Raw genomic sequence first — 56,906 nt, 5'->3', positions numbered from 1 at the left:
CCGCGATGCATACCGGCAACAGTTAAAAACCCTCCGTCAGTCCGTGCGCCGATTTTCACCCTGACTGGCACTTATGGCCGGCGTGACAAAACCCCATGGCCTGCTGTTGTCAACCACTGTCTGGAATGATCATGCGCCGACATTCGCCCCGCACCCGACTCAAGCGCTTTATCAGCGATGAGCTCGATCTGTTAAAAGAGACCGTGGATGGGCTGGTTGCCCATGTCGAACAGCTCAAAGAGAGGCGATCGTCAGGTATCTAGCGCGCCAGGGTCACCGGGGCCACGGGGCCGAGCGTCGCGGGCCGGAGTTGACGCATTTTCGGCACCAGGGCAGCGAGCGTCGCCTGGCGATTGCCCGGCGCGGGGTGGGTGCTGAGAAACTGCGGCGGACCATCGCCGCCGGCTTTCGCCATCTTCTGCCAGAGCGTCACCGCGGCCTGGGGATCGTAGCCGGCCCGCGCCGCCAGTTCGATACCGATACGATCGGCTTCGGCCTCGGCAGTACGACTGTTGGGTAATTGCACGGCCAGTTGCGCGGCAATGGCGCCGACGGTCAAGGTTTTGTCGGATGCCTCTGTGGCGATCCCGACCGCGGTAACCCCCAGCTGCGTCGCCAAAGCCACCGACATCTGCTCGGCGGTATGGTTGGCCAGCGCATGGGCGATCTCGTGGCCCATGATCTGGGCCAGCTCGGCATCGGTCAATTTTAACTGCTCGAGCAGCCCGGTATAGACCGCCATGCGCCCGCCCGCCATTGCCCAGGCGTTGACCGTTTCGGCATCGTCGATGACCGCAACACTCCACTTCCAGTTCCGGGTGCGGGGATAACGCTGTATCGCCACATTGACCAGCCGACCGGTGATGACCTGCACCCGTTGATTGATAGCCGGATCGCTGACCAGCTTGTTTTCCTGGCCCAGCGTGCTGACCGTGTGGATATACGCTTTTTCCGACTCGCTGATCGCGGTTTCGGGCGAGATCAACATCAGTTGCGAGCGGCCGGTGGGACTGGTGGCACAACCGCTAACAAGGGCGATGATCAACACCGCCAACCAATAGTGAGATCTTTCCATCAGACGTGCTCCCTGGCAGTGCCCTATTTACCGATACAGAAACTGGAAAAAATTTTCCCGAGCAGATCGTCGCTGCTGACTTCGCCGGTGATCTCGCCCAGCACCTGTTGCGCCTGACGCAGATCTTCGGCCAGCAGCTCGCCGGCTCCATGTTCGCTTAACTGGGCCGCGCCATTGGCGATCAACTCATAGGCCCGTTGCAGAGCGTCAACATGCCGCCGTCGCGCCATGAACATGCCTTCACCCTGCGGAGTATAGCCCACGCAAGTCTTGAGATGATCGCGCAACAGATCGATACCGGTCTGCCGGGTTGCCGACAGGTAGAGCCAAACACTTTGTTCATCTTCATACAACCGGGCCGTCTGCCCGGTGAGATCGATCTTGTTATGAACCCGGGTGACCGGCAAGTGCGCCGGCAGTTGTTGCAGGATCTGTTGCTCGGGTTCCCCAAATCCCTGGCGGTCGTCGATGAGCAGCAAAACCCGATCGGCCTGTTCGATCGCCTGCCAGGTGCGTTCCATCCCCAGTCGCTCTACCTCATCACCACCCTCGCGCAGGCCGGCGGTATCGATAATGTGCAGCGGCAGACCGTCGATGCTGATCTCCTCGCGCAGCACATCGCGGGTGGTCCCGGCAATATGGGTGACGATGGCCGACTCGCGCCCGGCCAGGGCATTGAGCAGACTCGATTTGCCGGTATTGGGGCGACCGGCCAGCACAATGCGCATCCCTTCACGCAACAGCTGCCCCTGATGGGCCTGTTTGATCACCTCGGCCAGCTCGCGCTGTAACCAGTCGAGCTGCTCGGTGACCCGTTTATCCGAAAGAAAGTCGATCTCTTCCTCGGGAAAATCAATGGCCGCTTCCACATAGATGCGCAACTGGGTCAGCTGCTCGACCACGCTATGAATCCACTCAGAGAAAACCCCCTGCAGGGAGCGCTGCGCCGAGCGCGCCGCCTGCTCGGAACCGGCCTCGATCAGATCCGCCACCGCTTCCGCCTGCGCGAGATCCAGTTTGTCATTGAGAAACGCCCGCTCGGAAAACTCTCCGGGCCGGGCCAGCCGCGCCCCCAGCTCGACCACCCGGGCCAGCAGCATGTCCATGACCACCGGGCCGCCGTGGCCCTGCAACTCCAGCACATCCTCGCCGGTAAACGAATGGGGGCGGGGAAACCAGAGCGCCAGGCCGGTATCGATGGCCTGGTGCGCGCTATCATAAAAAGGGAGGTATTCGGCCTGGCGCGGTCGGGGCAGATGATCCAGCATCGCGTCAGCAATCGCCGCACAGGCCGGACCCGAAACCCGAATAATCCCGACCCCGCCGCGCCCCGGCGGGGTGGCCAGGGCCGCGACGGTGTCGGGGGCGTAAGCGCGTGAACTCGTTAAACCGTCAGTTGAACCGGAATTAGCGCGATCTCGCGAACTCACGCCCTCGCCACCTCACGCCTTCACCACATAACGGGTAATGTAGTACTGCTGGGCAATCGACAGGGTGTTGTTGACCACCCAGTACAGCACCAGCCCGGCCGGGAAGAAGGCAAAGAAGATGGTAAAGACAAAGGGCAAGGCCATCATGATCTTGGCCTGAATGGGATCCATCGGCGCCGGATTGAGTTTCTGCTGGATGAACATGGTGATGCCCATCAGCAATGGCAGAATAAAATAGGGATCCGGCGCGGACATGTTCTGCACCCAGAGGATCCAGGGCGCCTGGCGCATCTCGACACTTTCCAGCAACACCCAGTACAGCGCGATGAACACCGGAATCTGCACCAGGATCGGCAGACAGCCGCCCAGCGGATTAATCTTCTCTTTCTTGTACAGCTCCATCAACGCCTGGTTCATCTTCTGGCGATCGCCGGCGTGACGCTCCTTGAGCTGCTTCATGCGTGGCTGGACCCGGCGCATGTTGGCCATCGATTTGTAGCTGGCTTCGGAGAGTTTGTAGAACACCAGTTTGATCAAGATCGTCAGCAACACGATCGCCCAGCCCCAGTTGCCGACAAAGTCATGGATGAAATCGAGGATCCAGAACAGCGGTTTGGAAATGAAATGCAGCAGGCCGTAATCGACCGTCAACTCCAATCCCGGCGCGACTTCTTCAAGCCGATCCTGCAGCTTGGGCCCGACGAACAACCGGTTGCTCAGAGTCTGCTGTTCCCCGCCGGCCACGCGCAATTCATTGGCCGACTTCATCCCCAGCACATAACGGGTGTTGTTCTTGATATGCCGGCTATAGAAGGTCTGTGCTTCCTCCGCCGGCGGAATCCAGGCACCGAGGAAATAGTGCTGGATCATGGCCGCCCAGCCGCCGGTGATAGTGCGTTCCAGATCCTGGTCCTGCATGTCGGAAAAGTCGATCTTCTCGTATTTTTCTTCCGGCGAGTAGATCACCCCGCCCATGTAGGTGTAGACGAACCGGGGGGTGTCGATTTGCGAGATCTGGGTGCGCTGTAACTGGGTATAGAGATTGCCCCGCCACAGTTGATCGGTCTGGTTATTAACGGTATGGTCCACTTGCACGAGATAATCGCCGCGGGTGAACGTGTAGGTCTTGATAAATTCCACGCCTTCGGGACTTTCCCAGACCAGATCCACGCTCAGTTGATCCTGGCCCTCGCGCAGCCGATAGCGATCGGCCTTGGCCTGATAGCGGCTGTAATGGTTCGGCGCTTCGATCAGACTGTCATCGCCTTCGCGCTGGCGCTTGGCGGTAAACCCGGACTGGCTGACAAACAGGTTCGGCAGACTGTCGTTCATCAGCACCACCGGTTCATCCGGCCTGTCACTGGTAACCGGGTATTCGAGCAGCTCGACCCGCCGCAGATCCCCGCCGACCGTGTCGATTTCTGCACGAAAGACATCGGTCACCACCTCGATGCGCGATCCGCTTTCCAGCAGGCGACGCCCCTCACCGCCGCCCGACGGCACATCGGCCGAGCGGCTGTCGCTTTGGGCAGGGGTTTCGCTCTCATCGGCGCCCATCGGCACGTCGGCGCGATCGGCCCGGCTGTCACCGGCCTGATCGGTTTGTTGGGTCGTCCGGGGTTCAGGTTGCGGACCGAAGTCCCGTTGCCAGGCGTCCCATAGCAGGAAGAGGACGATGGCCAGGGCAATAAACAAGAGGGGGCGTTGTTGTTCCATTTACTTCTTCTTCTCTTTCTCTGGTACCGGGTCGATGCCCCCCTCATGCCAGGGATGACAACAACTGATGCGTTTGACGGCCATCCAGCCACCCCGCAAAGCACCGAACCGGCTCACGGCGGTCTGGGCATATTCGGAACAGCTGGGATAAAAACGGCAATGCTGGCCCAGCAGGGGGCTGATCAGATAGCGATAGCCACTGATTAACAGAATCAGGAGTCTGCGCATAGCGTTGCCAGCTTTTGCCAATGTAATTCCAGCACGTCGTGCAACTCCCGGTTACTTAACCGATCCGCGCCACTACGCGCCATCATGACAATATCCCATCCTACCAGTTTCGTCTGCCAGGCGCGAAAAGATTCACGGATCTGACGTTTGATACGATTACGATCCACCGCGCGTTTGATATGACGCTTGGGAATCGCCAGACCGAGACGGGCAAATGATTGATGATTGGATCTGACCAGCATCGTCAGAGAGGGATGATTAAAGCGCCGGGGGTAGGCGAAAACGTACCGGAAGTCGGAGGAGGTCAGCAGCCGCTGATGCCGAGCAAAGCGCCCGGTAGTCATCCACCGACTCCGGATCAGACTGCCAGACGATGGCGGCCTTTGGCGCGACGGGCGTTGAGGATCTTGCGACCACCGCGGGTTTTCATGCGGGCGCGGAAACCGTGCGTCCGTTTGCGTTTCAGATTGCTGGGCTGGAAAGTACGTTTCATGACCTAAACCATTGTTTATCGAACGATTTTATCGGCCATTTTGGCCGGCCGATTTGCCCTGAAAAAGGTCGGCAACAATACTGCGCCGGCCGCCATCTGTCAACTGTTCGAGACCAAAATCCCGCATGAAAAAAGGGCCCGCGGCTCTGTGGATAACTTTCGATGAAGGGTATAGACTTGGTGCCCCTTGGCCGGGGATCATAATTATTCCAACCTCACCATCTGTTTCAGGGGGAACCGTGTCCGACTCGCTATGGGATCAGTGTCTGCATCGCTTACAGGGGGAGCTGACACCACAGCAATTCAATACCTGGATACGGCCGCTGCACGCCGAATACGATTCCCATACCCTGCGTCTGCTGGCGCCCAACGCCTTCGTCAAAGAGCGGGTAGAAAACAACTTTATGACGCAAATTGCGGCGATCGCCTGCGATCTGGCCGGTTTATCCGTGCCCATCGTCACCGAAGTCGGCACCCAGGCGCCGCCTGACATGGCGCTGGCGACGGACGATCCGACGCCGGCCGCCAGCAACCCGCCGACCCCGGCGCGCAGTGCCACGGTGACCGCCCAGCCGGTCAGCTCGCGCAACACCAGCCTGAATCCCAACTTTACCTTCGACAATTTCGTGGAGGGCAAATCCAACCAGTTGGGCAAGGCCGCCTCCTTTCAGGTCGGGGAGAATCCGGGCAAAGCCTATAACCCGCTACTGATTTACGGCGGCGTCGGCCTGGGCAAGACCCACCTGATGCACGCGGTCGGCAACATGATCGTCCAGCAGAAGCCAAAAGCCAACGTGATTTATCTGCATTCCGAGCGGTTTGTCGCGGAAATGGTCAAGGCCCTGCAGCACAACACCATTAACAATTTCAAACGCTTCTACCGCTCGGTCGATGCGCTGCTGATCGACGATATCCAGTTTTTTGCCGGCAAAGAGCGCTCCCAGGAGGAGTTTTTCCACACCTTCAACTCCCTGCTCGAAGGGGGCCAGCAGGTGGTGATGACCTGCGATCGTTATCCCAAGGAAGTGGACGGCCTGGAAGAGCGACTTAAATCCCGCTTCGGCTGGGGGCTGCCGGTGGCCATCGAGGCGCCGGAGCTGGAGACCCGGGTGGCGATTTTAATGAGCAAGGCCCAGTTATCGGGGATCGAGATGCCCAGCGAAGTGGCCTTTTTCATCGCCAAGCGGATTCGTTCCAACGTTCGCGAACTGGAGGGCGCACTGCGCCGAGTCATCGCCAACGCCCACTTTACCGGCCGGCCGATCACCATGGATTTTGCCAAGGACGCGCTCCGGGATCTGCTGGCAATCCAGGACAAGCTGATCACCATCGATAACATTCAAAAGACCGTGGCTGAATATTTTAAAATCCGGGTCTCGGATCTGCACTCCAAGCGGCGCAACCGTTCCATCACCCGACCGCGCCAGATTGCCATGGCCCTGTGCAAGGAGCTGACCAGCCACAGTCTGCCGGAGATCGGCGATGCCTTCGGGGGGCGTGACCATACCACTGTACTTCATGCCTGCCGCAAGGTGGAAGAACTCAAAGAAGGGGATCAACGTATCAACGAGGATGTCTCCAACCTGTTAAGAACCCTGAGTACATGATGCGCATAAGCTGTGAACAAACTGTTTTCAACTTGACCCTTCTCGATCGGATGCGGCATCCTCACAGTTTATCCACAGCTCATACCGTCTTCATACCGGAGTTGTCTGCCACTTGTTAGGGTAGATAAGTCTATAATGCATAACCAAAAAATCGACTTATTAACAGTTTTTGGCTGGACTAATAGATCTAACAATAAGAAGATATATATTTAGGTATTTAATACTATGAATATCACTCTTGAACGTGAATCTCTGCTACGTCCACTCCAGGCGGTAGGCAGTGTGGTCGAGCGACGCCAGACGTTACCGATCCTTTCCAATATTCTGTTTTCCATCGATGCGGGCAAACTGACCCTGACGGGAACGGATCTGGAAGTAGAGATGGTGGCACAACTTCCGGTGGATGCCCCCGACAGCGGAGACATTACCCTGCCGGCAAAAAAATTCATCGATATCTGCCGGGCGTTGCCGGAAAATGCGCGACTCGATCTTCAGCTCGAGCAGGACAAGGCAATCATTCGCTCGGGGCGCAGCCGGTTTACCCTGGCCACCATGCCGGCGGCTGAATTTCCCAATATCGATCCCATCGACTCGCCACTGGAATTTTCTATCCCCCAGCAGCAGCTGAAGAAACTGATCGAGCAGACCCAGTTTTCCATGGCCCAGCAGGATGTGCGTTACTACCTTAATGGCCTCATGCTGGAGTTAAGCCAGAATCTATTACGGGCCGTGGCGACCGACGGGCATCGCCTTGCTGTTTGTGAACTGGAAGCCGAACTGCCGGTCAGCGAATCCCGCCAGGTTATCTTGCCGCGCAAAGGGGTGACCGAGTTGATGCGCTTACTGGAGGAGAGCGAAACCACGGCGCGCATTCAGCTGGGTGAGAATCATATTCGGGTCGAATTGCCGGATATCAGTTTCACTTCCAAATTAATCGATGGAAAATTCCCAGATTATCAACAAGTTATACCAAAAGATCCGGCCCGTATTGTTAGCTGCGATCGCCAGCCGCTCTATGAAGCGCTGCATCGTGCCGCGGTGCTGTCCAACGAAAAATACCGCGGGATGCGGTTGACGCTCTCCGCCAATCAACTCAAGGCGACGGTGCATAACCCCGAGCAGGAAGAGGCCGAAGAAGAAGTGGAAGTCAGTTATGATGGGGATGAGTTCGAAATCGGTTTTAACGTCAGTTATTTCCTTGATGCCCTCTCTGCGCTGAAATCGGACCAGGTGACCATCGGTATGATCGATGCCAACCACAGCTGCCTGATTCAGGGCAATGAGGACCTCAACAGCCGCTATGTGATCATGCCGATGCGGCTCTGATGACAACAGGATGAGTCTGGTCCACCTGGAGATTGCCCGGGTTCGCAATTTGAGCTCGGTACAGATGGCCCCCTGTGACCGGATTAATCTCATCCATGGGCAAAATGCCAGTGGCAAGACCAGCCTGCTCGAGGCGATCCATCTGCTCTCCCTCGCGCGTTCTTTTCGCACCAATCCGATACAGCACGTCATTCAACGGGATCACGACAGCCTGACTGTATTCGGCCGGATTCAGGGGCGGGGCGGTCAGACCACCGCAGTGGGCATCGAAAAGGGGCGGGATCTGACCCGGATCCGGATCAACAGCCAGACGGTCCGGAAAACCTCGGCCCTGGCGGCGGTCCTCCCGGTTCAGGTCATTAATCCCGATATTCACCGCATTCTGGAGCAGGGGCCCCGCTATCGCCGCCAGTTTCTCGATTGGGGTGTGTTCCACGTGGAACATACCTTCTTGCCGGTCTGGCAGGCCTATCACAAGGTGTTGCGGCAGCGAAATGCCGCGCTGCGGGCCCAATCGCCCCCTACAGAAATTCGCTACTGGGACGCCCAGCTGATCGAGCAGGGCCAGCGCCTGACCGAATTACGGCGGCAGTACGTCGCTGCATTAACACCCTGGCTGGCACGGTATTGTCAGGCCCTGTTAGGCAGCGTGCCCGAAATGCATTACCTGCCGGGCTGGGCCCAGGATCTCGATTTTCAGGCGGCACTGGAAAAGGGATTTGAAGGGGATCGCCAGCAGGGATTCACCCACAATGGCCCCCATCGGGCCGATCTGGTGCTGCGTCAGGAAAAAATGCCGGTGCAAAATCACTTCTCCCGGGGTCAGCAAAAGTTGTTGGCCAGTGCGATGCGTCTGGCGCAAATTGCCCAGTTCCGGGATGTCCGCGATCAGATTCCGGTACTGCTTGTCGATGATCTTCCCGCGGAGCTGGATCCCGATCGTCGGGCCCGTTTGCTCTCCCTGCTGGTGGAATCGGGTGCGCAATTGTTCGTCACCGCGACCGAAGTGGGACTGATCGACACTGCAGGTTGCGAGTCGGTCAAAATGTTCCACGTGGAACACGGTGCGGTGCAAGAAGTGGTATAATGGTGAACCGACTGGAGGTCTCCGCCCAATGAGCGAAAAAATCTACGATTCCTCGAACATCAAGGTCCTGAAAGGGCTGGATGCCGTTCGTAAACGGCCCGGCATGTACATCGGGGATACCGATGACGGCACGGGCCTGCACCACATGGTTTTTGAGGTGGTGGACAATTCCATTGATGAGGCACTGGGCGGCTACTGTAAAAATATTGAAGTGACCATCCACAGCGATGGCTCGGTCACGGTCCGTGATGACGGGCGCGGGATCCCGACCGATCTGCACGAAGAGGAAGGTAAATCGGCGGTGGAAGTCATCATGACCGTGCTGCACGCCGGTGGAAAATTCGATGACAACTCCTACAAGGTCTCCGGCGGACTGCACGGGGTGGGGGTTTCGGTGGTCAATGCGCTTTCCGAGCAACTTAAAATCACAATCCGCCGCGACAACAAGGTCTATCAGCAGGAGTATCAACTGGGTGAACCCCAGTATCCGCTCAAAGTGATCGGGGAGACCGAGCAGACCGGCACCGAAATCCGCTTTAAGCCCAGCACCGAGATTTTCACCGATACGGAATTTCATTACGATATTCTGGCCAAGCGTCTGCGCGAGCTCTCATTTCTCAATTCCGGCGTGCGCATTGTTCTGACCGACGAGCGGGAGCCGGACAAGCAGGATATCTTTGAATACGAAGGGGGGATCCGGGCGTTTGTCGAACACCTCAATCGCAAGAAGACCCCGCTGCATGAAAATGTCTTCTATTTGAATACGGAAAAGGATGGCATCTGGGTCGAGCTGGCCATGCAGTGGAATGACTCCTACCAGGAGAACATTTACTGCTTTACCAACAATATCCCGCAGCGCGACGGCGGCAGTCATCTTTCCGGCTTTCGCACCGCGCTCACCCGGACACTAAATAATTATATTGAAAATCAAGGGCTTGGAAAAAAAGCCAAGGTCAATCCCACCGGGGACGATGCCCGGGAAGGGCTCTGTGCCGTATTGTCTGTCAAGGTCCCCGATCCCAAGTTCTCTTCCCAGACCAAGGACAAGCTGGTCTCCTCCGAAGTGAAAAGCGTGGTCGAGTCGGTCATGGGGCAGAAGTTCAGCGATTACCTGCTGGAAAGCCCGCCCGATGCCAAAGCCATCTCATCGAAAATTGTCGATGCCGCGCGCGCCCGGGAGGCGGCGCGCAAGGCCCGGGAAATGACCCGCCGCAAGGGGGCGCTGGATGTGGCCGGGTTGCCGGGCAAGCTGGCCGATTGCCAGGAGAAGGATCCCAGTCTTTCCGAACTGTTCCTGGTGGAGGGCGATTCGGCCGGCGGTTCCGCCAAGCAGGGCCGGGATCGCCGCGCCCAGGCGATTCTGCCGCTCAAGGGCAAGATCCTGAACGTGGAGAAAGCCCGCTTCGACAAAATGCTCTCTTCGGTGGAGGTCGGCACGCTGATCACCGCACTGGGTTGCGGGATCGGTAAGGACGAGTTTGATATCAACAAGCTGCGCTATCATCGCATCATCATCATGACCGATGCCGATGTTGACGGCTCGCATATCCGCACCCTGCTGCTGACCTTCTTCTATCGTCAGATGCCGGAGCTGATCGAGCACGGCTATATCTATATCGCCCAGCCGCCGCTGTACAAAATCAAGAAGGGTAAACAGGAGCGTTATCTCAAGGACGATCCCGAGCTCAACGCCTATCTGCTGCAGACGGCTCTGGACGGCGCCGAGTTGCACGTCAACGAGACCGCGCCCCCGCTCAGCGGGGAAGCGCTCGAAGAGCTGGCCCGTCAGCACATGCTGGTCAATGATACCCTGCGGCGCCTGAGCCGGCGTTATCCGCAAATCGTGCTGGAAAAAATGATCTACATGCCCGGACTGAAGGATGAACAGCTGTTGGACAACGACGGCATGGCCAGATGGTTTGCCGAACTGCAGCAGCGTCTGGAGAACGATGACACTACCAACAAGCGCTTTCAGTTCGAGTTCAAGAGCGACGCGAACGAAAGCGGCAGCTGGCAGGTGACCGTGACGGCCATTCGCCACGGGATCAGCAGCGATTACCGGTTTACCCGCGAGTTCTTCGAGATGGGTGAATACAAGGCAATTCGTACCCTGGGCGAACAACTCGACGGGTTGCTGGAAACGGGGGCCTATATCCAGCGCGGCGAGAAGCGGCAGCCGGTAATTGCTTTTCGTCAGGCGATGGAGTGGTTGCTGGAGGACGCCAAGCGCGGCCAGCATATCCAGCGCTACAAAGGACTGGGCGAAATGAACCCCGAACAGCTGTGGGAAACCACCCTGGATCCCGATTCGCGGCGACTGTTGCAAGTGCAGATCGAGGATGCCGTTGCCGCCGACGAGATCTTTACCACCCTGATGGGCGATCAGGTCGAGCCTCGCCGCGACTTCATCGAAAGCAACGCGCTTAACGCCAACAACCTCGATGTCTGAAAACTCGATGTCTGAAAAGTAGACCTGTTTTACCTCAGGTCATGTCTCATTGTCGAGACCCATGGGTCGGCGTAAAGTCGTTCATCGGAATGCAGCTTGCCGCGAATGGCGGCTGTCAACGGTGTCTGAAACGGCTGTGCCAACCCATGAATCATGACTGATCTGCATTGCGATCCCGGCTTTCAGCAACTACTGGCCCAACATTTTTCGATTACTGCACTGGAGCAGCAGTCGGGGACGGTGTATGGCTTATGGCCGGATTTGACCCTGGCTTATATGAATCCGGCCTGGTTCCGTTTTGCCCGCAATAATCAGGGCGAACCGGCCATAAGCCGGCAGTGGCAGCGGGGGCGTGCGGTGACCGAGGCCTTGCCGGACGTTTTGCATCCCTTTTATGTCGAATTGTATCTGCGTAGTTTGGAACAGGAAGATGATACGCCGCTGGAACATGATTATGAGTGTTCCTCACCGGCGCACTACCGGCTGTATACCATGACGCTGCATAATCTCGGCTGCGGAGCGGGGCTGCTGATTATCAATTCCAAGCGGCAGGTGGCACAACATCGGCGTATCCCGCAACAGGCCGATCCGCGTTGGTATGTCGATGAGTGGGGTTCTCTGGTTCAGTGCAGCCATTGCCGCTGTTATCGAAACAATCAACAAAAAAATCACTGGGACTGGATCCTGACCTGGCTAACAACCCCGCCTGATAATCTCAACCATACACTTTGTCCTGACTGCTTTAATCATTACTACAGCTTTACTGGCTGAACCTGCAATAAAGCCTGCCTGATTCCAGCGCGACCTTCTTTTGTTTACCGCTATCGTTTCGTGTTGCTTTGATCGCTGCAACGCATGCCTCAACCTTGTGTTGCGAAATAACGTCATAAACAAAAAATACAAAGGACCGGAATGAAAAAACATCTGCGGAGGATAGTGCATCAGGCGTGGCTCGGCTGTTGCGAATACCTGGGGCCGGTGACGGCGGATCGGATTCTGGGCCAGGCGGTGGCCGAAGTGGAACAAAAAACCCGCGGTGAGGCAATCTCACCGCGGGTTTTATTGTAGTCAGCCAGTTGTCCCGGTTCAGGCGGCAGCGTTGGTGTCGTGTTCCTTGTGGTATTCCACCACCCGCTCGACTTCCTGCTTTGAACCGAGGATCACCGGGACCCGCTGATGCAGCTCGCTCGGTTGCAGCTCCATGATCCGTTCACGGCCGGTGGAACTCATGCCGCCGGCCTGTTCCACGATGAACGACATGGGGTTGGCTTCGTACATCAGGCGCAGTTTGCCGGTTCCGCCACTGGCTTTCATCTTCTCGTCCATCGGATAGAGGAAAATGCCGCCACGGGTCAGGATGCGATGAACCTCGGCGACCATGGAGGCGACCCAGCGCATGTTGAAGTCCTTGTCGCGATCGCCGGTGGTGCCGGAGAGGCATTCGTCCACATAACGTTTGACCGGCGGTTCCCAGAAACGCATGTTGGAGGTGTTGATGGCGAATTCCCGGGTTTCGGCGGGGATGGTCAAATTCGGATGGGTGAGGATGAACTCGCCGATATTCTGATCCAGGGTAAAGCCGTTCACGCCGTTGCCGGTGGTCAGTACCATCATGGTCGACGGGCCATACAGGGCGTAACCGGCACAGATCTGCTCGGTACCGGCCTGCAGGAAATCCCCGGCGCCCGGATCCTGGCAAGCGCCCTTGCAGCGCAGGATGGAGAAGATGGTCCCGACCGAGACGTTCACATCAATATTGGAGGAACCATCCAGCGGATCAAAAGTGAGTAAGTACTTACCACGAGGATACTGCCGGGGAATAGGGTAAATCTCTTCCATTTCCTCAGAGGCCATGGCGGCCAGGTGGCCCGACCACTCGTTGGTTTTGAGGAATACGTCGTTGGAGATCACATCCAGTTTTTTCTGATCCTCGCCCTGCACGTTTTCCGTGCCGGCCTGGCCGAGCACATCGATCAGCGCGCCGTGGTTAACCAGGTTGGAGATCTCCTTGCAGGCGGTCACGACGTCGTTCAACAGGGAGGTGAAATCACCGGTCGCGCCCTCGATGCGGCGCTGTTCCTCGATGATGAACTGGGTAATGGTGATTCTTCCGTCTCGCATGCTAGCCTCGATAAATTCGGTTGTCTGTTCGATCCGGCCCCGGCGCGGCGGGATATCCGCTGCCGGGGTAAAAGATAAGTATATCAATATTAACCGATATACTGAACCGCCAGCGCGTCGGCACCGGCCTGAGGCTTACTTTTGTTGTGGTTTTTCTGTGATCCCGGAAAGATAGTCGAGAAACTTTTGCCGGGCGGTCTCCCCCGCCAGGGCGTTATTGTGCCCGGCCTGCTCAACCACCCAGCGCTGTTTGGGCTCCCTGGCAGCCGTGAACAGATCCTGGCTGTGATGCGCCGCGATGACCCGATCGTCTGCGCCCTGGATAATCAATAGCGGGATCGGCGAGATCGCCCCGATATGATCGATGGGCCGGAATTGATCGGAGATGGTGTAGGACAGGGGCCACTGCAGGGCCCAGGTGAGCCACCAGTTTCCCAGTGCCTCGCGGGCCACCTGGCGATAGCTGGTAAAGGCGCCCTCCAGCATCACCGCCCGTACCTGATTGAAATGATCCGAGCGGGGCGCGGCGGTGACGCCCAGCGAGGCCCCGAGGCTCTGGCCGTAAATCACCACCCGATCAGGATCGATCGGCAGCTCGCTGAACAGGTAATCCAGCGCCGCCGGGACATCCCGATGCAGGCCCGCCAGAGAGGGTTCACCCTGGGAATGGCCGAAGCCGCGATAATCGAACAGGAAGACATTGTAACCGTAATGCGGTAACCACCAGACAGCCCGCAGGTGGGTGCTGATGTTCTGCGCATTGCCGTGCAGGAAAAAGACCGTGCCTTTGGCCTGTTCCGGTTGCGCTTTTTCCAGGGCCGGGATAAACCAGCCGTGCAACAGCCGATCGTCCGATGTACGGAAAAAATGGGTCTGGCGCTCGATACCCAGATCCTCGGGAATCGGATAATGGCCTTTTTCCGGATGGAAGATCAGGTGGTTACAACCCCCCAGGGCCAGCAGGAACGGAATAAGCCACCACCGTCTCATTTCAGATACCAGTGCCAGGAAAGATTAATCGTATCGGTGGTCTGCCCGTCAGGGCCACGACGCAGCCACTGCAAGCGTACCGAACTGTCGCGGTTCCAGTGAAAGCTCTGCGCGACACGGTGCTCGACATAGGTGAGATCCAGATCGTCGGCAAAGCGCTGTGAACGGGAATTGAGCATCAGTCGCCAGTTCGGTGTGAAATCCCAGATCAGGCCCACATTCGGTCCAATGCCGGCCGACAGGCTGTGATCGAGTCGATCGTGACCCAGCAGGGTCGCATCGGCCAGGGTATAGAGTTTAGCGCGGTCGGACAGGGAAAAAGCCAGCCCGCCGCCGCCGTTGAGGGCAAACACCAGCCGTTCATCAGGCGAGGCGTCGATAGGCCAGCGTTCCAGTCCCATGTTGAATTTCCAGGAAACCGGTTTGAAAAAATCATCCCGGCCCACCAGCGAGACAATATCCACCAGGCGAAACGCATGGATCCGGGTTTTGTCGCGATCGAAATCGTGGCGCAGACTCAGATCGAAAAAATTAATCTGGGCGCCGTCCGTATAGCCGGCGCGCGGATCGAGCAGATCATGATAGGCCGGGCGCAGGCGCAACTCGATTACGTCGCGATGATCGTCGTTGACGTAGCCCAGGGCGATACGGGATGAACCGTGGCCCTGATCCAGGCGGATCGGTGGTGTGGGAACTGCCGGCATCCCGGTCTCTGTCGGGAGCGGGTTGCGTTGCATGAGCAGTTGATAAGAGCGTTTGGCGATCGCATCACGATCCGCCTCGCCCTGATTGTGTCGATACTGGACATAATCATAGGCGGTCTCGTAGATCACCGCGCGTCGGGACGGATCGAGCTGCTGAAGCGACGGATCGTCCACCGGCAGGCGGCCATCGGCGAGATCCAGTACCAGCGCCTGTTCCTCATCAGTGAGCCGGGAAAGGACATGCTGGATGCGGCTGCGTTGCGAAGGTCGATAGATAGCACGCGCCAGCAGCTTTTCCTGTTCCAGCGCCACATGGACGGTATCGCCGGGAATGGCGAACCAGTCAAATTCATCAGCGGTATGCATGCCCGGTCGGGCGATGTCGAGCAACTCGAGCAGCCGGTAGGAACAGTTTTCCAGGAAAAAGTAATAGGCAAAATCGACCTGCCCGATCTCCCAGGCATGGCGCAGCAGGCGATCGATTTCCTCGGTACTGAAATTCAGCTGGTATTCCCAGATATCGCGGTTTTCCATCTGGTTATACTGATTGACCTTCTCGTAATACGGCATGATCGAGAAACGTCCCGGATAACCGCCAAGAATGCCTTTAAAAGCGAACATCACCCCATTGGTTTCGTCGGTCTCGGCGGCGTAATTAATCGAGTAGGAAAAAAGCCGGGTGCTCTCGGTTTGATCCTGGCGATCGATACGAATCAGGGTATGGCCAAACATGGACGACGGGCTGTTGTCCGTACCGGCGGGAAAGATCAGTGTCAGCCGATGGGGATCAATGGTGTTATACCAGTCAGTGAAACGCTGGCAGGTGCGGGGTTCGAGTCTGTCCGGGTCAAAATCCAGTTGTGAATTCAGCCAGTGATAACGGGCGATAAAGCGGCACTGCGGATTTTGCTGCTGGTCGGTTTCTTCCAGATCGGAAAAGAAGGCCGCCAGGGTCGCATTGAGTTCCGTTTCGGGATTGTGATGCCCGTCCGGCGCGTTAAAAAAATCACGGCTAAGGACTTCACTGGTATAGCCGCCGAAAAGGTCCGGCTTGTAATGAACGAGTTTCAGCCAGTAGGGGTGCTGTGCCAACTGTAGATGTTGAGCACGTTCGACAAGTTCATCCAGGTACGAATTGGCCCAGGTCTGGGCGGGCAATAACAGAATAAAAAGAGAGAAACAGATGACGCAAGCGAAGTAATACAGCCATTGGTGAGTTTTTGTTTTACCCATAGAAAAGCACCCGGTGTATCACCGGGTGCTTTATTGACCGCTTCAGGTTGATTTAAACCGCGTAGCGAGAGAGCACTTTGTCAGAGGCCATGACGTCGTTCAGCGAGGTCAGAACCTGCTCTGAAGTCACGTTCTCGGACGGGAAGATACGGGCAAAGTTTTCCTTGCTTGCCTTGAAGAAGGCCGGCTTGTGCTCGTCGGCAATGTCCATCAGATCAGCCATGGTTTCCAGTGCTTCACCCTGACCCACGGACATATCGCGGGCAAGCCGTTCCATGTTGGTGCCGGTAAAGGCATCCGCAGCGGCATATTGCTGAACAACCCCGTCACGGGCGCAGCCGGCCGTCCCGGAAGTGATACCGAAAGTCTGGTTACCGATTGAACAGGTTCACAAATATTGTTGATCTAGTTTTCGTCCGGAACAAGACGCACCATCTCACCTTCAATAAAGGTTTCGGCTTCGGTTAAAATCTGGTCAGCCGATTTGTCTTCACTGTCGATGGGCGGGCCAATGACCATGCGAATGGTGCCGGGCCGCTTGAGAAACTGGCCCTTGGCCCAGAAGTAGCCGGCGTCGTGAGCGACGGGTACAACCGGATAACCGGACTCGGCGGCGAATACCGCGCCGCCGACCTTGTAGCGGCCCCGGGCGCCGGGACGTATCCGGGTGCCTTCGGGAAAAATGACGACCCACAGTCCGCGTTTGAGACGTTCGGTACCCTGCTCGATGATCTGGCGAATGGCGTTACGTCCGGCCGAACGATTGATGGCAATCGGGTCCATGCGTGACAGGCCCCAGCCGAAAAAGGGCAACCACAGCAGTTCACGTTTAATCACGAAGGTCAGCGGCGGAAAGACCTGTTGCAGGGCGATGGTCTCCCAGGTGGACTGGTGCTTGCTGAAGATGATCGCGGCCGAGTCCGGGATGTTTTCGCGCCCTTCGACCACATAATCGAGCTTGCAGACGGTTTTAAGGACCCACAGGTTATAACGAGCGAACTGGCTGATAATGGAGTAGCGCCAGGAAAACGGCGCAAAATAAAACAGCAGGACGATACAGGTGATCACCACACTGGTGATAATCACCGACAGGCTGAACAGGCTGGAGCGAAGGAACAGCATTTAACCCTCCTCACGGGCGAGAAAATCATCAACAAAACGGGCAAGATCGGCATATACCGGCACACCTTCGACACCCTCACCCCTGGCCAATGTCTGCTCACCTTTGCCGGTCCGAACCAGGTAGGGCGTGGCGCCGACCGCGCGGGCCGATTCGATATCCCGCAGCGAGTCACCGACGACCGGGACATTTTCCAACGGGTGGTCGCTGAGATGGGCGATACGTTCCAGCAGGCCCGGCAACGGTTTGCGACAGTCACAGTGATCGTCCGGCCCGTGCGGGCAATAGACGATACCATCAACCCGGCCGCCCTGCCCGGCCAGCAGCTCGCGCAGTTTGTCGTGCATCTGCTGCAGCGTGGCCTCGTCGTAATAGCCGCGGGCAATCCCCGACTGGTTGGTCGCGACATAGACATGATAGCCGGCTTTGTTCAGGCGGGCGATCGCCTCCAGACTGCCCGGAATCGGCATGAACTCGTCGACGCTTTTTATATAGTCGTCGGAGTCGTAATTAATAACCCCGTCACGATCCAGAATGATCAGTTTCATAGCGATAGAGATTTACCACCAAGGCACCAAGACACAAAGAATAAAATGGATAAATTAAACAATTGTTCTTGGTGTCTTCGTGTCTTGGTGGTGATCAGTTGTCTTTAAATTCAGAAACGCGGATCCGCCCGTTGACCATTTTCGATTCGCGTTGCATGATTTTGTCCATCTTGTCCCAGAAAGCCTGGTTCAGATCAAAGTCGGCCGAGATGGCCGTGCCCATGATCAGAATCAACAGATCGGCAACCTCTTCGGCCAGCTGTTCCTTGTCTTTGCCCTTGGTGACGCAGGCGGAGATCTCGCCCAGTTCCTCGGCCATCAATGCGATGCGATAGGGCAGGTCCTCGCCACCGGTGCCTTTGAAATCATGCTTGTCGTGAAACGCCTGCACGGCCTGGAGCATTTCGTCATAGGAGTCGGGGTTCATCGGCTTATCCTTGCAGACGGGAAATGTCCGCGATTTGCATAAACAGTTGATGTAGCTGGTTTAACAATGCCAGGCGATTGTCGCGCAGGCTTTTATCGTCAGCCATGACCATCACCTGATCGAAAAACTGATCCACCGGTTCGCGCAGTCCGGCCAGAGTCGTCAATGCCGGCTGATAATCGCCCTGATCGATCTGCTGCTGGACCTGCTGTTGCAAGCCGGCCAGGGTATCGTACAGGGCGTTTTCCGCCTTCTCCTCGAAACGTGTCGGATCGATCTGCTGTGGTAACGGGCCTTCGACTTTCTTGAGAATGTTGCCGATGCGTTTGTTGGCGGCGGCCAGGCTGTCGGCGGCCTCGAGCTGACGGAAGTGATCCACCGCCTTGAGCCGTTGCTCGATATCCAGCGGCCGGGTCGGGCGGTTGGCGGTCACCGCATCGAGCACATCCGCGCGAATGCCCTGATCGCGGTAATAGGCCTTGAGGCGTTCGAGAATAAAGCCGATCACCGCTTCCACAGCTTCATCTGCCTTGAGGGATGGGTCGAAGCCCGCGGCGGACTGTTCCAGCAACGCCTGCAGATCGAGATCGAGTTGCTGTTCGATCAGAATGCGCAAGACCCCGAGTGCGGCGCGGCGCAGGGCGAAAGGATCCTTGTCGCCGGTGGGGATCTGGCCGATGGCGAAAATGCCGACCAGGGTATCAATCCGATCGGCCAGTGCCAGTGCCTGGCTGATTACCTCTCCGGGCAGATCGTCGCCGGCGAAGCGCGGTTTGTAATAATCATCCAGCGCCCGGGCAACCTGCGGGTCTTCGCCGTCGAGTTCGGCATAGTAACGGCCCATGATGCCCTGCAGTTCGGGGAATTCACCGACCATCTCGGTCATCAGATCGCATTTGCACAGCTGTGCGGCGCGGATGGCCCGTTGTTTGTCGCCACCCAGTTGTTCGGCAATGCTACCGGCCAGTGTTTCCACCCGCCGGGTCTTGTCGTACAGCGTGCCCAGTTTTTGCTGGAAGACCACACTCTTGAGTGAATCGAGACGTTGTGCCAGCGACGTCTGGCGATCCTGTTGCCAGAAAAACTCGGCGTCGGCAAAGCGCGGGCGGATAACCCGTTCATTGCCTTTTTGCACCTGTTCGGGCTGTTTGCTTTCGATATTGCTGATGGTAATAAACAGCGGCAGCAGCTGACCGTTGTCATCCACCAGATGGAAATACTTCTGGTTGGTTTTCATGGTGGAGATCAGCGCCTCCTGGGGGACATCCAGAAAACGTTCATCGAAACGGCCGGTGACCGCCACCGGCCATTCGACCATGGCGGTGACCTCATCGAGCAACGCTTCATCGATCACGGCCTGGGCCTTGTGTTGACTGGCCGCCTGCTCGATCTGGGCGCGCACGGCGGTGCGGCGGCGGTCGAAGTCCGCCATGACCTTGCCCTCGCTTTCCAGCAACACCTCGTATTCACCGGGTGCGGGTATATAAATGGTATCGGGATGATGAAAACGGTGACCCCGGGTTTCGCGTCCGCTGGTCACGCTCAGAATCTCCGCCTCGATCACCTCGTCGCCGAACAGTAACACGACCCAGTGCACCGGGCGCACGAACCAGGCATCCAGATCGCCCCAGCGCATGCGCTTGGGAATGGGCAGTTTATCCAGGGCGTTGCGCACGATATCGGGAATAAGTGATTCAGCGGACAGACCGGCTTCATAGTGTTGAACAACAACCTTGCCTTCGTCATTGGTCTGTAGATCTTCTGCGCTGGCGCCCCATTTGCGAGCAAAGCCTTCGGCTGCTTTGGTGGGACAGCCATCTTCGTCAAATGCAGCAGACACATGAGGACCGGGTCGTTCGATGGTGCGGTCCGGCGTGGATTCCGGGAGACCTTTAACAAGTAATGCCAGTCTTCTCGGGCTGGCATATTGTTGAATCTCGGGGTTGCCCAGGCGACTTTCCTGAAGTCCGTAACGCACCCACTCTTCAAAGGCAGCGGAAAGGGCCAGCAGTGCTTTGGGCGGCAGCTCCTCGGTGCCGATCTCGACAAGCAGATCCCGGTGTCCGTCTTTTCGAAAATCGCTGGTTTTGGTGACGGGGGAATTCATTTGTCACCCTCCTGGCACATCGGGAAGCCCAGGGCCTCACGAGCGGTATAATAAGCCTCGGCCACGGCGCGGGAGAGGTTGCGCACCCGCAGGATATAACGCTGGCGTTCGGTGACCGAAATGGCATGGCGCGCATCGAGCAGGTTGAAACTGTGCGAGGCCTTGAGCACCTGTTCGTAAGCGGGCAGCGGCAGTTGCGCCGCGATCAACTGCTGGCTCATCTTCTCGGCCTGGTCGAACTGGTGGAACAGATCGTCCACGTCGGCGTGTTCGAAGTTGTAGGTGGACTGTTCGACTTCGTTTTGATGAAACACATCGCCGTAGGTGACCTTGCCGCGCGGGCCGTCGGTCCAGATCAGATCGAACACACTCTCCACCCCCTGCAGGTACATGGCGATGCGCTCCAGTCCGTAGGTGATCTCGCCGGTGACCGGCTTGCAGTCCAGCCCGCCGACCTGCTGGAAATAGGTGAACTGGCTGACCTCCATGCCGTTGAGCCAGACTTCCCAGCCCAGCCCCCAGGCGCCAAGCGTGGGCGATTCCCAGTTATCTTCCACAAAGCGGATATCGTGCACCAGCGGATCGAGACCGAGCATTTGCAGCGAGCCCAGATACAGCTCCTGGATATCCAGCGGCGAGGGTTTGATCACTACCTGGAACTGGTAGTAATGCTGCAGGCGATTGGGATTCTCGCCATAACGGCCGTCGGTGGGCCGGCGCGAGGGCTGCACATAGGCGGCGGCCCAGGGCTCGGGGCCGATGGCGCGAATGAAGGTGGCGGTATGAAAGGTGCCGGCTCCCACTTCCATGTCGTAGGGTTGCAGGACGATGCAGCCCTGTTCGGCCCAGTACTGTTGCAGGGCGAAGATCAGCCCCTGGAAGGTACGGGCGGCGGCGGGATGGCGGGATTTGCTCAAGCGGACACCTTTATTAATATGGACACAGCGAAAAGAGCGCTCATTATAGCCGCGCCGTCTGCCGCTGATAACCTCATGGCGCGTGGTTTTTACGGCCGCCGGTGCAAAAAGAGTCAAGTTCGGTTCCGGATGGGCCGATGATTTTTACAGGGCGATTCACATCGTGATCGCCATGGATATCCTGCAGGCGATCCGCAACCTGCGCCAGGAACAGCAGCTGGATCCCCTGGGCAGCCTGGAACTGTGGCAGGACACCGGCTCCGCCGTGGCCCGCCAGGCGCTGGGCGACATCACCGATGCCACCCCGCAGGCCGATCCCGACCCCCGCCGGACCCGTGGCAAAGGGCGACTGCACTAAAAAAACCCAACGCAGAGGCGCAAAGACGCAGAGGAACGCAGAGAAACAATAATTAATTCTTGCGGTTCCCTGGCCCCCGTTTTAGGCAAGGATTCAAGCCAGGGTTAAATAACTGATTTCATAATCAGTTTTTAGTTGAACTGGTCTGATCGGGTTTTTGGAAAACCGGGATCTTTTGCCGCGCTGGTTATGTGGTAATTTTACAGGCTTGCTCCCCACGTCAACCTGACCAGGTCCTTGCTGTAACAGAAAAAGAAAACTCTGCGTTCCTCTGCGTCTTTGCGCCTCTGCGTTAAGATTGTCTTCGTGAGTCGGGAGACGGAATCTGCTATCCTTGCTCTCCCCAGACCAACCCCGCAACACCGGTAACTACCCATGTCCGAGCAACGCAAAGCTGTCGCCCTGATTTCAGGCGGTCTTGATTCCATGCTGGCCGCGAAGGTGCTCATGGAGCAGGGCGTGCATGTGGAGGGGATCAATTTTTTCACCGGCTTTTGTGTCGAAGGGCATACCCACGCCATCCGCAAGCAGGATAAAGACAAGCCCAGGCGCAACAACGCCCTGTGGGTGGCCGAGCAGCTGGGGATCAAGCTGCATATCGTGGATGTGATCGAGGAATACAAGGATGTGCTTTTGAATCCGAAACACGGTTACGGTCAGCACATGAATCCCTGCCTCGACTGCAAGGGTTTCATGGTGCGCAAGGCGCACGAATGGATCGCGGCCAACGGCTTTGATTTTATTGTTACCGGCGAGGTGATTGGTCAGCGTCCCATGTCCCAGCGCAAGGACACCATGCCAGTGATTCAGCGCGAGTCCGGCGCGGGCGATCGGTTGCTGCGTCCGTTGTGCGCAAAGAATCTGCCACCGACGTTGCCCGAGCGCGAAGGCTGGGTGGATCGTGAACGGCTCTATGATTTCAGCGGTCGTTCGCGCAAGCCGCAAATGGCGCTGGCGGCGCAGTTCGGTTTTACCGACTACGCCCAGCCGGCCGGCGGCTGCTGTTTTCTCACCGACAAGAACTATTCCGACAAACTGGTGGATATGTGGCAGCATCGACCCGGCCGCGATTACCAGCTGGATGACATCATGTTGCTCAAGGTGGGACGCCATCTGCGTCCGGCGCCCAACTACAAGGTGATCATCGGGCGCGAGGAAGGCGAGAATAAATTCCTGGAAGGCTATCGCAACCAGTTTGTCCATCTGCGCATTGCCAGCCATAACGGGCCGCTGGCCCTGATCGATGGCGATATCAGCGAGGCCGACGTGGAAACCGCCGCGCGGGTTGCCGCCCGCTTCAGCCAGGGGCGTGATGCCGAGGCGGTCGAAGTGGAAGTGAACTACACTGATGGCCATCGGCGCACCCTGCAGGTCGCGCCCCTGGCCATGGATGGTATCCCCGGCGAGTGGTATTTGTGAGTACTCACCAACTGGATGCCCGGCGTCTGCTCTGTCCTATGCCGGTGATCCGGGTGCAGGATGCGATCGCCGCGCTGGCCCCCGGCGAGGTGCTGGAGGTGACCTGCACCGATCCGGGCGCGCTGAACGATGTCCCCGCCTGGTGCCGGATCAACGGTCATCAGGTGCTGGAAACCACGCAACAGGATGAAGAGATCGTGATCCGCATCGAGGTTGGCGATGGCAACGACTGAACAGGATCAGGCCCCTGTGATTACCCGTGCCGAGCGGGGTGATCGCACCCGCCAGATTACCCGGGTCACCCTGGTCGGTGCTCTGGTGGATCTGATTCTCGGTGTGCTCAAGGTCGTGGTCGGCTGGCTGGCCCAGTCCCAGGCGCTGATCGCCGACGGGGTCCATTCCTTCTCGGATCTGGCGACTGATGCGGTGGTCATTTATGCCGCCCGCCACTCCAGCCGGGAGGCGGATGCCGAACATCCTTACGGCCACGGTCGCTTCGAGACCATGGCGACGGTGGGTCTGGGGATCGCCCTGATGGCTGTGGCCCTCGGCATCAGTATTGATGCGGTGATCCGGCTGTTCAATCCGGACAAGCTGCTGCACCCGAGTTTCTGGGCGCTGGTGGTGGCCGCTGTTTCGATCATGGGCAAGGAGGCGATCTACCACTACAGCATGGTGATCGCCCGCAAATACAAGTCCCACATGCTCAAGGCCAATGCCTGGCACAGCCGCTCCGATGCCATCTCCTCGCTGATCGTCTTGCTCGGGGTTGCCGGCAGCATGGCCGGCCTCGAGTACCTCGACGCCATCGCCGCCATCGGCGTTGCCTACATGATTGCCAGGATCGGCTGGGATCTTTCCGCCCACAGCGTCAAGGAACTGGTGGATACGGCCCTGGAGCCGGAGCGCCAGGCGGTGATCCGGGAGGCGATACTCGAGGTCGACGGCGTGCAGGCGCTGCACATTCTGCGCACTCGCCGCAGCGGATCCGAGGCCCTGGTGGATGTACATATCCAGGTCGATCCCTATTTGAGCGTGTCCGAGGCCCATTACGTCAGTGAACGGGTGCGCAAGAAGGTGATCACGGACGTGGAAGAGGTTAACGACGTCACGGTGCATATCGATCCCGAAAACGATGAGAAAGTACCACTGAATCTGAAACTGCCAAGCCGCAGCGATGTGCTCGCCCGGCTGGAAAAGGCCTGGAGCGAGATTGAAGAATCCCGCCGGATTGCCCACACTACCCTGCACTATCTGGAGGGCGGTATTCAGGTGGAGCTGATCCTGCCGATCGACCTGGTCCTGGAACGGGACCAGAATCAGCGCGAAGCCCTGCGCCAGCGTTTTGCCCGCGCGGCCCGGGAAGTGGACGGGGTGCAATCGGTCCGGTTGCTGTACCGTTAATGCACCGAAATGATGCTAAAACTGCATTATATGCACTGTTATGGTGCGCACGCTCCCGCATGGCGGCCACCGGGGGTATAAAACCCCTGTCGAATCAGCCTGTTACGGTGTGGCATGGTTCGTGCACCTGATTGGGCAACCGATTTTGGACTGCGCCAACGACAGCGCAATTCTGGATAACACTGAATATTGAGATAACCGGAGAAGCTTAAATGTCTGACAAAGTCATGAAGATGATTAAAGATAACGGCGTCAAGTTTATTGATTTCCGTTTCACCGATACCCGCGGCAAGGAGCAGCACGTTTCCGTGCCGGCCCACGCCGAGGATGAAGACCTGTTTACCGAAGGCAAGATGTTCGACGGCTCGTCCATCTCCGGCTGGAAGGGCATCAACGAATCGGACATGATCCTGATGCCCGATGCCGACAGCGCCTTCCTGGATCCCTTCTCCGAAGAGCCGAGCCTGAACCTGACCTGTGACATCCTGGAGCCGACCACCGGCCAGGGCTACGAGCGCGATCCCCGCTCCATCGCCAAGCGCGGTGAAGCTTACCTGCAGTCCACCGGCATTGCCGATACCGCCCTGTTCGGCCCGGAACCCGAGTTCTTCGTCCTGGACGACGTCCGCTGGGGCTCGGATATGAGCGGCGCCTTCTACAAGGTGGATTCCGAAGAAGCCGAATGGAACTCCGAGCGGGTGTATACCGACGGCAACATCGGTCACCGCCCGGGCATGAAAGGCGGTTACTTCCCCGTACCGCCGGTCGATTCCCTGAACGATCTGCGTGCCGCCATGTGCCTGGCACTCGAAGAGGTGGGCGTGCCGGTTGAAGTGCACCATCACGAAGTCGCCACCGCCGGCCAGTGTGAAATCGGCACCAAGTTCAGCACCCTGGTGGAGCGGGCCGACTGGAACCAGCGTATGAAATACGTGATCCTCAATGTCGCGCACATCTATGGCAAGACCGCCACCTTCATGCCCAAGCCGCTGGTCGGCGATAACGGCAGCGGCATGCACGTGCATCAGTCACTGATGAAAGACGGACAGAACCTGTTCTCGGGTAACGAATATGGCGGCCTGTCCGAAACCGCGCTCTACTATATTGGCGGGATCATCAAGCATGCCCGTGCACTGAATGCCTTCACCAACGCCTCGACCAACTCCTACAAGCGTCTGGTGCCGGGTTTTGAAGCGCCGGTGATGCTGGCCTATTCGGCCCGTAACCGCTCCGCGTCCATTCGTATCCCGTACGTGGCTAACCCGAAAGGTCGTCGCATCGAGGTGCGCTTCCCGGATCCGACCGCCAACCCGTACCTGGCCTTCACCGCCATGATGATGGCCGGTCTGGACGGCATCCAGAACAAGATCCACCCGGGCGACGCCATGGACAAGGACCTGTACGATCTGCCGGCCGAAGAAGCCGCCAGCATCCCGACCGTCTGCCACTCGTTCGACCAGGCGCTGGATTGTCTGAGCGAAGACCGGGCCTTCCTGACCCAGGGTGGGGTGTTCACCGATGATGTCATCGATGCCTACATCAAACTGAAGATGGATGAAGTCACCCGCTTCCGCATGACCACCCATCCGGTCGAGTTCGACATGTACTACAGTCTGTAAGCAGCAACACAGGCGAAAACAAAACGCCCCCGCAAGGGGGCGTTTTTGTTTCAGGACGTAAAGATTTTTACCACCAAGACACGAAGACACCAAGAATCAAATTTATAATAAACTAAAATGTCGGGCTTTTGTTCGGTCGTAGTAAAGGCTGTGGGATGCGTGGAACGCATCCTATGGTATGTCCCGGATACAAAAATCATTTCCTTCGTGTCTTGGCGTCTTGGTGGTTAGCGTATTTCGTCGCCCCTCGTTACTCGTCCCTCGCCCCTGAGCTATTACTTACGAAGCGGATTCTTGACCAATAAGCCCGCCCTGAAGTAAAGATCTATTGTGGATATGCCGTGCCAGGGCTATTCTTGAGATATGAAAAATTACTGCCTGATTATTTTGCTGTTGTTCACCCTGCCGGCTGTGGCGGCCGACAAGGTGTACAAAAAGGTCAACCCGGACGGCTCGGTGGAGTACAGCGATCAACCGATAGAAGGCAGCGAGGTGATGTCGGTGGAGCAGGCGCCCACCACCCGGTTTGAAAAGTCTCCTGATATCAATTACCAGCCGCCGGAGCGTGAGCGAGAAGACGCGTCGAGGTATGAGGTCACCATTACCTCGCCGCGTAATGATGAGTCCATCCGCGCCAATGCCGGTAACGTGACGCTGCAGGGTAACGTTCAGCCGGCCCTGCGCGGTGGCCATCAGTTACGCTGGCGCCTGGACGGCGAGCCCCTGGAGCAAACCGGCGCCGCGGTGAATCTGACAAATGTCGATCGGGGCACCCACACGGTGAAACTGGAAGTGGTGGATAATGACGGTGAGGTTCTGGCCGCGAGCCCTGGCGTCACCTTCCACCTGCTGCGTCGCAGTATTACGCCATCGAGCTCGTCCTCGGGTTCCGGGCCAACGCCCACCAATCCGCCGAAAGTTACGATTCCCGGACCAACACCGACCAATCCGCCCAAACCGTCACCGCCTTCATCCACCCCCTGACCGCGTCGCACTACTTTGGTGCATACAGGCCCCGCCTGCGCTATGCTGTAGTGTGTGCAGTATGCCGTCGCGGTCCAAAACAGCGCAGCGATGTCAAAACAGCACTGAGCAGGCTCACTAACTGCTTGTAATTCAAGCCCTTTATCGGGCTGGCCAAAAACCTGCCGAACGGGCACCGAAAATGGTGCGTTATGGTTTGGTTCTTGCTACAGCCCGGGTATGGAGACGATGACCCCATCCCCCGATTTGCAACAGCGTGTCCTTGAGGCCATGACCTCGGGGCTGATGCTGTTCGACCAGGATTTGCGCCTGCGCTATGTGAACGCCGCGACCGAGATGCTGTTTGGCAGCAGCGGGCCGCATTTGATCGGCCACCGTTTCGAGGAACTGTTCGAAACCCCCGACAATGTCGCCGATGAATTGCGCGAGGCCCTGGCCAGCGGGCATCCCTTTACCCGCCATGAGGTCACACTCAAACTGGTGCACGGCCACGAGGTGGTGGTGGATCTGACCGCCCTGCCGCTGATGGAGCGCGAGCAAAGCCCGGAGCTGCTGGTGGAGGTCAGCCAGATGGATCGCCTGTTGCGCATCGCCCGGGACGAGAGCCGCGCGATCCAGCAGCAGACCACCCAGCAGATGCTGCGCGGTCTGGCCCATGAAATCAAAAATCCGCTGGGCGGATTGCGCGGCGCGGCCCAGTTACTGGCGCGCGAGCTGCCCACCGATGAGCTCAAGGAATACACCGGCGTCATCATCAGCGAAGCGGATCGCCTGCAGAAGCTGGTCAATCGGATTCTGGGACCCAACAAGCTGCCGAAACTCTCGCAGGTCAATATCCATGAGCTGCTGGAACATGTGCGCAGCCTGTTGCTGGCCGAGGCATCGCAGGGGGTTCAGATCCGGCGGGATTATGATCCCAGTATTCCCGACCTGACCGCCGATCGGGATCAGATCGTCCAGGCCCTGCTTAACATTATTCGTAATGCCATCGAGGCGCTGCAGGGTGAAGGCGAAATCCTGCTGCGTACCCGGGTGGTGCGCAAATTTACCATTGGCCAGAAACAGCATGATCTGGTGGCGCAGATCCAGATTATCGATAACGGCCCGGGCATCCCGGCGGAGATTCTGGAGCGGATTTTCTTCCCCATGGTCTCCAGCCGGGCCGAAGGCACCGGTCTGGGGCTGGCCATCGCCCAGTCACTGATTCAGCAGCACAACGGCATCATCGAATGCGACAGTGAACCGGGCCGAACCGTCTTTTCCATCTATATACCGATCGAACTTGAGGCGTGAGACAACCATGAGCAAGGAAACCATCTGGATCGTCGACGACGACCGCTCAATCCGCTGGGTGCTGGAGAAGGCCTTTAAAAATGCCGAGATGGAGGTGCGCAGTTTCGACGAGGCCGACAGCGTATTGCGCGCGCTCAATCGCAGCGAACCGGATGTCATCATCAGTGACATTCGCATGCCGGGCATGGACGGCCTGGAGCTGTTGGGCCGGATTCATGATAAATACCCCGGGTTGCCGGTGATCATTATTACCGCGCATACCGATCTGGATAGCGCGGTCAGCGCCTATGAAGTCGGCGCGTTTGAATACCTGCCCAAACCCTTCGATGTGGACGAGGCGGTGGATCTGGCGCGCCGCGCCATCAGTCATCGACGCGAAACCGATACCGGCGAAACCCCGGCGGGCCAGATAGACGCCGAGATCATCGGTGAAGCGCCCTCCATGCAGGAGGTGTTTCGGGCCATCGGTCGTCTGGCGCGATCCAATATCACCGTGTTGATCAACGGCGAATCGGGGACCGGCAAGGAGCTGGTGGCCCAGGCGCTGCATCGCCACAGCCCACGTGCCGGACAGCCGTTCATTGCCCTGAACATGGCGGCGATCCCGCGGGATCTGCTTGAGTCCGAACTGTTCGGCCATGAAAAAGGCGCCTTTACCGGCGCCAATACCGCCCGTCAGGGCCGCTTCGAACAGGCCGACGGTGGCACGCTGTTTCTGGATGAGATCGGCGACATGCCCTCGGAACTGCAGACGCGGCTGTTGCGCGTCCTGGCCGACGGCGAATTCTACCGGGTGGGTGGACACAGCGCGGTCAAAGTGGATGTGCGTATCATTGCCGCGACCCATCAGAACCTGGAAAAGCTGGTGGAACAGGGGCGCTTTCGCGAGGATCTGTTTCATCGCCTCAACGTGATTCGCATTCACATCCCCGCCATGCGCGAGCGGCGCGAGGATATCCCGCTGCTGGCACAACACTTTTTGAATCGCGCGGCCAAGGAGCTCAATGTCGAGGCGAAAAGCCTGGACAAGGCGGTAATGGAGTACCTGGCGCGACAGGATTGGCCCGGCAACGTGCGGCAACTGGAAAACACCTGCCGCTGGCTGACGGTGATGTCCCCTGGCCAGGTCGTGCACATCGACGACCTGCCCCCCGAGATGCTGCACAGCAAGGACGAAACTCGTTTCGACGGTGACTGGAGCGAACTGCTGCGTCACTGGGCCGAGCAGGAACTCTCCCGGGGCCATACCGCCATCCTCGATCAGGCCATGCCGCAATTCGAGCGGGTAATGATCGAAACCGCCCTGAAAAAAACCGGCGGCCGACGCCAGGACGCCGCCAAACTGCTCGGCTGGGGGCGTAACACTCTCACCCGCAAGATCAAGGAACTGAATTTATAACAAGAGCTGAACCACCAAGACACGAAGACACCAAGTAAATGCTTGATGTGACGAAGTATTGCTATCTGACACTGTTCATTGCGATGAGAGAATCGGTACGTAATACAAATTCCGTTGTCACTTGAGCTTTAATTGATAATAAATTATTTCTTGGTGTCTTCGTGCCTTGGTGGTGAATCTTTGTTACTGGAATTTTTCCCGCCAGTAGATGATCCGATCGTCGCCCCGGTAGCGGCCGAAGGTGGCGGTGGACTCGGGGTCTTGCTCGCTGCCATCGTCGTCCCAATCGAATTCTAAATACGCCGGTGCGTTGGCACGTACGGTGACGTTACCGTAGATCGGGTTGTCGGGATCGAAGTTAGCATCGCTGTCGGGTGCCTTGAGATAGAGCGTATAAACACCATCGTCAGGCGTGTCGGTATACCAGATATCCGTGTCCAGTGCGGCAACTGCACAGCCGTCAGAACCACTGGTGTTTCCAGGGTTACCGTTATCCTGCACACAGGTCTCACCGCGCGAATCGCCATCGCCGACAGTCACGGTATCGGTGGGATTAAGCAGATCGATGGTGACGCCGTTATCGCACTCGTCGAGTGTGTTGGTGACGAAAGCGCTGCCGTCGTAGTACTGGGCGAACATCGGCACCTGCAGATCTTCCAGCTCGGAACCGTAGGCATTGTCCAGTGCGATCCGTCCGCTGCGGATATTGAGCTGGCCTTCGGTATAACCGCTCGAGCTGACCCCGTCACCATCGGTGGCACGCAGTTGGTTAATGGATAACGGTGCGGTTTCCTTGTCGGGGAAGGTGTAGGTGACATCATTGCGTACGCCGATTCCGTCGTTGGTCGTGAAATAGGTGGTATCCAGCGTGTTGTTGGTGAAGTTGGTCGTGTTGCCGGCATCGGAAATCACCGGATCGCGCACGAATCCGTCGCGGTAATTGCGTGTCGGGTTACCGCCCAGGTTCAATGAATCCAGCGTCACGGTAAAAGGTTGGCCGGAATAGGTAAATGTTCCATTACAGGCCTCGGTGGCGGTGACATCGAAATGGTGCGGGGTGAAGCGGCCGATATTGTCACTGGTATTGTCCGCCGTGGACCCGATGCTGGTCTCGCCAAAGTAATCCACACCGGTCCCAAGCGAGGTGGTGAAGGTGAAGACGCCGACTTCCGAGATGGTCTGGTTATCGATTAAATGTTCGCCGTTATCCGTATCGGATATGTCGAAGCTGGTGACGTTGATGCTGCCGCTATCACCGCCCCCTGGCGCCACCAGGTTGTGGCCGAGGCTGATGTTATCCAGCTGGAAATTGGGCGTGACGCTGTTGTCGGAACAGGCCGCGCGTACCTTGAGGTTGAAGCTGGTGCCGGCGCTGGTGAACGCCGAGCATGTGGCGTCACCCGCTGCGCAGTCGGCGTTGGCATCATCGGAATAGACATAGAACTTCGCCGGTTTGGTCACATAAGTGTCGTTACCGATCATGGTTAGCCCGGCATCGTCACCGCTACCCTCATATTTGGCATTCAATGTCAGCCGGCCGGCATCGGGATAGGTCAGGTTGTAGATGGCGTCGGCGTTGGCATCGAACTGTACCGGCACATTGGGCGTGCCGGGCTCGGCATCAGGCAGGGTGTAATCATTGGTTGCATGAGTCAGGGTGACATTCTGCGTACCGCTGGCCGGGTCGGAATAGTTTGCCCAGATCTTGAGATTTTTGGTTGTGCTCGAAAAGGCCGGGACACATCGTTCTGGATTGGTGGTGCTCTTTCTGACAGCACTGAGAGTCAGACTCGTCGAGGTTTCACAGGAGGTCTGGGCCGGTACATCGATCAGGAAACCCGTGTCATGAAATGTGAGCTCGCAACTGTCGGTGCCGTCAGCCGTGTTCACGCAGACCGGCGGAAAGTCAGCCGAGGGCGAGGAGCTGGCGACGCCCAGGGTGACCGCCTCCGCCGTGGTGTGGCGTAGATCGAAGCTGGCCGAGCCGCCGCTGATGATCTTGGTGTCGCCCCCCACCCAGCCGGTGGGCGACAGGGTGACGCTGACGTCGCTGGAAGCCTCGGTCGTACAGCCACTGTCCAGACAGGCTCTGATCGTGACGGGTTCCGGGTTACAGGTCAGGGCCGATCCATCATGACGGATCTCAAAATGATCGATGCCGGTCGGGCAGTCTTCGGGCCGCAGAACAAGCATCTGGCCAATGTTGTCGGTATCACTGGCAGTTGCGGTACGGTCACCGGTGGCGCCTGCATTGGGTAATGCTTGTATGCCGGTGGCGATGGCAATGCCATTGGGGCCACCACCCGTGCGTGGTTGATACAGCGTGGTTAGAGAAGCCGTGGGAGTGACATCGGTATTCCCGCTCGCACTGGCAAACAGCGCGACCAGATAGCCGTTGTCTTCTGTGCTGGTGACAGAGGGCGCAGTGATGGTCGAATCGTCGTCGGCCTGACCACTGTCGTCATCAATCGGATCCGTGACATCGACGCCACTGAAGGCGGTAATACCACCGGCCGCGCGATCATTGGGAAAGGTCCATTGATAAGATGCGGGTTCACTGCCATCGACAACACGATAATAAATGGTTTGGGTCGAAGTGCGATCCAACCATAGCCCCGAAACATCATCGCGGACCTTGGTCCAGCCAGCAGGAGCTGAAATATTGTCACAGTTAGTAAAACAAAAGTCATCGCGACGAACAGCAACCTGGGCAATCAGTACATCACCGGTTTCTACACCTGCTGGTATATCGAGTGAGAGCGGGCTGCCATTGCTGGTGTTTGTAGTTGTTGCACCAGGGGTAATCGGATCACAAGCAGGCGGCGGCGTGCCTGAACAGGTGCGTGTGGAGCCGTCCCAGTTGTTACCGCTGCTTTGATTGTTATAGCCTTGCTGTACCTCGCTGTCTGCCAATACAGAATCGAAAATCAGAATTTCGTCGAGTTCACCCTGAAAGTATTCCGGTGACCCGCCGGTATCTTCAATACGACCGATACTGCTGTACTCTGTCCCGATAGTGCCAGAGGCAATGGTGCCGGAGGTATCCAGGTTGCCGTCGATATAGATCTTGTATTCGCCATTAGTGGCATTGCGGGTCAGGACAATGTGGTGCCAGAGATTGTCATTGATAACAGTATTCGATTTCGCGCTGTTGTCATTGCCTACAGTGATCCCAATGCGTCCGGCAGCGTCAATCCAGCCCCAGAAAATATCATCCGTGCCGCCGCTTTGCTCAACACCGGTTATCCCGGGAGCCTGCCAGGCCGTGTTGTTGCCCGTTTGTGTGGTTCTGATCCAGAAGGCCAGGCTTGCCGTGCCATTGAGGTTGTCTGACAGATTCGGAACATCCACATAGTCGTCATTTCCGTCGAAAAGACCGGCGCGGCAAATACGTCCCGGATCAAGCGTATCGGCACCGTTGGCTGCGGTGCCGTGATCAGCATTGCCGCTTGAATCCAGTACTTCGCCGCTCGTCCCGTTCCAGGCATCTTCGTCCAGACGGTAATCGGCAACCGGAGGTAAACTGACCGTAACGGCATCAGTTAGCGTGAAGAGAGTGCTGGCGCCGTCACCGCAGCTATCATCCTCATAGGCGATGAAGTACGCATTATAAGTCCCGCTGGATGTCGGAGCAGTGACGGAAAAACTCTCATTGTAAGTCCCTGCGCCACGATGATCTGGTGTGTCTTCACAGCTGATTGTGCCTGGCGGTGAGGTTGCAATGCGCCAGTCGGTGGATTCCCATCTTGTCGCGGGACTATTACCCGGAGGACCGGTGGTTGTAACGGTAACGGAGGCGGTAATTGCCGCCCCGGGCTCAACAGTGACCGAGGCAGAGCCGTCCAGGGTGACGGAGTCAATGGTTCTGTCCGCCAGGGCTGCAGGTGCCCAGATGAGGCAACCCAGGACAAGCAGAACCCAGGCCCACAGACCGGCAGGGCGAGACGTGCGAATTTCGAATTGTCGGTATTGCGGCATAAAAGACTTATCGGCAGTTAACCTGTCCAATTTTAGCAATCCTGGTTGTTGTTATTGGGCCGTTTATCGGCCATAAGGCCCTGATTATCGATAAAAGAGGTTATCCGGGGCTTTTTCACCCAGGTCAATCAGGATGGCGCACCATCACCTCGATTTGCCGGCGGGTGTCATTACCCGCAAAGCTGCAGGCGGCGTCGCTGGTGACCCGGTAATAGTCATCCCCGGCCAGGGTCAGGGCCTCGCAGGTTAACGTGGCGCTGCAGCCGTCCTGGGCCGGCGCTGTCAGGGTGATGCTGGTACTGACGGCGCCGCAGCCGGGGTTGTTGCCATTCAGCGGCAGCAATTGTGCCACAGCTGTCTGGGCGCCGGTTTCGGCGGCATAGAAGGTGCGGATCGACTGCACCTCGCTGGCGACCGAGCGCTGGCCGGTCTGGCTCAGGCTAACCATGGCGGTGCCGATCAGGGCCATGATCACGATGATGAAAATGGCCAGCGGAAGGCTGAAGCCGCCCTGGCGCCCGTGCCCTGCGGGCAGGGACGAGGGGCGAGGGACGAGGGACGAGGCATACAACAGGTGTCCGGGAGATGACAGGCTCTCCGTCCCGGACAGATCTGTCGCGGCGCAGCCGCTCCTATGCCCTGCGGGCAGGTGCGAGGGACGAGGGACCAGGGACGAGGCAAAGAATAGTTGACAGCACAAACCGCAGGAGCGCCATCGACACGTCAGGCTTTTCGTCCCGGACGGATTCGCGGCACAGCCGCTCCTACAGAAACGCGCATAACGCCACCCTGTAGGAGCGGCTGCGCCGCGATGTTTTTCGGATTCAGGGTACATTGCGGATTTGTACCTCGTGCAGCAGTCGTACCCACTCATTATCCTGTCGGACTCTTAAGTCGAGCGTCACGACACCATTGCGTTGCAGGGAGCCGGGATCATAACGAAACGGCGTCACCGCCGTGCCGCCGTCGCTGAGCTGAAGGTTTTCGGCCAGCAAGGCCCCGCTGCCGGCTGGCGGAATTGGCTGGACCGAGTTGATACTGTAACCCTGATAGCGACGCAGATTACCATCCGTGCCCAGACAATAGCTGACCGGTGGCCCGGTCAGGAAAAATCGTTTGCGCGGCGAGTCATGGGTAAAGCGATGACTGGAGGTAAGATAGACCTCCCCGTTGGCGGGATCGGAATTGCCATCATCGTAATCGGCCAGCGGTCCCGGGTTGTTCTTGTCATAAAGCGACGAGGTGCTGTAGGGATAGACCGCGACATAAGCCGTAGCCGGCGTTTGAGGCGCGATATAGTCAACCGCTGAAAAAGAGATGTTGGCGGCGGTTCGCGGGACCGACTCATAGGATGAGCCGCTTTGTACCGGGAAAAACTCAATACAGTGTGTTCCGCCGCTGTTATCGACCCGGATACTATTGGGCAGGGCATTACGCAGTTCGCGGGTCATTTTCTCTACGGCGATGCGAGCGGTGGAAGTCAGCTGGTCGCGGCGAACTGTATCGCTGTAGGCTTCCATGCTGCGCACAATATACATGGCCGTGCCGGCACTGATGGCACCGAGCACAACAATGACCACCACCATCTCGACCAGCGTAAATCCGTATTGTCGGGGGAATCGTCGCATCAGAAGTTGGTCCGGTACACGGTGACGGGAATTTGCTGGTTGCGTGGTGTCCGTACAATCAGATCGATGCGTTTGGCAAGCCGATCGTCGCCAAAGCCGAGATCGGTGCCGGCATAACTGATACTGACGCTGACATCGTAATCCGAATAGTTGGGTAAAGGATTGTCATCGGCATCGGTGGCCGGCTGAAAAGCCGGATTGTGGTAATCATCCACGTCATCGAACAGATCGCGAGCTTCACTGCCATCGGGGCCAAAACCGCCCTCGGCGGTACAGGGATCGCCGTCCGGACTGTCGCAGGGCGGCACGCCGCCCTGCGGCGTGTTTTCGTCATACTTTTTGGCGCCGATCTCATCCAGATACAGCTGGGCAATCTCCATCGCCCGGGTATTGACCAGTGCCTCGGGGGCACCGAGCAAGGTGCGGTTGATCACCAGCACCACGCCGGATAATCCCACCGCCAGCACCACGATAAACACCACCATCTCCACCAGCGTAAAGCCATCCTCGTCCCTCGTTACTCGTCCCTCGTAACTGTGTTTAACAGTCATGCGCATACCCCGTGGTTTCGATTCGTACACAGCGGGTAATGCCGTTGCTAATGTTCAGGGTCAATGGGCCACTCAAGGGTCCGGAACCGTCATAGGCGTCGCCGAGGCTATCGTAACTGATATTGGCGGCGGTAATTGTGATGTCGCCGGGCAGATCGATGGTCATGGGTGAGCCGCTGCCGCTGTGGGTGATGGTCACTCGCTTGTTACTGTTGTCGGTGCTGAACAACACGTTGCCGCCGTTGTTCATCGCCAGTTGCTGGGCGTGGCGGGCCGCGGCGATCACCTGGGCCTGGGCCGAGGATGGCGTGACGCTGCCGCGATCGATGAAGCGCGATACCACCACGACCGAGAGGATGCCGAGGATGATGATCACGGCGATCAGCTCCACCAGGGTAAAACCGCGATGGCGTTGCGCAAAAGGACGCATCGATTCAGTAACGCTGTGAGGGGCGGCGCCGGCCCTGTTGTTGTTGAAGTTCATAGGCACGTTGGAACTGCTCCAGTCGGCCCTCCAGGCGGGCGGCAAGTTCCCTCTCACCGCTTTGGGCGGCCAGTTGCGCGGTAAGTTGCATATACTCGAGCAACTCCCGGCTCAGGCTGTGGTACGGGTAATTCAATCCTTTTTTAAGTATAGCAAAGGCCTGTTCCGGGCGATCCTCTGTCCGATACAAGCGGGCAATTGCCAGACGGGCGGGCAAAAAGCGGGGGTTGCTCTTCAATGCTTTGCGGTAGTAGGCGGCCGCGGTGTCGGGATCGCCGTCTTGCAGTTCGTGCAGCTTGCCCTGCAAATAGGGCGTGTGGGCCTGATAGGGATTGAGCTTGGCCGCGGTGTCGAGTTTGTCGGCCGCGTAGTCGAGCAGGTCCGCACGTTTGGGGCTGTTTTCGGGGATCAGTTCGGCGCTGCGAATCAGCAGATCGGCGTCGGTGTAAAAAGGGCTGTCCATATAGGGCGACAGGCGCTGGGCGCGTTCGAAGGCAAAATGCGCTTGCTGCACTTGCCCGCTGGCGGCCAGTTTTGCGCCGCGTTGATGGTAGTGGTCGGCCAGTGCCAGGGTGACAAAGTAGCCGCCGGCGGTCAGGACGACGGCAAAGCTGAGCAGATAAAACGACAGCGGCTGAAAGTGCGGTTTCCAGCCAAAGCGCAAACAGTACGCGGGGGTTTGCCGCGCATAGAGGCGATCGAGGCGGGCCAGATAGAGGCCGGCCACGATCATCAGCGGCAGCACATAGAAGTTATAGCTAAAGGCGCTGTGGATCCCCAGCGCGAGCAGGGCCGCGAACAGGCCAAGCGCCTCCAGATAATCAACCGGAAAAGAGGCGGAAGGAATCGCGGCGGAGCCGCTCCTACCGGGCTGCGGAGAATCGGCGGCTGCAGGCGCGCCTTTGGCGCGATAGGTCCGCATCAGGCGAATAAATTGCCAGATCAACACGCTGATGATCAGCAACAGAAAAAACAGCCCCGGCAGCCCGGTCTCGGTGGCAATCTGCAGATAATCGTTATGCACGTAGTAACCGGCGCTCTTGTCCTCCAGGCGGGCCGAGGTCGGCAGCTTGAGGAAAAACGCGCCCAGGCCGATGCCGGTCAACGGCTGGGCCTGCAGCATCTCCCAGGCCGGTTGCCAGAGCACAAAGCGCGGATTGCCCGACTGCTCGGGATCGGCCAGGGTGGCCATGCGCGAGAACATATCCTTGCCACCGATCCCGCCAAGCTGGCTGTAGGCCGACGCCAGGACAAAACCGCCCGCCAGCCAGCCGGCCAGCGTCCCCAGGCGAGGCAGGGCAACCCGGCGCCAGGCCAGGGCGAACAGCATGCCCGCGGCCAGGGCGAAGGCCAGCAGCGCGCCGCGACTGGCAATGATCCCCAGCACAAAGGTGAACAGCAGCAGGCCCGCGATGATCCCGGTGCGCCGTTTGCCCGGGGACGCGCTCAGATACACCGCGGCCAGCGGCAGCAGCGCCAGGTTGATCAGGGCGGCCAGGGAGTTCGGGTTATAAAAGCTGGCGTCCGGCGAGATACCGTAAACCAGCTGTTCCACTGCCCCCCACAGGGCCAGCCCCGCGGCGAGGAAGATGACTAAACCCAGGTCGAGGCGCCAGGTCGTCTCGTTGTCGGGTTGGAGCATCCGGATCAGCACGATCAGGGCGAAGGCACCGACCCACCAGAGATTCATCATCCCCAGATAGGGCACCGGATGGTAGAGCAGGCTCAGCCCGAGAAAACCGAGAAACAGCCCGCAGGCCAGCGCCAGCGGGGTGACGATCACCGTATGCTGGCGGTGATACCCCTGCAGCAGCGCCAGCAACAGCCAGCCGAACAGGGCCAGCAGGGCAATGCTGTAATATTGGAGATAAAAGCCGTTGAAGATCAGCGCCGCGACGAGGGCGGTGAGAAAAAGCAGAGTGGAGAAAATCGCCGTTCGGGATTCGGCGGCAGCGGGGAATAAACGGGTCATTGAAATAACAGAGGCAGCAAAGGCTGCCTCTGTTTGGGTCAATACATTAACAATTTGTGATAGTCACTGCCACAGGGTCATTAGCGGCATCAGGTGTATAAACAGCCTGACAGGAACCATTGCCGCCGGAAGTGGGCTGATAGGTGACCGCGTCAGTTACACCACCTGACCCTCCTACGGTAAAGCCATCGGGATCGGGCATTGCGGTACGAATACCGGTAGTCTGTCCATCGGGACGCCCGCCCAGCCCCAGGCCACCATCAGTACAACCGGTCAAGGTCGTATCTTCGCACAATACAGTGACATTGGAGCCGCCCATGCTGATGCTGGTCGCTGCCTTGTCGCCATTGACCACGTACTGTGCCTGCCCCAGCGCCGCGGCAGCGCGCAGGCCACCCCCGACACCCTGCACACTCGATTCGCGTGCGTCGGTGGTAACGTCGATGAATTTCGGCAGCGCCGTGGCGGCCAGCAGGCCGAGGATGACGATGACCACGACCAGCTCGATGAGGGTAAAACCGCGTTGTTGATTCATAATGAGCTCCAGTGAGTAGATGGTGTGGCAACCGCGGTTGCCGGGTAACAGACCCTTCTGCCGCAGCAGAAACATGAATATTCAATAATTTATCGTAAATTTATCAAGTAATCTAGCAAGATTTTACCGGATTACAGGCCCATGCTGATTGTATCGGCAAAAAGGGGCAAAGTTTAACCATTTATAATAACATAAATATTACGGCTATTGCCGCCAGAAACACCACGCCGCCGAACAGCCGGGGGGCCCGTTGCGCGGCGCTGTCCAGGGCCGGGGCGTCGCCGCCCATGCCGGCCAGTTTCTGGCGGGTGGCGATCCAGCGATTGGCATGGCGCTCGAGATTTTTAATGTTGCTGGGGCGGATCAACACCACCAGCCCGATATAGAGGGTGAAAATCGCCATCACCACCAGGAAGATCTGCAGCGCATCGAGCAGCCAGGCCCAGATATCGGTCGGCAGTATGCCGGGCAGGACACTGGCATAGCCTTCCAGCGGAAAATCGAAAAACAGCCGGTAGAGCAAATAGCCGGCCCCGACCACCAGCAACAGGCCATAGAGCTTGGCGTGATGGTAAAAATAGCGTTCAACATGGAACTGTTTGTCGAGGAACAGGAGGCTGAATCGGGGGGTCGAAAGCCGCCGGCTGAGCGACTGATTGAGGCGCAATCCAATGTCGGGCTTGATCAACAGCAGGAGTCCGTAAAGCGCCACCAGGACCAGCAGAACGCTGATGATCAGCAGGGTACTTTCCAGCAGGACGGAAGCGAGTGCGGTATTGTTATTCATTTGGAAATTCCCATTCGTAGTCTTCCAGCGGTACCAGATCCAGGCCGCTCACATGATCGATGCCGGGATCAAAGCGATTATTCCGGTTGTTGTCGGTGTAAACCAGCTTGATCCGGTGCCGCACCCGGGGCGCGCCGGACAACCGGGTTTTAAAGTAATCGCCAAAGCGAACCCGGTAAACCAGCGCCGACTCGGCGGTATCAAAATACCAGACCCCGTCCCGGCTCACCTGCGATTCGTTGTCGATCTCGCCAATGTAGTTGCTCGGCGGCTGCGCCAGCAGTTCTATCGGGTTGGCGTTTTCCAGGTTGTTGATAGTGCCTATCCGGTCCCTGGCCACCCGCTGGGCGATCTCCATCCCCAGTCCGCTGCGAATATTGCCAATGACGGTTTGAATCATGGCACGTTCGGCATCAATACGATAGTTGAGCAATCGATCGATGGCAATCAGACCCATAATGGAAATGATCAGAATGACCAGAACCAGTTCCAGGAGGGTAAAGCCCTGTTGTTGGAATCGACATCGTACCGGCAAGTTCATTAACCTCCTCTCGCCACAGCCATGAGATCCCACATGGGCAGGAACACGCCCAGCGCCAGGATGAAGACCATCGCACCGAGAACCACAATCAGGATCGGTTCCAGCGCGCTGCTGAGGTATTTGAGCCGGTAATCGACCTCGCGGCCGTAGAAGACAGCGATATTATCCAGCATCTCGTCCACCGCCCCGGTCTCTTCGCCGACGGCGATCATTTGCAGGATCAACGGGGTGAACATGCCGCTCTGGGTGGCGGTGCGGGTCAGTGATTCGCCCTGTTCGACGCCGGTGCGCATGCCGTTAATGTGTTGTTCCACATAGGCGTTGTCCACCGCATTGGCCACGACCGTCAGACCCTGAATCAGCGGGACGCCGGCGCGCTGGGTCACGGCAAAGGCGGTGGCGAAGCGCTGTAACAGTGCCTGGTGCAAAATGATCCCCACCGCCGGCAGTTTCAGCTTGTAACGATCCCAGATGAGTCGCCCCTTTTGCGTTTTGAGCCAGCCGCGCACAGCCAGTATGCCGGCAATGAACCCCGCCGCCAGGACATACCAGTATTCCACCATGAAGTTGGACATGCCCACCAGCAGGCGGGTCTGCCACGGCAGCTCGGCGTCGAACTTGGCAAATATTCCGGCGAAGGTGGGGATGACAAAAAAGTTGATCACCCCGATGGCAATGACGATGGCGACCACCACAAAGGTTGGATAGCGCATGGCGGTTTTGATCTGGTCCCGGGTCTCCTTCTCCCGCTCCAGGTATTCGGACAACTGCAGCAAAGCCGCGTCGAGGTTACCGCTGTGCTCTCCCACCCGGACCATGCTGATGAACAGATCGGAAAAGACCTGCGGATGGCGGGCCATGGCACTGGAGAGATCCAGTCCCGACTCCAGTCCCGCGACCAGCTCGCGGATCACGTCCTGCAGATAGGGGTTGTCGATATTGTCGGCCAGACCGTTGAGCGCGCGGATGATCGGCACCCCGGAGCGCATCAGGGTATAGAGCTGGCGGGCGAACAGGATCATGTCGTCCAGTTTCGGCCGGCGGCGGGCGCGCCACTTGCGATAGCGATCCGCCAGCGACGGACGCGGCCGGTTCTCGGTGATCTCGATGGGTGTGACGCCGCTGTTCAGCAGCTGGTTGGCGACGCTGTCGGTCGAGCCGGCCTCGAGGTAACCGGTGATCGCGTTGCCGCGTTGATCGCGGCCTTTATAGTCAAACCGGGGCATGGGATGACGAGGTGTCGTCGCTGTCGTCGGCTTCGCCCGCCGCCGGGATCGGCGGCAGGGGCTGCTCTATTTCGTCCACGGTCCCGGTGACCCGCACCACCTCTTCCAGTGAGGTGATCCCCTGCAGGGCGTAATCGAGCGCATGGCGGGCGAACGGGCGGAAAGTGTCGCTGCGTTTCGCCTGGCGGGTGAACGCCTCTGAATCTTCACGGCGCAGGGCGTTGGCCAGATCGTCGTCGATCTCCAGGTATTCGAATACCCCGATCCGGCCGTTATAGCCGGTGTTGTTGCAATGGGGACACCCCTTGCCCTGGAAGAAGCGCTGGTCATCGAGCTCTTCGCCCAGGGTGCTGTACAGCCAGGCCAGTTCATGGGGCTCGGGTTGATAGGGGGTTTTGCAACTGTCGCAGACGCGACGCACCAGGCGCTGGGCGACCACGGCGCGCAACGCCCCGGCCAGCAGATAGCCCTCGGCGCCCATGTCCAGCAGGCGGCTGACGCTCGAAATAGCATCGTTGGTATGCAACGTGGAGAGCACCAGATGGCCGGTAATGGAGGCGCGCAGACCGATCTGGGCGGTTTCCTGATCGCGCATTTCACCGACCAGCACGATGTCCGGGTCCTGGCGCAATGCGGCGCGCAGCACCCGGGCGAAGGTCAGATCGATGCGCGTGTTGACCTGCACCTGGTTGATGCGCGGCAGGCGGTATTCCACCGGGTCCTCGACGGTGATGATCTTCTTTGACGCGTCGTTCAACTCCGACAGCGCGGCATACAGCGTGGTGGTCTTCCCGCTGCCGGTGGGGCCGGTGACCAGCACCATGCCGTAGGGGCGATGAATCTGCTTGCGAAAGTGGTGCAGAATGTCCTCGGTCATCCCCAGCTGTTCCAGCTGCAGCATGCTCCCCGACTGATCCAGCAGACGCATGACCACCGACTCGCCGTACTGGACCGGCATGGTCGACAGACGCACATCGATGCTTTTGTCGCGCACGCGGATGTTGAAGCGCCCGTCCTGGGGTATGCGCCGCTCGGAGATGTTCAGCCCGCCCATCAGCTTGAGGCGCGAGACCAGCGCACTGGCGATGCGCTTCTCGCTCATCACCTGCTCCTGGAGCACCCCGTCGACGCGCTGGCGAATGCGCAGCACGCTCTCATCCGGTTCGATATGAATATCCGAGGCCCCGATCTGCACCGCGTCCTCGAACAGGGTCTGCAGCAGGCGGACGACCGGTGCGTTGGTGACATCCTCGTTTTGTGCCAGCTGGTTGAGATCGATGTCGGTCTCATCCAGCTGGTCATCGAGTTCTTCGGCCAGATTGCTGATGTCGGCGGTGCGCCGGTAAACCGTGTCAATCGCCGCCAGCAGGTCGGTTTCGCGGACTACCGCCTGCTCGATGTTGCGCTTGAGCACCTTGGCCAGTTCGTCGTAGGCGAAGATATCGGTCGGATCGGCCATGCCGACCAGCAGACTGCCATCGGCAGTCTCCTTGAGGGCGATGACCCGGTAACGGCGCGCCAGGGTCTCGGGGATGAGGCGCACCGTCTCCGGGTCGTAGTTGTACTGTTTCAGGTTGATAAACGGCAGGCCCAGCTGGGTGGAGAGCAGCTCCATCAGTTGCTGCTCGGTAACCAGTTTTTTCTGGATCAGGGTGCGGCCCAGCTTCTGGCCGGTCTTTTTCTGATCGGCGAGCGCCGTCATCAGCTGGTCTTCGCTGATGACGTTGTTTTCCACCAGCAGATCGCCGAGGCGGAGCTTCTTGCGTGGAGCGGTCGTGGCCATAATGGGTATTCGATTGGTTATGGGTCAGGCCGTCGCCTGAGCGTTGTTATCGTTATCGGCCGCCAGGCAGTCAGCTTTATCGCTTTTATGGCGGATTGGTGCTTTTAGCAGCAGGAGCCGCTACTATCGTTCAACCGCAGGCTGCCGGTCAACTGCGCCACGTTGCTCAATTGGTGCCGGTTCAGGTAGTCCACGATACCGGCGTTGATTTTGGCGCAGATCAGCGGATCGTAAAACAGCGCGGTGCCGACCCCTACCGCCGAGGCCCCGGCGATCAGAAACTCGATGGCGTCCTCGGCCGAATTGACCCCGCCCTGGCCGATGATCGGAATACCGTGCTCGCGCGCCACCTGGTAGACCTGGTGCACCTTGAGCAGGGCGATGGGCTTGATCGCCGGGCCGGAGAGGCCGCCCTGGTTGTTGCCGATGACGGGGCTGCGCGATTCGATATCGACGGCCATGCCCATCAGCGTATTGATCACCGCAAAGCCGTCGGTCCCCGCCTCGATGCAACGCCGGGCGTTTTCGGCGATGTCGGTCTGGTTGGGCGAGAGCTTGGTGATCAGCGGCTTGTCGGTCACCTTCCGACACGCCGCCACCACGCGGGCGGACATCTCGGGGTCGTTGCCGAAGGTGACGCCGCCCTCTTTCACGTTCGGGCAGGAGATATTGATCTCCATCGCATCGATGGGCGAGTCATCGAAGATCCGTGCCACCTCGACATACTCTTCCAGCGTGGAGCCGGAGAGGTTGGCGATAAACCGGGTCTCGGAAAAATCCAGTTCCGGCAGGATGTTGTCGACCACATGCCGCGAACCGGGGTTCTGCAGCCCGATGGCATTGAGCATCCCCATCGGCGTCTCAAAAATCCGATGTGGTGGATTGCCCAGGCGCGGTTCCAGCGTCGTGCCCTTCAGGCACACCGCGCCCACATCCCGATTGGAGTAGCCGACTACCCGGGTGTATTCCTCGCCAAACCCGACGCACCCCGACAGCAACACCAGCGGCGTCTGGAAATCCATCCCGCAAAAATCGGTGCGCAGCAGCTCGGCGTCGTCAGTGTTCATGGCGAGGCAAGATACCCGTATTACGTCGCTGGAACAAGTCAGCCTCGCCGGGAAGAGCCAGGAAAGAAACGAATTCCGGCGAGCCGGCGACCCTTTCCAGGGTATGCACTCAATTGGGCCAGCGAGGAGGTACGAGGGTCGAGTGACGAGTAACGAGGTGGTTGTGCTGGAGTCGTAGGCCAGGTTGCGCGTAGCGCTACCTGGCACCCCAGATATGGGTTCAAGCTTGATACGAGGTTGCGTCACGCAGGCTGTCGCCAACGTAAGCTACGTTGCTATGCCTGAAAAACGCCCGATACCGCTCCGCTATATCGGGCCTACCTCGGGGACAGAGGTAGGCCGGACATAGTGCAACGGTGTCCGGCAACTATCCGATCAGAACAATGAGCCATTACGGTATGATGACCAGTACAGATGCCCAGAGCCGAATGCCATGTTCCACGTCGTTTTATACCAGCCCGAAATCCCGCCCAACACCGGCAACATCATCCGCCTGTGCGCCAATACCGGCGCGCAGCTGCATTTGATCGAGCCGCTGGGTTTCGAGCTGGATGACGTGCGCCTCAAACGCGCCGGGCTGGACTACCACGAATACGCCGAAGTCCGGCAGCACACCAGTTTTGATTCCTTTTTATTAGGCGTGCAGCCCAAACGCCTGTTCGGGCTGTCGACCAAAGGGAAACGCAACGTGTTCGACGTGGTCTATCAACCGGGGGATGCGTTCATCTTTGGTCCCGAAACCCGCGGCCTGCCGCAGGAGTTGCGCGAGGGGCTGGGTGAGGATTTCGTGTTGCGCCTGCCCATGCAACCGACCAACCGCAGTCTGAATCTGGCCAATGCCGTATCGGTGGTGGTGTACGAAGCCTGGCGCCAGCAAGGGTTTGCCGGGGCGGAATAAACAACGCATGGAGTGAGCATGAACAGTTCAGCACAGAACGAGACCGCTTCCACCACACCCCAATGGCATACGTTATCGGTTGAGGCGGTGCTCGAAGAGCAGCGGGCCGCCGTCGAACAGGGGCTGGACGAGGCCGAGGTCACCCGCCGACGCGAGCAGTACGGGCCCAACAGCTTAAGCGAGGTGCAACAGCGTGGTCCGCTCAAACGCCTGCTGGCCCAGTTCCAGAACCTGTTGATCTATGTGTTACTGGGCGCGGCAGTGATCACCGCCCTGCTCGGTCACTGGGTGGATACCGCGGTGATTGTCGGCGTGGTGCTGGTCAATGCCGTGATCGGCTTTGTCCAGGAAGGCAAGGCCGAAGACGCGCTGGCGGCGATCCGTAACATGCTCTCGGCGCGCGCCATGGTGCGTCGCGATGGCCGCCAGTTCAGCGTGCCGGCCGAGGAGCTGGTGCCCGGCGATATCGTCCTGCTGCAGGCGGGCGACAAGGTGCCGGCGGATCTGCGTCTGGTTCAGGCGCGCGGCCTGCAAATCCAGGAAGCGGCATTGACCGGCGAATCGGTCGCCGTGGATAAAGTCATCCCGGCGGTGGCCGCCGACGCGCCACTGGGTGATCGGCGAGACATGGCCTATTCCGGCACCCTGGTCAGCCACGGCCAGGGCGCGGGCGTGGTCATCGCCACCGGCGCCGACACCGAGATCGGCCGGATCAGCGACCTGGTCGCGCAGGTCGAGACCCTGACCACCCCGTTGTTGCGCCAGATGGCGATCTTCTCCCGCTGGCTGACCGGCGCGGTACTGGGCGTGGCCGCGTTGATGTTCCTGTTCGGGATTCTTGTCTGGTCGATGACGGCCACCGAGATGTTCATGACCGTGGTCGGGCTGGCGGTGGCCGCGATTCCCGAGGGGCTGCCCGCGATCCTGACCGTGACCCTGGCCATCGGCGTGCAGCGGCTGGCCGGGCGCCACGCTATCATCCGGCGGCTGCCGGTGGTCGAAACCCTGGGCTCGGTCAGCGTGATCTGTTCCGACAAGACCGGCACCCTGACCCGCAACGAGATGATGGTGCGCAGCCTGGTTACCGCCGACGGCGTTTATCAGGTGGAAGGCGACGGCTATATCCCGCGCGGCAGCTTTGTGCTCGAGGATCAGACCGTGGAACCGGATCAGCACCCGGTGTTGATGCAGGCGCTGCGCGCCGGGCTGTTGTGCAATGACGCCAGCCTGGAACAAAAAAACGAGCAGTGGCAGGTGCATGGCGATCCCATGGAGGGCGCGCTGGTCGCCGCTGCCCTCAAGGCCGGGCTGGAGGCGAATCCCGAGCGCAAACAGTATCCGCGCGACGATCTGATCCCCTTCGACTCACAACACAAGTTCATGGCCACCCTGCACCACAGCCATGAGGGCGAGGCGTTTGTCTATCTCAAGGGCGCGCCGGAACAGGTACTGGCCCGCTGCCGCGCGGTGCAGGTCGGTGACGGCGAGGAGCAGCCGCTGGATCAAAAGCAGTGGCGGACACAGATCGACGCGCTGGCCGATCAGGGCCAGCGGGTGCTGGCGGTGGCCTGCAAGGCGATGCCCGATCACGCGCACGAAGTCGATTTCGACGATGTGGAATCGGATTTGCTCCTGCTTGGCCTGTTCGGCCTGATCGATCCGCCGCGCGAGGAAGCCATCCAGGCCGTGGCCGATTGCCGGCAGGCCGGTATCCGCGTGAAGATGATCACCGGCGATCATGGCGGCACCGCGCGGGCGATCGCCGCGCAGCTCAAGCTCAACAACAGCGCCGAGGTGATCACCGGCCAGGAACTGGAAACCATGGATGACACCGAACTGGCCCGGCGGGTCGGCGAGGTGGATGTCTACGCGCGGGTCAGTCCCGAACACAAACTGCGCCTGGTCACGCTTTTACAAGAGCAGGGCGCGATCGTCGCCATGACCGGCGACGGGGTCAACGACGCCCCGGCGCTCAAGCGTGCCGACGTCGGCATCGCCATGGGTCACAAGGGCACCGAGGCGGCCAAGGATGCCTCGGAGATGGTCATCGCCGACGACAACTTTGCCTCCATCGCCCATGCGGTGGAACAGGGCCGCACGGTTTACGACAACCTGAAAAAAGCCATCGTGTTTTTATTGCCGATCAACGGCGGCGAGGCGATGAGTATCCTGATCGCGGTGCTGTTCGGCTTTACCCTGCCGATCTCGCCGGTGCAGATCCTGTGGGTCAACATGGTCAGCTCGGTGGCGCTGGCCATGGCGCTGGCGTTCGAGGCCACCGAACCCGATACCATGCGCCGGCCGCCGCGCGATGCCGGCGAGGCGATGCTGTCCCGCTTTCTGGTCTGGCGCATCGCCCTGGTGTCGATCCTGATGGCCGCCGGCGTGTTCGGCATCTTTGGCTGGGCGACGACCCACGGCGCCAGCCTGGAAGAGGCCCGCACCTACGCGGTGAATACGCTGGTGGTGATGGAAGTCTTCTACCTGTTCAGTGTGCGCTTTTTACGCACCCCGTCGCTGACCTGGCAGCGCATGTTCAACTCCCGCGCCGCGATCATCGCCGTGGCCGTGGTCGCCGTGTTGCAGTTGATCTTCACCTACGCGCCGTTCATGGAACGCTTCTTCGACACCCGCCCGGTCGATTTCATCCACGGCGTCGAGATCATCCTGATCGGCATCGGCCTGTTCGCCATCCTCGAACTGGAAAAACTCTGGCTGCGGCGCAAAAAAGATCCAACGCAGGGACGTTGATGCCCGTTGTATGGGTACAAAGGCGCAGAGAACGCAGAGTTAAAAAAATGACACGACTCTTTCATGAATAAGCAAAAATCACGGATATCCTTGATATATGTATAATATATGCATATACTTGCTGCATGGACGTAAGATGGGATCCAGCCAAGGCTAAGGCGAATTTACGGAAACACGGGATCCACTTCTCGGATGCAGAAGCCGTCCTGTTCGATCCTCTGGCCCTTTCGATGGAGGACCAGGATGCTGAAGGTGAAGATCGCTACATCGCAATGGGTGAAGATACTGTGGGGCGCGTGTTAGTGGTCGTGTATACCTACCGTGGCGATACGATTCGAATCATATCGGCGCGCCTTGCCACTCGCAAAGAGATGAATGTTTATGAAAAAGGAATATGATTTTAAAAAGGCCAAACGCGGCCCGGTGATAAAACCGAAAGGTAAAACTCGTATCACCATATATCTGGATGATGACGTGGTTGAAACCTTTCGCAAGCTGGCAGATGAATCCGGTTCAGGTTACCAAACCCTGATTAATCAAGCTCTACGTGATTTTCTTGGCAAAAGTCCCGGTCCGCTGGATGAAGAAACGCTGCGTCGAGTTATTCGCGAAGAGCTACGTTCGGCGTAACTTCGTGGTATCGGGCACCCGGCTGCTTCAAAATGTTCTGTAGGAGCGCCCCGCGGGCGCGATACTCTCGCGTCTAATATTTTATTCCCCTCCCCTTGAAGGGGAGGGTCAGGGTGAGGTGATCAAGCATCCAGCTTCTATCAAAATGATCGCCCTTCGGGCAGCCTGAATTTTGAAAGCGGGCTCTCGCGTCTAATATTTTATTCCCCTCCCCTTCAAGGGGAGGGCCAGGGAGGGGTGATCAAGCATCCAGTTTCTACCTAAATGATCGCCCTGCGGGCGAGCTGAATTTTGAAAGCGGGCTCTCGCGCCCGCGCGGCGAGTTCATTTCTTTATTACGCGATAAAGAAACGAACCAAAGAAATCGCGCCCGAAAGACGCCGCCGGTTCAGCCATTTCCAATGGCTGAACCGGTCCCCTGCGCTTCTCGCTCCAGTCGGGCTCGCCAGACGGCACGTCCCTGTGCCGACTGGCGAGTGGCGGCTTGTCTCATAGAACCCCTTCGGGTTTCATTATGAGTACCCTACCTATCTCCGATAGGTCAGAGCACCATGCCGCCACCCTTCGGGCTGATCCTCCCTCCACTGCGATGCTCGGCGGCGTCTAACGGGATCAAAAACACAATAGATGGGTTAGGGGAAACCCTGATATCTCGGAAGAGATCATCAGGCTGTTGAGTCGAAAAAACAGAAATGCTTGCTAGTATTGAGAATAATTGGGAAATTTCAGGACGTACGTTCGTGTTTTCAGCTTTATCTGGATTTAGGCGAACGGCCGCCTAATACCGTAAATTACGAACGGCCGTCTATATGACAGTTGGGCATAACAAAAAAGGAAATATTATGAAGCGTATTATATCTCTTATTACTGCAATCTCATTAACAGCTTGTTCTGCAATTCCTCTTCAGCCTGGAGCAGAAAAAGTTCGCTTAACTCATCAAGAGCCAAAAAACTGCCAATTCTTAGGTGATGTAACAGGTAGTCAAGGTAACGAATTTACCGGTGAGCTTACATCTAACTCAACAATGGAAACTGGCGCAAGAAACGATATAAAAAATAAGGCGCATGCTTTAGGTGGAAATGTAGTTTACTTTCTAAGCCACCGTGCTGGGCAAACAGGAGAATTTGGTTCAGTAGGAAATAGTTTCTATGGTAGCAGTTATCAATCAAACGTAACCTTGAGTGGTAATGTTTATAAATGTCCACAATAAAGTGCCCAACAAGGAACTCCAGTTGATTCACAAAAGCGGCGCTCCTATCGTCGCCCCACTTTTGTTCTCATCTGAGCTTAATCGTTAGAGGTGTAGATGTCAGATTTTATACGCATAAACGGGTTGCCAACGGACCACGCCGAAAAAGCGTATAAAGAAGGGTATTATCTCGAGGCGTTACAAACTCTACACGGATGGCTGGAATGCAAGCTTCGTGAATTACTCTTAATGCAGAGAACCACTAATGATACTCCTCATGATTCATGGGCGAGTGCTTGGGATGCTTCCAATGAATTTTCGCTAAATAATGCAGCTAAAACACTTTTTGTGATCGGCGTAATTACTGAAAGCGAATATAGTAGAATAAAGAAATTCAATCGCCTCAGGAACAACCTGGTGCACAAAATATTTTACGACCCATACAATGAGAGCTGGAAGGGAGTGCCTCATCATGAAATTGAGGAGGCATTTAAGTCAGGGATGCTTCTATCGGAGGAAATCGAATTTAAATCGGGCGAAGTTCTTGAGTCACAAAATACCTCTAACAAATAGCTCAAGTCGTTCGCTATGAATTTAAGGGGTCAAAGCCTGAGGGATCCCCACAAAATCACGCATAACATTGCACCTCAAATTGCTCCTGAAGTGCCCATAGCGCCTGCTTGAAGTCCGTATCTCGAAATTCTTGCCTCTCTTTCTGTAACACACGACAACCCAGATAAAAGATGGACAAAACGCTGCGTGATTTCACGGTATTGGCCTGATAATGTTGGTGCTGTTTTTTCATTTCAGCCAGTTTGCCGACCAGCCAGACGGCAAAGGTCGCTAACGCACCGACCAGTAATAGGTTTTCATAACGATACGAGGCATAGGCTCGCGCCTCATCCAGACTGAATCCCCAGCGACTGTTTTTAAAATCTCTAAATCCTTCTTCGATCTGCATTCGGGTTTTATACAAATTCATTATGCGCTTTGTCATTTTTTCACCGCCATCAAGCGAGGTGACGATCAGCCAGGGTGTCCGTTCTCGGTGAGCATTTTTCTCGCTGTATTTCGCAGTGCTGCGTTGCCCGTAAACAGTTTTCTTGACTCTTCCACGTTTCTTTTTCTTCACCAGATAGGCGTGACAGGCCAGAGGTACATTTTTTACCAGATCAATATAACCAAGATACTTTGGGCGAGTCGTGGCTGTCTCGAAAACCTGTTCTACGCGGACCCAGTCCGCGTCACCCTGCGTGCTAATCAGGGGACGTCCACCGACTCGGCCTACAAAGTTCCAACCCATTGCCAATACGGCACGGAACCAAGGATTGCGGAAGCCAGAATCCGTAACGACAATCGGACAACAATACTCGGGCAATAACGTTTTCAAGGTTTTTAAAAACCGCTTTTCCACACCTGGGTTCCCTAGCTTGGCTATCGGGTGTACCTCGTCATACAGTGTCAAGGCGCGACCACCTACCGGCAGCGAAGCCCGCAGCATATGATAATGCCGATCTGCACCCAGATCCGACCAGTCGACCAGAATAACCGGCTGGGGAGACTGGCCAATAATCCATCTGGCAAGCGCACGGTAAATCAGGCCTCGTTCCTGATTTAAGGCCGGGTTACCAATCAAGCGGTCCGCTCGTTTGATGTTGTGTTTTTCGAATACGGCATTTTTGATCGCACGGCCCAGGCCCGTGACGGAAAGTTTTTTGCCATGTACACAGGCCTGAACGACATCCATCAGTACAGTCATTCGCTTTTTGTGGATCCCTTGACACATCTTCGATAAATGTTTATGTAGTAAATGGGTGGCATGCATTGATGGATCTCCTGTTGCGTTTGGTCACCAACAAGAAGATCAAAATCATTAATGCATGTCTACCCAATCATTTTTATACCTAAATCATTGTTTTTGATCGCAATTTTGTGGGGATACCTCAGGGTCAAAGCCCTTATTAGTGTGACATCATGGTGCGTTGACAGCTTATTCGTTAGCCAATAAAGGAGATAGAGTTTGCCTGATCCAGAGATAAAAGAATGGATTGTGATAATCAAGGACGCGCTGCTAGGCTTGGCTGCGATTGTTACGATGCTTGTTGGAATCTATGGAGTAAGATCTTGGAAGAGAAATTTAGTAGGGAAGGAGATCTATACAGCTGCGAGAAACCTCGTGAAAGAGAGTCATTTGATTGCAAAAGCAGCACAGAAGCTAAGGCAGCCCATCTACCCTTACGAAAAACAGCAGCTCACTGAAGATGAAACCAAGAACTTTACAAAAAAGGAATTGTGGCGCATTACCGAAGCGAAAGCTTACAAGGCAAAAGTTGAAGTATTTGCGGAGGAATTAAGCCGTGAGACTGTAAATTAAATTGTGTAACTGCTCAAAGTCCCATACCCTTGATAATAAAGGAAAAGACACATGAGCAGAAGAACAAAAACCAAAACCGATATCGACCCGCAGCTTGAAGCCCTGGTGAACAGTATCAAAACACCGGAGGAACTCGAGGACCTCACCCGCTTGCTGCGCCAAAAAACCTTTGAAGCTATGCTCGAAGGCGAGATGGATGACCACCTTGGCTATCCCAAGCATGACAAAGCCGGTCAGCATAGCGGCAACAGCCGTAACGGTTACAGCAGTAAAACCTTGAAGGGCGAGCTTGGCGAGCTGCCAATTGCCATTCCCCGGGACCGCAACGGGGAATTTGAGCCGCTCATTATCTCCAAAAACCAGACCCGGCTACCGATTTTCAACGACAAGATCATCATGCTCTACAGCAAGGGCATGAGCACGCGGGACATAGCTTCCACCTTGTTGGAACTGTACGGCGTTGAGGTCTCTCCTACGCTGATTTCACGGGTCACCGAGCAGGTGCTGGAACAGGTCCAGCAATGGCAATCCCGACCCCTGGATGAGGTCTATCCCATCGTCTATCTCGACTGCATCCGGGTGAAGATCCGTCAGGACAAACGCGTCATCAACAAAGCCATTTACCTGGCGCTGGGCATCAACCTGGACGGCCAGAAAGAACTGCTGGGGCTGTGGCTCGCGGAAAACGAGGGTGCCAAGTTCTGGCTGTCCGTGCTCACCGAACTGCAACAACGGGGCCTGAAGGACATTTTCATCGCCTCGGTGGATGGGCTGACAGGCTTCCCGGAAGCCATTAACACCGTTTACCCGAAGACCCAGATCCAGCTATGCATCGTGCATATGGTGCGCAACTCGCTCAAATTCGTCTCCTGGAAAGAACGCAAGACCGTTGCCGCTGACCTGAAAAAGATCTACGCCTCCCTCACTGTCGAGGAGGCCGAGCGAGAGCTGGCCGCCTTTGCCGAGCGCTGGGATGAGAAGTTTCCGTCCATCAGCACGGCCTGGCGCAAACACTGGCCGAATCTCATCACCCTGTTTAACTACCCGGATGATATTCGTAAAGTAATTTACACCACCAACGCTATCGAATCCCTCAATAGCGTTATCCGTAAGGCCGTCAACAACCGTAAGGTCTTTCCGAATGACGACGCGGCACTCAAGGTCGTCTATCTGGCCATGCAGGCGGCCTCCAAGAAATGGACCATGCCCATTCACCATTGGAAGGACGCCTTGAATCGTTTTATGATTGAGTTTCCGGATAGAATGCCGGAGCAGTTCTAACCGGGCAGTTACACAGAATTATTTACAGTCTCTAAGCCGTTTCGAGTTAGCCAAGCTTGACCTGCGCGTACTCGTTGGGTCTAAAACATACGAGGGGTTTTTGCCTTTTGGTGTTTTCCTTAAAGAGACGTTAGATAGAGTTAATGCGTATCTAGACTTGCTACAAGATTTTACACGCCCTCTTTCTCCTGACTCTCAAGATGTTATCGAAGCACAACAGGAGCTTTACCCATCTAGCAATCTCGATGATGAGCTATCACAGAATCTAGCGGATTCGCGCGAAGAGGGAGAAAAATCGCTTCTCGCACATCTTCACCGGAAAAGTATATATGGCTAAGACGGAAATCAGGTCAGATCTTGCCTTTTGCCTTTAAGGAAGCAAAAGACAAGACCTGCCCCCATGGTGGTAGCCCTTTCGAACCCATGACATAACACGGCGCTCCAGCCGACGTCAGACCGCGATGCGGCCTTTCTCGGCTGGGCTTGCTCGCTATACCATTGAAAAATCGTCAAAAAATGGCACTTGAAAGGTGCACAATATGTGCATACACTTGATGTATGGACTACGAATGGGACCCACGGAAGGCGGTCGAAAATCTTGGCAAACACGGTGTTGATTTTGCCGATGCCGTTATCGCGCTTGAAGATGAAAATGCCTTAACTATTGAAGATCGCGATGCGCAGGAGCTGAGATTCAAAACCCTGGGAATGGGTCCTTACTTCAAAGTCTTATATGTTGTGCATACCGAGCGCGATGAAGACTGTCTCCGGATTATTTCTGCCCGGCCCGCAACGAAGCATGAAATCAAGCAATACTATCAAGGTCTCGATTACTATGGCTGAAGATTTTTCAAAAGGAAAACGCGGTCCTGTCATTAAGCCCGATCCAAACAAAGTGCGAATTACGATACGGCTGGATGCTGACATTATCGAACATTTTAAAAATCGTGTGCATGCGACAGGCGGTGGCAATTACCAAACACTGATCAATGATGCGCTGCGCGAGTATATTCGGGCGCACGACAAAGAACTTGAGAGTACCTTGCGTAAGATAATCCGCGAAGAATTAAAGCGGGCCGTTTAAGTGCAGCATGAGAGCAGCCAGGGGTCGAACCACCGTAACGTATTGAAAGCGCGAGATTTTATATTGAAGTAAACGTTGTTTTAAGCCTTAAATACTTCATTTTATGGATTAAAGCGTTGCTTTAAGGATGAGGCGATAATTCACGCCAAAACGACAATTTTTATCCCGTCATATCTGAAACGAAGTTTAGGCTCAGAGCAAAAGCCTGTTCTACAACAATACAAAATTATTTCTTTCTCTGCGTTCCTCTGCGCCTTTGTTGCGCGATGTACAGGGATGTACAAGTGTCGCGGGAGGCAGGATGACCTGAGTAACGCGAAGAAATACTGAATGAAACCCGAAGGGGTTCTACAGTGAGCAGAGAGCGACCCTCTGCGTTAATCTCTTGATCTTGTTTTTAATCCAGCTCCGGCCGGATGGCCCGCTCCATCAGGGCGTGCAGGGCTTCGGTGGGGGTGTGGCCTTCGTGAATGACGCGGTAGACCTGTTCGGTGATGGGCATGTCGATGTTATGGCGTTGCGCCAGGGCGAAGACTTCCTTGCAGGTGTTGATGCCTTCGACGACCTGGCCGATCTCCTTGACCACGTCGTCCCTGGAGCGGCCCTGGCCCAGGGCCATGCCGAGGCGGCGGTTGCGGGACTGGTTGTCGGTGCAGGTGAGCACCAGATCGCCCAGGCCGGTGAGGCCCATGAAGGTGTCGTGCCGGGCGCCGAGGGCAACGCCCAGGCGCATGATTTCGGCCACGCCGCGGGCGATGAGCGCGGCGCGGGCATTGGCGCCGAAGCCCAGACCGTCGGCGGTGCCGGCGGCGATGGCCAGCACGTTCTTGCAGGCCCCGCCGAGCTCGACACCAGTGATGTCCTCGCCGGTGTAGGCGCGGAAGTGATCGTTGTGCAGGGCGCGGGCCAGTTCCAGGGCGTAGTCGCTGTTACGCGAGGCGACGGTGACTGCACCCGGGAGTCGTTGGGCCACTTCACGGGCGAAGGTCGGCCCGGAGATGACGGCCATGGGGGCGTCGGTGCCCAGTTCTTCCTCGGCCTGTTGATGCAGCAGTTTCTGGCTGCCCGGTTCCAGCCCCTTGGTGGCCCAGCAGACTTTATGGTCGTCGCGCAGCAGTGGCTTGATGCGGGTCAGGGTCTCTCGAAAGGCATGGCTCGGGACCACCAGCAAAATGATATCTGCCCCGTCGACCGTGGTTTCGAGGTCGCCGCTGGCCCTCAGGTCTTTGGGAAAGCCCAGGCCGTGCAGGTAACGCTGATTGGCCCGATCGCGATTGAGGGTGTCGGCCTGCTCGGGACGGTGGGTCCAGAGCGTGACGCTGTGGCCGTTGTCGGCCAGCAGCATGGCCAGCGCCGTGCCCCAGGAGCCGGCACCCAGAACGGCAAAGCGTTGCGCGGGACGGGCCATGGTCAATTATTGACTGGCGCTGTCGGTTTCAGCCTGCTGCTGATCGGCCAGGTGCCTGGCGTACAGGGCCTCGAAGTTGACCGGCGCGAGTAACAGCTGCGGGAAGCCGCCGCGGGTGGCAATATCCGAGACCACTTCGCGGGCATAGGGGAACAGCATCTCGGGACAGAAGCTGCCCAGCATGCGACTCAGATCGTCGCGGTTAAACCCCTTGATGGTGAAGATGCCGCTTTGCTGGACTTCGATGAGGCAGGCGGTCTTCTCTTCATGCTTGACGGTGACAGTCAGGGCCAGCACCACCTCGTAGACCTCTTCGCCAATGGCTTTGCCGTTGGTGTTCAGTTCCAGGTTGATCTGGGGTTGAAGCTGCTCACTGAAGATCGCCGGCGAGTTGGGCGATTCGAACGAGATATCCTTGGTATAGATCTTCTGAACGGCGAACTGCTGTTGCGTCTCGCCGCCGTTTTGCTGGGTGTCGTTATCGGCCATGAAGTTGTCTTGTAGTCGTTGCAAAAGGGATGGGAAGAAACCCCGATGTTAGCAGATTGGCGCCGACCTGGGCAGGGCGGGGATCAGGTAAACTGCCGCGCCCACTGCAGCAGGTGCCCCTGATCCATGGCACCGGCCTGACGATCCAGCTCGCGGCCGTGCTTGAATACCGCCAGGGTGGGAATGCTGCGGATC

At 57.6% G+C, this 56,906-nt stretch carries 57 protein-coding genes (2 of these 57 cut by a window edge); 26 read left to right on the top strand and 31 right to left on the bottom strand.

The window, feature by feature from the left end; translation table 11 throughout:
- Positions 1-64: the end of a DUF3488 and transglutaminase-like domain-containing protein gene (locus U5J94_RS03945; protein WP_322564336.1), read on the top strand. It extends 1,925 nt beyond the left edge of the window; only the last 64 of its 1,989 coding nucleotides appear in the window; its start codon lies off the left edge, out of view; it ends in the stop codon at positions 62-64.
- Between the two features lie 67 nt (positions 65-131).
- On the top strand, positions 132-263 hold the full coding sequence (locus U5J94_RS03940; RefSeq protein WP_322564335.1) for a hypothetical protein: 132 nt from the start codon (positions 132-134) through the stop codon (positions 261-263).
- Here U5J94_RS03940 and U5J94_RS03935 read toward each other — a convergent pair.
- Genes U5J94_RS03935 through rpmH form a run of 6 tightly spaced genes read right to left on the bottom strand, consistent with a single transcriptional unit; the run spans position 260 to position 4,942 of the window.
- Positions 260-1,075: a M48 family metallopeptidase gene (locus tag U5J94_RS03935; RefSeq protein WP_322564334.1), complete on the bottom strand. Its 816-nt coding sequence runs from the start codon at positions 1,073-1,075 to the stop codon at positions 260-262. The genes U5J94_RS03940 and U5J94_RS03935 overlap by 4 nt on opposite strands.
- Before the next feature lie 23 nt (positions 1,076-1,098).
- The gene (gene mnmE / locus U5J94_RS03930) at positions 1,099-2,505 is read right to left on the bottom strand and encodes a tRNA uridine-5-carboxymethylaminomethyl(34) synthesis GTPase MnmE (RefSeq protein ID WP_322564333.1); all 1,407 of its coding nucleotides are present in this window, start codon (positions 2,503-2,505) and stop codon (positions 1,099-1,101) included.
- A gap of 12 nt (positions 2,506-2,517) precedes the next feature.
- On the bottom strand, positions 2,518-4,221 hold the full coding sequence (yidC, locus tag U5J94_RS03925) for a membrane protein insertase YidC (protein ID WP_322564332.1): 1,704 nt from the start codon (positions 4,219-4,221) through the stop codon (positions 2,518-2,520).
- Entirely contained in the window at positions 4,222-4,449 is a 228-nt protein-coding gene (gene yidD, locus U5J94_RS03920) for a membrane protein insertion efficiency factor YidD (RefSeq protein WP_322564331.1), read from the bottom strand.
- Entirely contained in the window at positions 4,434-4,793 is a 360-nt protein-coding gene (rnpA, locus tag U5J94_RS03915; RefSeq protein WP_322564330.1) for a ribonuclease P protein component, read from the bottom strand. Before rnpA ends, yidD begins: the two co-directional genes overlap by 16 nt.
- Positions 4,794-4,807: 14 nt before the next feature.
- The gene (gene rpmH / locus U5J94_RS03910; protein ID WP_322564329.1) at positions 4,808-4,942 is read right to left on the bottom strand and encodes a 50S ribosomal protein L34; all 135 of its coding nucleotides are present in this window, start codon (positions 4,940-4,942) and stop codon (positions 4,808-4,810) included.
- Positions 4,943-5,181: 239 nt separating this feature from the next.
- Here rpmH and dnaA point away from each other — a divergent pair, with 239 nt between their 5' ends.
- From dnaA to U5J94_RS03880, 6 genes are all read left to right on the top strand, one after another.
- Positions 5,182-6,549 carry a chromosomal replication initiator protein DnaA gene (dnaA, locus tag U5J94_RS03905; protein WP_322564328.1) on the top strand — a complete coding sequence of 456 codons (1,368 nt, stop codon included), beginning with the start codon at positions 5,182-5,184 and terminating at the stop codon, positions 6,547-6,549.
- Between the two features lie 225 nt (positions 6,550-6,774).
- The gene (gene dnaN / locus U5J94_RS03900; protein WP_322564327.1) at positions 6,775-7,875 is read left to right on the top strand and encodes a DNA polymerase III subunit beta; all 1,101 of its coding nucleotides are present in this window, start codon (positions 6,775-6,777) and stop codon (positions 7,873-7,875) included.
- 10 nt (positions 7,876-7,885) lie between these two features.
- Entirely contained in the window at positions 7,886-8,962 is a 1,077-nt protein-coding gene (gene recF, locus U5J94_RS03895; RefSeq protein WP_322564326.1) for a DNA replication/repair protein RecF, read from the top strand.
- Positions 8,963-8,990: 28 nt separating this feature from the next.
- Positions 8,991-11,411 carry a DNA topoisomerase (ATP-hydrolyzing) subunit B gene (gene gyrB / locus U5J94_RS03890; protein ID WP_322564325.1) on the top strand — a complete coding sequence of 807 codons (2,421 nt, stop codon included), beginning with the start codon at positions 8,991-8,993 and terminating at the stop codon, positions 11,409-11,411.
- Between the two features lie 153 nt (positions 11,412-11,564).
- Complete coding sequence (locus tag U5J94_RS03885) at positions 11,565-12,182, top strand: hypothetical protein (RefSeq protein WP_322564324.1); 618 nt, start codon at positions 11,565-11,567, stop codon at positions 12,180-12,182.
- 141 nt (positions 12,183-12,323) lie between these two features.
- Positions 12,324-12,479, top strand: a complete 156-nt coding sequence (locus tag U5J94_RS03880) for a hypothetical protein (protein WP_322564323.1) — start codon at positions 12,324-12,326, stop codon at positions 12,477-12,479.
- Positions 12,480-12,497: 18 nt separating this feature from the next.
- Here the strand turns inward: U5J94_RS03880 and U5J94_RS03875 are convergent, their stop codons facing one another.
- The 9 genes from U5J94_RS03875 to glyQ form a co-directional block, all read right to left on the bottom strand.
- Positions 12,498-13,532: a class 1 fructose-bisphosphatase gene (locus tag U5J94_RS03875; RefSeq protein WP_322564322.1), complete on the bottom strand. Its 1,035-nt coding sequence runs from the start codon at positions 13,530-13,532 to the stop codon at positions 12,498-12,500.
- Between the two features lie 135 nt (positions 13,533-13,667).
- Positions 13,668-14,522, bottom strand: coding sequence for an alpha/beta hydrolase (locus U5J94_RS03870; RefSeq protein WP_322564321.1), 855 nt, complete (start codon positions 14,520-14,522; stop codon positions 13,668-13,670).
- Complete coding sequence (locus U5J94_RS03865) at positions 14,519-16,459, bottom strand: DUF4105 domain-containing protein (protein ID WP_322564320.1); 1,941 nt, start codon at positions 16,457-16,459, stop codon at positions 14,519-14,521. Before U5J94_RS03865 ends, U5J94_RS03870 begins: the two co-directional genes overlap by 4 nt.
- 52 nt (positions 16,460-16,511) lie before the next feature.
- Positions 16,512-16,838, bottom strand: a complete 327-nt coding sequence (locus tag U5J94_RS03860) for a DUF3015 family protein (RefSeq protein WP_322566465.1) — start codon at positions 16,836-16,838, stop codon at positions 16,512-16,514.
- Between the two features lie 26 nt (positions 16,839-16,864).
- Positions 16,865-17,581, bottom strand: a complete 717-nt coding sequence (locus U5J94_RS03855; RefSeq protein ID WP_322564319.1) for a lysophospholipid acyltransferase family protein — start codon at positions 17,579-17,581, stop codon at positions 16,865-16,867.
- On the bottom strand, positions 17,582-18,127 hold the full coding sequence (gene gmhB, locus U5J94_RS03850) for a D-glycero-beta-D-manno-heptose 1,7-bisphosphate 7-phosphatase (protein WP_322564318.1): 546 nt from the start codon (positions 18,125-18,127) through the stop codon (positions 17,582-17,584). It abuts the gene before it with no gap.
- A 94-nt stretch (positions 18,128-18,221) separates the two neighbouring features.
- Positions 18,222-18,554, bottom strand: coding sequence for a nucleoside triphosphate pyrophosphohydrolase family protein (locus U5J94_RS03845; protein ID WP_322564317.1), 333 nt, complete (start codon positions 18,552-18,554; stop codon positions 18,222-18,224).
- Positions 18,555-18,558: 4 nt separating this feature from the next.
- Positions 18,559-20,661 (bottom strand): glycine--tRNA ligase subunit beta, encoded by a 2,103-nt coding sequence (gene glyS, locus U5J94_RS03840; RefSeq protein WP_322564316.1) that lies wholly within the window; start codon positions 20,659-20,661, stop codon positions 18,559-18,561.
- Complete coding sequence (glyQ, locus tag U5J94_RS03835) at positions 20,658-21,578, bottom strand: glycine--tRNA ligase subunit alpha (RefSeq protein ID WP_322564315.1); 921 nt, start codon at positions 21,576-21,578, stop codon at positions 20,658-20,660. The genes glyS and glyQ overlap by 4 nt, the downstream gene beginning before the upstream one ends.
- A gap of 82 nt (positions 21,579-21,660) precedes the next feature.
- On the opposite strand from glyQ, the gene U5J94_RS03830 reads away from it, so the two are divergent.
- The 8 genes from U5J94_RS03830 (at position 21,661) to ntrC (ending at position 30,054) form a co-directional block, all read left to right on the top strand.
- Complete coding sequence (locus U5J94_RS03830) at positions 21,661-21,936, top strand: hypothetical protein (RefSeq protein ID WP_322564314.1); 276 nt, start codon at positions 21,661-21,663, stop codon at positions 21,934-21,936.
- A 375-nt stretch (positions 21,937-22,311) separates the two neighbouring features.
- On the top strand, positions 22,312-23,355 hold the full coding sequence (locus tag U5J94_RS03825; RefSeq protein WP_322564313.1) for a hypothetical protein: 1,044 nt from the start codon (positions 22,312-22,314) through the stop codon (positions 23,353-23,355).
- Entirely contained in the window at positions 23,352-23,588 is a 237-nt protein-coding gene (locus U5J94_RS03820) for a sulfurtransferase TusA family protein (RefSeq protein WP_322564312.1), read from the top strand. The genes U5J94_RS03825 and U5J94_RS03820 overlap by 4 nt, the downstream gene beginning before the upstream one ends.
- Complete coding sequence (locus U5J94_RS03815; RefSeq protein WP_322564311.1) at positions 23,575-24,759, top strand: cation diffusion facilitator family transporter; 1,185 nt, start codon at positions 23,575-23,577, stop codon at positions 24,757-24,759. Before U5J94_RS03820 ends, U5J94_RS03815 begins: the two co-directional genes overlap by 14 nt.
- A 212-nt stretch (positions 24,760-24,971) precedes the next feature.
- Entirely contained in the window at positions 24,972-26,378 is a 1,407-nt protein-coding gene (glnA, locus tag U5J94_RS03810; RefSeq protein ID WP_322564310.1) for a glutamate--ammonia ligase, read from the top strand.
- A gap of 363 nt (positions 26,379-26,741) precedes the next feature.
- On the top strand, positions 26,742-27,362 hold the full coding sequence (locus tag U5J94_RS03805; protein ID WP_322564309.1) for a DUF4124 domain-containing protein: 621 nt from the start codon (positions 26,742-26,744) through the stop codon (positions 27,360-27,362).
- 228 nt (positions 27,363-27,590) lie between these two features.
- Positions 27,591-28,655, top strand: coding sequence for a nitrogen regulation protein NR(II) (gene glnL, locus U5J94_RS03800; RefSeq protein WP_322564308.1), 1,065 nt, complete (start codon positions 27,591-27,593; stop codon positions 28,653-28,655).
- Between the two features lie 7 nt (positions 28,656-28,662).
- Positions 28,663-30,054: a nitrogen regulation protein NR(I) gene (gene ntrC / locus U5J94_RS03795; RefSeq protein WP_322564307.1), complete on the top strand. Its 1,392-nt coding sequence runs from the start codon at positions 28,663-28,665 to the stop codon at positions 30,052-30,054.
- Positions 30,055-30,237: 183 nt separating this feature from the next.
- Here the strand turns inward: ntrC and U5J94_RS03790 are convergent, their stop codons facing one another.
- The 12 genes from U5J94_RS03790 to U5J94_RS03735 all read right to left on the bottom strand — a co-directional run bounded on the left by U5J94_RS03790 (position 30,238) and on the right by U5J94_RS03735 (position 44,606).
- Positions 30,238-34,062, bottom strand: a complete 3,825-nt coding sequence (locus U5J94_RS03790) for a LamG domain-containing protein (RefSeq protein WP_322564306.1) — start codon at positions 34,060-34,062, stop codon at positions 30,238-30,240.
- Between the two features lie 94 nt (positions 34,063-34,156).
- Positions 34,157-34,603: a hypothetical protein gene (locus U5J94_RS03785; RefSeq protein WP_322564305.1), complete on the bottom strand. Its 447-nt coding sequence runs from the start codon at positions 34,601-34,603 to the stop codon at positions 34,157-34,159.
- Between the two features lie 253 nt (positions 34,604-34,856).
- The gene (locus U5J94_RS03780; protein ID WP_322564304.1) at positions 34,857-35,660 is read right to left on the bottom strand and encodes a prepilin-type N-terminal cleavage/methylation domain-containing protein; all 804 of its coding nucleotides are present in this window, start codon (positions 35,658-35,660) and stop codon (positions 34,857-34,859) included.
- Positions 35,660-36,211 carry a type II secretion system protein gene (locus U5J94_RS03775; RefSeq protein WP_322564303.1) on the bottom strand — a complete coding sequence of 184 codons (552 nt, stop codon included), beginning with the start codon at positions 36,209-36,211 and terminating at the stop codon, positions 35,660-35,662. Before U5J94_RS03775 ends, U5J94_RS03780 begins: the two co-directional genes overlap by 1 nt.
- Entirely contained in the window at positions 36,201-36,641 is a 441-nt protein-coding gene (locus U5J94_RS03770; RefSeq protein WP_322564302.1) for a type II secretion system protein, read from the bottom strand. Before U5J94_RS03770 ends, U5J94_RS03775 begins: the two co-directional genes overlap by 11 nt.
- Before the next feature lie 4 nt (positions 36,642-36,645).
- Positions 36,646-38,667, bottom strand: coding sequence for an O-antigen ligase family protein (locus U5J94_RS03765; RefSeq protein ID WP_322564301.1), 2,022 nt, complete (start codon positions 38,665-38,667; stop codon positions 36,646-36,648).
- Positions 38,668-38,713: 46 nt separating this feature from the next.
- Positions 38,714-39,277: a type II secretion system protein gene (locus U5J94_RS03760; RefSeq protein ID WP_322564300.1), complete on the bottom strand. Its 564-nt coding sequence runs from the start codon at positions 39,275-39,277 to the stop codon at positions 38,714-38,716.
- Between the two features lie 106 nt (positions 39,278-39,383).
- Complete coding sequence (locus U5J94_RS03755; RefSeq protein ID WP_322564299.1) at positions 39,384-39,989, bottom strand: hypothetical protein; 606 nt, start codon at positions 39,987-39,989, stop codon at positions 39,384-39,386.
- Entirely contained in the window at positions 39,982-40,530 is a 549-nt protein-coding gene (locus tag U5J94_RS03750; protein WP_322564298.1) for a prepilin-type N-terminal cleavage/methylation domain-containing protein, read from the bottom strand. Before U5J94_RS03750 ends, U5J94_RS03755 begins: the two co-directional genes overlap by 8 nt.
- The gene (locus tag U5J94_RS03745; RefSeq protein WP_322564297.1) at positions 40,530-41,756 is read right to left on the bottom strand and encodes a type II secretion system F family protein; all 1,227 of its coding nucleotides are present in this window, start codon (positions 41,754-41,756) and stop codon (positions 40,530-40,532) included. Before U5J94_RS03745 ends, U5J94_RS03750 begins: the two co-directional genes overlap by 1 nt.
- Positions 41,743-43,539: a GspE/PulE family protein gene (locus U5J94_RS03740; protein WP_322564296.1), complete on the bottom strand. Its 1,797-nt coding sequence runs from the start codon at positions 43,537-43,539 to the stop codon at positions 41,743-41,745. Before U5J94_RS03740 ends, U5J94_RS03745 begins: the two co-directional genes overlap by 14 nt.
- Positions 43,540-43,643: 104 nt before the next feature.
- Complete coding sequence (locus U5J94_RS03735) at positions 43,644-44,606, bottom strand: dihydroorotate dehydrogenase (protein WP_322564295.1); 963 nt, start codon at positions 44,604-44,606, stop codon at positions 43,644-43,646.
- A gap of 433 nt (positions 44,607-45,039) precedes the next feature.
- On the opposite strand from U5J94_RS03735, the gene trmL reads away from it, so the two are divergent.
- The 6 genes from trmL (at position 45,040) to U5J94_RS03705 (ending at position 50,648) form a co-directional block, all read left to right on the top strand.
- Positions 45,040-45,504: a tRNA (uridine(34)/cytosine(34)/5-carboxymethylaminomethyluridine(34)-2'-O)-methyltransferase TrmL gene (trmL, locus tag U5J94_RS03730; protein ID WP_322564294.1), complete on the top strand. Its 465-nt coding sequence runs from the start codon at positions 45,040-45,042 to the stop codon at positions 45,502-45,504.
- Positions 45,505-45,522: 18 nt separating this feature from the next.
- Positions 45,523-48,255: a cation-transporting P-type ATPase gene (locus U5J94_RS03725; RefSeq protein ID WP_322564293.1), complete on the top strand. Its 2,733-nt coding sequence runs from the start codon at positions 45,523-45,525 to the stop codon at positions 48,253-48,255.
- A gap of 125 nt (positions 48,256-48,380) precedes the next feature.
- The gene (locus U5J94_RS03720) at positions 48,381-48,653 is read left to right on the top strand and encodes a BrnT family toxin (RefSeq protein ID WP_322564292.1); all 273 of its coding nucleotides are present in this window, start codon (positions 48,381-48,383) and stop codon (positions 48,651-48,653) included.
- Positions 48,637-48,885 (top strand): BrnA antitoxin family protein, encoded by a 249-nt coding sequence (locus tag U5J94_RS03715; protein ID WP_322564291.1) that lies wholly within the window; start codon positions 48,637-48,639, stop codon positions 48,883-48,885. Before U5J94_RS03720 ends, U5J94_RS03715 begins: the two co-directional genes overlap by 17 nt.
- An 842-nt stretch (positions 48,886-49,727) precedes the next feature.
- Complete coding sequence (locus U5J94_RS03710) at positions 49,728-50,096, top strand: DUF4156 domain-containing protein (RefSeq protein ID WP_322564290.1); 369 nt, start codon at positions 49,728-49,730, stop codon at positions 50,094-50,096.
- A gap of 96 nt (positions 50,097-50,192) precedes the next feature.
- On the top strand, positions 50,193-50,648 hold the full coding sequence (locus U5J94_RS03705) for a hypothetical protein (RefSeq protein ID WP_322564289.1): 456 nt from the start codon (positions 50,193-50,195) through the stop codon (positions 50,646-50,648).
- Positions 50,649-50,703: 55 nt separating this feature from the next.
- Here the strand turns inward: U5J94_RS03705 and U5J94_RS03700 are convergent, their stop codons facing one another.
- Positions 50,704-51,900: an IS4 family transposase gene (locus U5J94_RS03700; protein ID WP_322564288.1), complete on the bottom strand. Its 1,197-nt coding sequence runs from the start codon at positions 51,898-51,900 to the stop codon at positions 50,704-50,706.
- Positions 51,901-52,095: 195 nt separating this feature from the next.
- Here U5J94_RS03700 and U5J94_RS03695 point away from each other — a divergent pair, with 195 nt between their 5' ends.
- The 4 genes from U5J94_RS03695 (at position 52,096) to U5J94_RS03680 (ending at position 54,814) form a co-directional block, all read left to right on the top strand.
- Positions 52,096-52,449 (top strand): hypothetical protein, encoded by a 354-nt coding sequence (locus U5J94_RS03695; protein ID WP_322564287.1) that lies wholly within the window; start codon positions 52,096-52,098, stop codon positions 52,447-52,449.
- 51 nt (positions 52,450-52,500) lie between these two features.
- Entirely contained in the window at positions 52,501-53,730 is a 1,230-nt protein-coding gene (locus U5J94_RS03690) for an IS256 family transposase (RefSeq protein ID WP_322564286.1), read from the top strand.
- 558 nt (positions 53,731-54,288) lie between these two features.
- Positions 54,289-54,573 carry a BrnT family toxin gene (locus U5J94_RS03685; protein WP_322564285.1) on the top strand — a complete coding sequence of 95 codons (285 nt, stop codon included), beginning with the start codon at positions 54,289-54,291 and terminating at the stop codon, positions 54,571-54,573.
- On the top strand, positions 54,566-54,814 hold the full coding sequence (locus tag U5J94_RS03680; protein WP_322564284.1) for a BrnA antitoxin family protein: 249 nt from the start codon (positions 54,566-54,568) through the stop codon (positions 54,812-54,814). Before U5J94_RS03685 ends, U5J94_RS03680 begins: the two co-directional genes overlap by 8 nt.
- Before the next feature lie 397 nt (positions 54,815-55,211).
- Here the strand turns inward: U5J94_RS03680 and U5J94_RS03675 are convergent, their stop codons facing one another.
- The 3 genes from U5J94_RS03675 to trxC form a co-directional block, all read right to left on the bottom strand.
- Positions 55,212-56,222 (bottom strand): NAD(P)H-dependent glycerol-3-phosphate dehydrogenase, encoded by a 1,011-nt coding sequence (locus tag U5J94_RS03675; RefSeq protein ID WP_322564283.1) that lies wholly within the window; start codon positions 56,220-56,222, stop codon positions 55,212-55,214.
- 6 nt (positions 56,223-56,228) lie between these two features.
- Positions 56,229-56,711, bottom strand: coding sequence for a protein-export chaperone SecB (secB, locus tag U5J94_RS03670; protein ID WP_322564282.1), 483 nt, complete (start codon positions 56,709-56,711; stop codon positions 56,229-56,231).
- A gap of 83 nt (positions 56,712-56,794) precedes the next feature.
- Positions 56,795-56,906: the final stretch of a thioredoxin TrxC gene (gene trxC / locus U5J94_RS03665; RefSeq protein WP_322564281.1), read on the bottom strand. Its footprint extends 323 nt past the window's final position; only the last 112 of its 435 coding nucleotides appear in the window; its start codon lies off the right edge, out of view; its stop codon occupies positions 56,795-56,797.

Source organism: Thiohalophilus sp. (assembly GCF_034522235.1).
In the GTDB taxonomy this organism is placed as follows: Bacteria; Pseudomonadota; Gammaproteobacteria; order UBA6429; family Thiohalophilaceae; genus Thiohalophilus.
The sequence above is the reverse complement of the archived record's forward strand: the minus strand, read 5'-3'. Positions and strand labels throughout refer to the sequence as shown.

What these genes read in the sequence shown, in the direction of transcription:
- U5J94_RS03940 (WP_322564335.1), top strand. Translation starts at nt 132, where the DNA reads ATGCGCCGACATTCGCCCCGCACCCGACTCAAGCGCTTTATCAGCGAT.
- U5J94_RS03935 (WP_322564334.1), bottom strand. Translation starts at nt 1,075, where the DNA reads ATGGAAAGATCTCACTATTGGTTGGCGGTGTTGATCATCGCCCTTGTT.
- yidC (WP_322564332.1), bottom strand. Translation starts at nt 4,221, where the DNA reads ATGGAACAACAACGCCCCCTCTTGTTTATTGCCCTGGCCATCGTCCTC.
- yidD (WP_322564331.1), bottom strand. Translation starts at nt 4,449, where the DNA reads ATGCGCAGACTCCTGATTCTGTTAATCAGTGGCTATCGCTATCTGATC.
- rnpA (WP_322564330.1), bottom strand. Translation starts at nt 4,793, where the DNA reads ATGACTACCGGGCGCTTTGCTCGGCATCAGCGGCTGCTGACCTCCTCC.
- rpmH (WP_322564329.1), bottom strand. Translation starts at nt 4,942, where the DNA reads ATGAAACGTACTTTCCAGCCCAGCAATCTGAAACGCAAACGGACGCAC.
- dnaN (WP_322564327.1), top strand. Translation starts at nt 6,775, where the DNA reads ATGAATATCACTCTTGAACGTGAATCTCTGCTACGTCCACTCCAGGCG.
- recF (WP_322564326.1), top strand. Translation starts at nt 7,886, where the DNA reads ATGAGTCTGGTCCACCTGGAGATTGCCCGGGTTCGCAATTTGAGCTCG.
- gyrB (WP_322564325.1), top strand. Translation starts at nt 8,991, where the DNA reads ATGAGCGAAAAAATCTACGATTCCTCGAACATCAAGGTCCTGAAAGGG.
- U5J94_RS03885 (WP_322564324.1), top strand. Translation starts at nt 11,565, where the DNA reads ATGACTGATCTGCATTGCGATCCCGGCTTTCAGCAACTACTGGCCCAA.
- U5J94_RS03880 (WP_322564323.1), top strand. Translation starts at nt 12,324, where the DNA reads ATGAAAAAACATCTGCGGAGGATAGTGCATCAGGCGTGGCTCGGCTGT.
- U5J94_RS03875 (WP_322564322.1), bottom strand. Translation starts at nt 13,532, where the DNA reads ATGCGAGACGGAAGAATCACCATTACCCAGTTCATCATCGAGGAACAG.
- U5J94_RS03870 (WP_322564321.1), bottom strand. Translation starts at nt 14,522, where the DNA reads ATGAGACGGTGGTGGCTTATTCCGTTCCTGCTGGCCCTGGGGGGTTGT.
- U5J94_RS03865 (WP_322564320.1), bottom strand. Translation starts at nt 16,459, where the DNA reads ATGGGTAAAACAAAAACTCACCAATGGCTGTATTACTTCGCTTGCGTC.
- U5J94_RS03855 (WP_322564319.1), bottom strand. Translation starts at nt 17,581, where the DNA reads ATGCTGTTCCTTCGCTCCAGCCTGTTCAGCCTGTCGGTGATTATCACC.
- gmhB (WP_322564318.1), bottom strand. Translation starts at nt 18,127, where the DNA reads ATGAAACTGATCATTCTGGATCGTGACGGGGTTATTAATTACGACTCC.
- U5J94_RS03845 (WP_322564317.1), bottom strand. Translation starts at nt 18,554, where the DNA reads ATGAACCCCGACTCCTATGACGAAATGCTCCAGGCCGTGCAGGCGTTT.
- glyS (WP_322564316.1), bottom strand. Translation starts at nt 20,661, where the DNA reads ATGAATTCCCCCGTCACCAAAACCAGCGATTTTCGAAAAGACGGACAC.
- U5J94_RS03825 (WP_322564313.1), top strand. Translation starts at nt 22,312, where the DNA reads ATGTCCGAGCAACGCAAAGCTGTCGCCCTGATTTCAGGCGGTCTTGAT.
- U5J94_RS03815 (WP_322564311.1), top strand. Translation starts at nt 23,575, where the DNA reads ATGGCAACGACTGAACAGGATCAGGCCCCTGTGATTACCCGTGCCGAG.
- glnA (WP_322564310.1), top strand. Translation starts at nt 24,972, where the DNA reads ATGTCTGACAAAGTCATGAAGATGATTAAAGATAACGGCGTCAAGTTT.
- U5J94_RS03805 (WP_322564309.1), top strand. Translation starts at nt 26,742, where the DNA reads ATGAAAAATTACTGCCTGATTATTTTGCTGTTGTTCACCCTGCCGGCT.
- glnL (WP_322564308.1), top strand. Translation starts at nt 27,591, where the DNA reads ATGACCCCATCCCCCGATTTGCAACAGCGTGTCCTTGAGGCCATGACC.
- ntrC (WP_322564307.1), top strand. Translation starts at nt 28,663, where the DNA reads ATGAGCAAGGAAACCATCTGGATCGTCGACGACGACCGCTCAATCCGC.
- U5J94_RS03780 (WP_322564304.1), bottom strand. Translation starts at nt 35,660, where the DNA reads ATGCGACGATTCCCCCGACAATACGGATTTACGCTGGTCGAGATGGTG.
- U5J94_RS03775 (WP_322564303.1), bottom strand. Translation starts at nt 36,211, where the DNA reads ATGACTGTTAAACACAGTTACGAGGGACGAGTAACGAGGGACGAGGAT.
- U5J94_RS03770 (WP_322564302.1), bottom strand. Translation starts at nt 36,641, where the DNA reads ATGCGTCCTTTTGCGCAACGCCATCGCGGTTTTACCCTGGTGGAGCTG.
- U5J94_RS03765 (WP_322564301.1), bottom strand. Translation starts at nt 38,667, where the DNA reads ATGACCCGTTTATTCCCCGCTGCCGCCGAATCCCGAACGGCGATTTTC.
- U5J94_RS03760 (WP_322564300.1), bottom strand. Translation starts at nt 39,277, where the DNA reads ATGTTTCTGCTGCGGCAGAAGGGTCTGTTACCCGGCAACCGCGGTTGC.
- U5J94_RS03755 (WP_322564299.1), bottom strand. Translation starts at nt 39,989, where the DNA reads ATGAATAACAATACCGCACTCGCTTCCGTCCTGCTGGAAAGTACCCTG.
- U5J94_RS03750 (WP_322564298.1), bottom strand. Translation starts at nt 40,530, where the DNA reads ATGAACTTGCCGGTACGATGTCGATTCCAACAACAGGGCTTTACCCTC.
- U5J94_RS03745 (WP_322564297.1), bottom strand. Translation starts at nt 41,756, where the DNA reads ATGCCCCGGTTTGACTATAAAGGCCGCGATCAACGCGGCAACGCGATC.
- U5J94_RS03740 (WP_322564296.1), bottom strand. Translation starts at nt 43,539, where the DNA reads ATGGCCACGACCGCTCCACGCAAGAAGCTCCGCCTCGGCGATCTGCTG.
- U5J94_RS03735 (WP_322564295.1), bottom strand. Translation starts at nt 44,606, where the DNA reads ATGAACACTGACGACGCCGAGCTGCTGCGCACCGATTTTTGCGGGATG.
- trmL (WP_322564294.1), top strand. Translation starts at nt 45,040, where the DNA reads ATGTTCCACGTCGTTTTATACCAGCCCGAAATCCCGCCCAACACCGGC.
- U5J94_RS03725 (WP_322564293.1), top strand. Translation starts at nt 45,523, where the DNA reads ATGAACAGTTCAGCACAGAACGAGACCGCTTCCACCACACCCCAATGG.
- U5J94_RS03720 (WP_322564292.1), top strand. Translation starts at nt 48,381, where the DNA reads ATGGACGTAAGATGGGATCCAGCCAAGGCTAAGGCGAATTTACGGAAA.
- U5J94_RS03715 (WP_322564291.1), top strand. Translation starts at nt 48,637, where the DNA reads ATGAAAAAGGAATATGATTTTAAAAAGGCCAAACGCGGCCCGGTGATA.
- U5J94_RS03710 (WP_322564290.1), top strand. Translation starts at nt 49,728, where the DNA reads ATGAAGCGTATTATATCTCTTATTACTGCAATCTCATTAACAGCTTGT.
- U5J94_RS03705 (WP_322564289.1), top strand. Translation starts at nt 50,193, where the DNA reads ATGTCAGATTTTATACGCATAAACGGGTTGCCAACGGACCACGCCGAA.
- U5J94_RS03700 (WP_322564288.1), bottom strand. Translation starts at nt 51,900, where the DNA reads ATGCATGCCACCCATTTACTACATAAACATTTATCGAAGATGTGTCAA.
- U5J94_RS03690 (WP_322564286.1), top strand. Translation starts at nt 52,501, where the DNA reads ATGAGCAGAAGAACAAAAACCAAAACCGATATCGACCCGCAGCTTGAA.
- U5J94_RS03685 (WP_322564285.1), top strand. Translation starts at nt 54,289, where the DNA reads ATGGACTACGAATGGGACCCACGGAAGGCGGTCGAAAATCTTGGCAAA.
- U5J94_RS03680 (WP_322564284.1), top strand. Translation starts at nt 54,566, where the DNA reads ATGGCTGAAGATTTTTCAAAAGGAAAACGCGGTCCTGTCATTAAGCCC.
- U5J94_RS03675 (WP_322564283.1), bottom strand. Translation starts at nt 56,222, where the DNA reads ATGGCCCGTCCCGCGCAACGCTTTGCCGTTCTGGGTGCCGGCTCCTGG.
- secB (WP_322564282.1), bottom strand. Translation starts at nt 56,711, where the DNA reads ATGGCCGATAACGACACCCAGCAAAACGGCGGCGAGACGCAACAGCAG.